General features: G+C 76.1%; 44 protein-coding genes, 2 pseudogenes and 1 riboswitch (2 of these 47 running past the window's edge). Of the genes and pseudogenes, 33 read left to right on the top strand and 13 right to left on the bottom strand.

The window, feature by feature from the left end; genetic code table 11:
- The 3 genes in view from ACVMYR_RS24945 to ACVMYR_RS24955 are tightly spaced (each overlapping or abutting the next) and all read left to right on the top strand, a layout consistent with a single transcriptional unit that may run on beyond the window.
- Positions 1-43, top strand: the 3' end of a protein-coding gene (locus tag ACVMYR_RS24945) for a DUF6807 domain-containing protein (RefSeq protein ID WP_457122905.1). It extends 866 nt beyond the left edge of the window; only the last 43 of its 909 coding nucleotides appear in the window; its start codon lies beyond the left edge, outside the window; the stop codon is at positions 41-43.
- Positions 40-1239 (top strand): sugar kinase, encoded by a 1200-nt coding sequence (locus tag ACVMYR_RS24950; RefSeq protein WP_457122906.1) that lies wholly within the window; start codon positions 40-42, stop codon positions 1237-1239. Before ACVMYR_RS24945 ends, ACVMYR_RS24950 begins: the two co-directional genes overlap by 4 nt.
- Positions 1236-1850: a bifunctional 4-hydroxy-2-oxoglutarate aldolase/2-dehydro-3-deoxy-phosphogluconate aldolase gene (locus ACVMYR_RS24955; RefSeq protein ID WP_176734152.1), complete on the top strand. Its 615-nt coding sequence runs from the start codon at positions 1236-1238 to the stop codon at positions 1848-1850. The genes ACVMYR_RS24950 and ACVMYR_RS24955 overlap by 4 nt, the downstream gene beginning before the upstream one ends.
- 263 nt (positions 1851-2113) lie before the next feature.
- Here the strand turns inward: ACVMYR_RS24955 and ACVMYR_RS24960 are convergent, their stop codons facing one another.
- Positions 2114-3130, bottom strand: coding sequence for a LacI family DNA-binding transcriptional regulator (locus tag ACVMYR_RS24960; RefSeq protein ID WP_457122907.1), 1017 nt, complete (start codon positions 3128-3130; stop codon positions 2114-2116).
- 192 nt (positions 3131-3322) lie between these two features.
- Here ACVMYR_RS24960 and ACVMYR_RS24965 point away from each other — a divergent pair, with 192 nt between their 5' ends.
- The 5 genes from ACVMYR_RS24965 to ACVMYR_RS24985 all read left to right on the top strand — a co-directional run bounded on the left by ACVMYR_RS24965 (position 3323) and on the right by ACVMYR_RS24985 (position 9133).
- Entirely contained in the window at positions 3323-4474 is a 1152-nt protein-coding gene (locus tag ACVMYR_RS24965) for a Gfo/Idh/MocA family protein (protein WP_396790670.1), read from the top strand.
- Entirely contained in the window at positions 4471-5622 is a 1152-nt protein-coding gene (locus ACVMYR_RS24970; RefSeq protein WP_457122908.1) for a dihydrodipicolinate synthase family protein, read from the top strand. The genes ACVMYR_RS24965 and ACVMYR_RS24970 overlap by 4 nt, the downstream gene beginning before the upstream one ends.
- A gap of 113 nt (positions 5623-5735) precedes the next feature.
- On the top strand, positions 5736-6533 hold the full coding sequence (locus ACVMYR_RS24975) for a sugar phosphate isomerase/epimerase family protein (RefSeq protein WP_457122955.1): 798 nt from the start codon (positions 5736-5738) through the stop codon (positions 6531-6533).
- Positions 6534-6600: 67 nt separating this feature from the next.
- The gene (locus ACVMYR_RS24980) at positions 6601-7749 is read left to right on the top strand and encodes an FUSC family protein (protein WP_228986875.1); all 1149 of its coding nucleotides are present in this window, start codon (positions 6601-6603) and stop codon (positions 7747-7749) included.
- Between the two features lie 130 nt (positions 7750-7879).
- Positions 7880-9133, top strand: a complete 1254-nt coding sequence (locus ACVMYR_RS24985) for an MFS transporter (protein ID WP_077937798.1) — start codon at positions 7880-7882, stop codon at positions 9131-9133.
- Between the two features lie 413 nt (positions 9134-9546).
- On the opposite strand, the gene ACVMYR_RS24990 is transcribed toward ACVMYR_RS24985, so the two are convergent.
- Positions 9547-10341, bottom strand: coding sequence for a hypothetical protein (locus ACVMYR_RS24990; protein ID WP_457122909.1), 795 nt, complete (start codon positions 10339-10341; stop codon positions 9547-9549).
- A gap of 113 nt (positions 10342-10454) precedes the next feature.
- Here ACVMYR_RS24990 and ACVMYR_RS24995 point away from each other — a divergent pair, with 113 nt between their 5' ends.
- On the top strand, positions 10455-10790 hold the full coding sequence (locus ACVMYR_RS24995; protein ID WP_043963412.1) for a hypothetical protein: 336 nt from the start codon (positions 10455-10457) through the stop codon (positions 10788-10790).
- 59 nt (positions 10791-10849) lie between these two features.
- Here the strand turns inward: ACVMYR_RS24995 and cpt are convergent, their stop codons facing one another.
- Positions 10850-11383 carry a chloramphenicol phosphotransferase CPT gene (gene cpt / locus ACVMYR_RS25000; RefSeq protein WP_431897296.1) on the bottom strand — a complete coding sequence of 178 codons (534 nt, stop codon included), beginning with the start codon at positions 11381-11383 and terminating at the stop codon, positions 10850-10852.
- A 260-nt stretch (positions 11384-11643) separates the two neighbouring features.
- A riboswitch (cobalamin riboswitch) is annotated at positions 11644-11773 on the top strand.
- A 281-nt stretch (positions 11774-12054) separates the two neighbouring features.
- Here cpt and cobN point away from each other — a divergent pair.
- The 13 genes and pseudogenes from cobN to ACVMYR_RS25065 form a co-directional block, all read left to right on the top strand.
- Positions 12055-15792 carry a cobaltochelatase subunit CobN gene (gene cobN / locus ACVMYR_RS25005; protein WP_457122910.1) on the top strand — a complete coding sequence of 1246 codons (3738 nt, stop codon included), beginning with the start codon at positions 12055-12057 and terminating at the stop codon, positions 15790-15792.
- The gene (locus ACVMYR_RS25010) at positions 15789-18143 is read left to right on the top strand and encodes a VWA domain-containing protein (RefSeq protein ID WP_457122911.1); all 2355 of its coding nucleotides are present in this window, start codon (positions 15789-15791) and stop codon (positions 18141-18143) included. The genes cobN and ACVMYR_RS25010 overlap by 4 nt, the downstream gene beginning before the upstream one ends.
- Entirely contained in the window at positions 18143-18754 is a 612-nt protein-coding gene (cobO, locus tag ACVMYR_RS25015) for a cob(I)yrinic acid a,c-diamide adenosyltransferase (protein ID WP_457122912.1), read from the top strand. Before ACVMYR_RS25010 ends, cobO begins: the two co-directional genes overlap by 1 nt.
- A complete protein-coding gene (locus ACVMYR_RS25020) occupies positions 18748-20103 on the top strand; it encodes a cobyrinate a,c-diamide synthase (protein ID WP_457122913.1) in 1356 nt (451 codons plus the stop codon). Before cobO ends, ACVMYR_RS25020 begins: the two co-directional genes overlap by 7 nt.
- Positions 20104-20132: 29 nt before the next feature.
- Complete coding sequence (locus ACVMYR_RS25025) at positions 20133-20933, top strand: precorrin-2 C(20)-methyltransferase (protein WP_457122956.1); 801 nt, start codon at positions 20133-20135, stop codon at positions 20931-20933.
- The gene (cobM, locus tag ACVMYR_RS25030; RefSeq protein WP_077937805.1) at positions 20930-21814 is read left to right on the top strand and encodes a precorrin-4 C(11)-methyltransferase; all 885 of its coding nucleotides are present in this window, start codon (positions 20930-20932) and stop codon (positions 21812-21814) included. Before ACVMYR_RS25025 ends, cobM begins: the two co-directional genes overlap by 4 nt.
- The gene (locus ACVMYR_RS25035) at positions 21811-22962 is read left to right on the top strand and encodes a cobalt-precorrin-5B (C(1))-methyltransferase (RefSeq protein ID WP_043963419.1); all 1152 of its coding nucleotides are present in this window, start codon (positions 21811-21813) and stop codon (positions 22960-22962) included. The genes cobM and ACVMYR_RS25035 overlap by 4 nt, the downstream gene beginning before the upstream one ends.
- A gap of 16 nt (positions 22963-22978) precedes the next feature.
- A complete protein-coding gene (gene cbiE / locus ACVMYR_RS25040; protein WP_457122914.1) occupies positions 22979-24325 on the top strand; it encodes a precorrin-6y C5,15-methyltransferase (decarboxylating) subunit CbiE in 1347 nt (448 codons plus the stop codon).
- Positions 24322-26022 (top strand): precorrin-3B C(17)-methyltransferase, encoded by a 1701-nt coding sequence (gene cobJ / locus ACVMYR_RS25045; protein WP_457122915.1) that lies wholly within the window; start codon positions 24322-24324, stop codon positions 26020-26022. The genes cbiE and cobJ overlap by 4 nt, the downstream gene beginning before the upstream one ends.
- On the top strand, positions 26010-26219 hold the full coding sequence (locus ACVMYR_RS25050; protein WP_077937808.1) for a 4Fe-4S binding protein: 210 nt from the start codon (positions 26010-26012) through the stop codon (positions 26217-26219). Before cobJ ends, ACVMYR_RS25050 begins: the two co-directional genes overlap by 13 nt.
- Complete coding sequence (locus tag ACVMYR_RS25055; protein ID WP_457122916.1) at positions 26216-27379, top strand: HoxN/HupN/NixA family nickel/cobalt transporter; 1164 nt, start codon at positions 26216-26218, stop codon at positions 27377-27379. The genes ACVMYR_RS25050 and ACVMYR_RS25055 overlap by 4 nt, the downstream gene beginning before the upstream one ends.
- Positions 27376-27969, top strand: a complete 594-nt coding sequence (locus tag ACVMYR_RS25060; RefSeq protein WP_431975377.1) for a precorrin-8X methylmutase — start codon at positions 27376-27378, stop codon at positions 27967-27969. The genes ACVMYR_RS25055 and ACVMYR_RS25060 overlap by 4 nt, the downstream gene beginning before the upstream one ends.
- A pseudogene (locus ACVMYR_RS25065) lies at positions 27966-28880 on the top strand (sirohydrochlorin chelatase); the annotation flags it as partial. The gene ACVMYR_RS25060 and the pseudogene ACVMYR_RS25065, both read left to right, overlap by 4 nt.
- Before the next feature lie 54 nt (positions 28881-28934).
- On the opposite strand, the gene ACVMYR_RS25070 reads toward ACVMYR_RS25065, so the two are convergent.
- Positions 28935-29522, bottom strand: a complete 588-nt coding sequence (locus tag ACVMYR_RS25070) for a DUF4334 domain-containing protein (protein WP_457122917.1) — start codon at positions 29520-29522, stop codon at positions 28935-28937.
- Between the two features lie 281 nt (positions 29523-29803).
- Here ACVMYR_RS25070 and ACVMYR_RS25075 point away from each other — a divergent pair, with 281 nt between their 5' ends.
- The 3 genes from ACVMYR_RS25075 to ACVMYR_RS25085 all read left to right on the top strand — a co-directional run bounded on the left by ACVMYR_RS25075 (position 29804) and on the right by ACVMYR_RS25085 (position 34794).
- On the top strand, positions 29804-31564 hold the full coding sequence (locus tag ACVMYR_RS25075; protein ID WP_457122918.1) for a tetratricopeptide repeat protein: 1761 nt from the start codon (positions 29804-29806) through the stop codon (positions 31562-31564).
- 321 nt (positions 31565-31885) lie between these two features.
- Positions 31886-33208 carry an NAD(P)/FAD-dependent oxidoreductase gene (locus ACVMYR_RS25080; protein ID WP_431897275.1) on the top strand — a complete coding sequence of 441 codons (1323 nt, stop codon included), beginning with the start codon at positions 31886-31888 and terminating at the stop codon, positions 33206-33208.
- Between the two features lie 23 nt (positions 33209-33231).
- Positions 33232-34794 (top strand): aminotransferase class I/II-fold pyridoxal phosphate-dependent enzyme, encoded by a 1563-nt coding sequence (locus ACVMYR_RS25085; RefSeq protein ID WP_077937820.1) that lies wholly within the window; start codon positions 33232-33234, stop codon positions 34792-34794.
- A gap of 51 nt (positions 34795-34845) precedes the next feature.
- Here the strand turns inward: ACVMYR_RS25085 and ACVMYR_RS25090 are convergent, their stop codons facing one another.
- The 4 genes from ACVMYR_RS25090 to ACVMYR_RS25105 form a co-directional block, all read right to left on the bottom strand.
- A complete protein-coding gene (locus ACVMYR_RS25090; RefSeq protein WP_431897911.1) occupies positions 34846-36306 on the bottom strand; it encodes a PepSY-associated TM helix domain-containing protein in 1461 nt (486 codons plus the stop codon).
- A gap of 156 nt (positions 36307-36462) precedes the next feature.
- Positions 36463-37071 carry a copper resistance CopC family protein gene (locus ACVMYR_RS25095; RefSeq protein WP_457122919.1) on the bottom strand — a complete coding sequence of 203 codons (609 nt, stop codon included), beginning with the start codon at positions 37069-37071 and terminating at the stop codon, positions 36463-36465.
- A gap of 99 nt (positions 37072-37170) precedes the next feature.
- On the bottom strand, positions 37171-38397 hold the full coding sequence (locus ACVMYR_RS25100) for a Dyp-type peroxidase (RefSeq protein ID WP_457122920.1): 1227 nt from the start codon (positions 38395-38397) through the stop codon (positions 37171-37173).
- Complete coding sequence (locus ACVMYR_RS25105) at positions 38394-39005, bottom strand: copper chaperone PCu(A)C (protein WP_353902207.1); 612 nt, start codon at positions 39003-39005, stop codon at positions 38394-38396. Before ACVMYR_RS25105 ends, ACVMYR_RS25100 begins: the two co-directional genes overlap by 4 nt.
- A 218-nt stretch (positions 39006-39223) precedes the next feature.
- Here ACVMYR_RS25105 and ACVMYR_RS25110 point away from each other — a divergent pair, with 218 nt between their 5' ends.
- Complete coding sequence (locus tag ACVMYR_RS25110) at positions 39224-41107, top strand: copper resistance CopC family protein (RefSeq protein ID WP_457122921.1); 1884 nt, start codon at positions 39224-39226, stop codon at positions 41105-41107.
- Positions 41108-41167: 60 nt separating this feature from the next.
- Here the strand turns inward: ACVMYR_RS25110 and sthA are convergent, their stop codons facing one another.
- The 3 genes from sthA to ACVMYR_RS25125 all read right to left on the bottom strand — a co-directional run bounded on the left by sthA (position 41168) and on the right by ACVMYR_RS25125 (position 45604).
- Complete coding sequence (gene sthA / locus ACVMYR_RS25115) at positions 41168-42571, bottom strand: Si-specific NAD(P)(+) transhydrogenase (protein WP_077937816.1); 1404 nt, start codon at positions 42569-42571, stop codon at positions 41168-41170.
- A gap of 137 nt (positions 42572-42708) precedes the next feature.
- A complete protein-coding gene (locus ACVMYR_RS25120; RefSeq protein WP_396790714.1) occupies positions 42709-44691 on the bottom strand; it encodes a family 43 glycosylhydrolase in 1983 nt (660 codons plus the stop codon).
- A 523-nt stretch (positions 44692-45214) separates the two neighbouring features.
- Complete coding sequence (locus ACVMYR_RS25125; RefSeq protein ID WP_431897899.1) at positions 45215-45604, bottom strand: DUF1304 domain-containing protein; 390 nt, start codon at positions 45602-45604, stop codon at positions 45215-45217.
- Positions 45605-45962: 358 nt separating this feature from the next.
- On the opposite strand from ACVMYR_RS25125, the gene ACVMYR_RS25130 reads away from it, so the two are divergent.
- Positions 45963-46448: a DUF7144 family membrane protein gene (locus ACVMYR_RS25130; RefSeq protein WP_457122922.1), complete on the top strand. Its 486-nt coding sequence runs from the start codon at positions 45963-45965 to the stop codon at positions 46446-46448.
- On the opposite strand, the gene ACVMYR_RS25135 is transcribed toward ACVMYR_RS25130, so the two are convergent.
- Complete coding sequence (locus tag ACVMYR_RS25135; RefSeq protein ID WP_457122923.1) at positions 46441-48081, bottom strand: hypothetical protein; 1641 nt, start codon at positions 48079-48081, stop codon at positions 46441-46443. The genes ACVMYR_RS25130 and ACVMYR_RS25135 overlap by 8 nt on opposite strands.
- Positions 48082-48301: 220 nt before the next feature.
- Here ACVMYR_RS25135 and ACVMYR_RS25140 point away from each other — a divergent pair, with 220 nt between their 5' ends.
- The 3 genes from ACVMYR_RS25140 (at position 48302) to ACVMYR_RS25150 (ending at position 52237) form a co-directional block, all read left to right on the top strand.
- Positions 48302-49453, top strand: coding sequence for a transporter substrate-binding domain-containing protein (locus ACVMYR_RS25140; RefSeq protein WP_457122924.1), 1152 nt, complete (start codon positions 48302-48304; stop codon positions 49451-49453).
- Complete coding sequence (locus tag ACVMYR_RS25145; protein ID WP_077937826.1) at positions 49417-50478, top strand: hypothetical protein; 1062 nt, start codon at positions 49417-49419, stop codon at positions 50476-50478. The genes ACVMYR_RS25140 and ACVMYR_RS25145 overlap by 37 nt, the downstream gene beginning before the upstream one ends.
- Positions 50479-50626: 148 nt before the next feature.
- Positions 50627-52237: a cellulose-binding domain-containing protein gene (locus ACVMYR_RS25150; RefSeq protein WP_396790722.1), complete on the top strand. Its 1611-nt coding sequence runs from the start codon at positions 50627-50629 to the stop codon at positions 52235-52237.
- A gap of 125 nt (positions 52238-52362) precedes the next feature.
- On the opposite strand, the pseudogene ACVMYR_RS25155 reads toward ACVMYR_RS25150, so the two are convergent.
- Positions 52363-53532 (bottom strand): annotated as a pseudogene (locus ACVMYR_RS25155) (ROK family transcriptional regulator); the annotation flags it as partial.
- Between the two features lie 243 nt (positions 53533-53775).
- Between ACVMYR_RS25155 and ACVMYR_RS25160 the strand changes: the two are divergent.
- From ACVMYR_RS25160 to ACVMYR_RS25170, 3 genes are all read left to right on the top strand, one after another.
- Positions 53776-54930, top strand: coding sequence for a hypothetical protein (locus ACVMYR_RS25160; RefSeq protein WP_457122925.1), 1155 nt, complete (start codon positions 53776-53778; stop codon positions 54928-54930).
- A gap of 163 nt (positions 54931-55093) precedes the next feature.
- Positions 55094-55558, top strand: coding sequence for a hypothetical protein (locus ACVMYR_RS25165; RefSeq protein ID WP_077937828.1), 465 nt, complete (start codon positions 55094-55096; stop codon positions 55556-55558).
- Positions 55540-57671 carry the 5' portion of a DUF6636 domain-containing protein gene (locus ACVMYR_RS25170; RefSeq protein WP_457122926.1) on the top strand. It continues 1396 nt past the right edge of the window, so 2132 of the gene's 3528 nt are visible here — the first part of the coding sequence; it begins with the start codon at positions 55540-55542; the stop codon falls past the right edge of the window. The genes ACVMYR_RS25165 and ACVMYR_RS25170 overlap by 19 nt, the downstream gene beginning before the upstream one ends.

Here is a 57671-nt window from a genome sequence, read left to right on the forward strand (position 1 = left end):
GGCCGCCGCCCTGGCCGCCACCGAAGCGGCGGTACGGGCGTGACGGGCGGGCCCGGCCCCGAGGTGGTCACCGTCGGCGAGACCATGGTGGTCATGTCGCCGACCGACGCCGCGCCGCTGGAGCGTGCCGACCGGCTCCGGCTCGGCGTCGGCGGCGCGGAGTCCAACCTGGCCATCGGCCTGGCCGGGCTCGGCCACCGGGTGGCCTGGGTCAGCCGGGTCGGCGACGACCCGTTCGGGCGGATGGTGCTGCGCGAGGTCGCCGGCGGGGGCGTCGACGTCGCCTCGGTCGCGCTCGACGCGCACGCGCCGACCGGCGTCTACTTCAAGGACCCCCGGCCGGAGGCCACCGGCGTGCACTACTACCGGGCCGGCTCGGCCGCGTCCCGGCTCGGCCCCGGGGCGCTGGACGACCCGCGCCTGGCCGGCGCGCGGCTGCTGCACCTGTCCGGCATCACCCCGGTGCTGTCGGAGTCCTGCCGTGCCCTCGTGGCGCACGCGGTCGACGACCGGCCGCTGCGCGGCGCGCTGGTCAGCTTCGACGTCAACCACCGGCCCCGGCTCTGGCCCGCCGACCGGGCCGCCGACGTGCTGCGCGACCTCGCCGACCGGGCCGACATCGTCCTCGTCGGGTTGGACGAGGCCGAGCGGCTGTGGGGGACCGCCGACCCGCAGGCGGTACGCCGGCTGCTGCCCCGCCCCGCGACGGTGGTCGTCAAGGACGGGGCCGTCGGCGCGACGGCGCTGCCGCGCACCGGGCCGGCGGTGTTCGTGCCGGCGCTGCGCGCGCCGGTGGTGGAACCGGTCGGGGCGGGGGACGCCTTCGCCGCCGGCTACCTCTCCGCCGTGCTGCGCGGGCTGGACCACGCCGCTGCGCTGCGTTGCGGCCACGTCGTCGCGGTCCGGGCCCTCGCGGTGCCCGGCGACTGCGCGCCCCCGCCCCGGCGGCGGGACCTCGACGGGGTCGTGGCCCTGACCGCCGACGGGTGGGCGGCGCTCGACCCGGTGGGGGCCGGCCTGCTCGACGGCCTGGCCGGCGCATCTGCCGACGGATCTGCCGGCGGCGACGGCCCGGCCGGCGACTTGGCCGGCGGGGGCGGGCCGGCGGACGGCTTGGCCGGCGGCGACGATCTGGCCGGCGACTTGGCCGACGGCGGCGGGACGGCCGTCGCCGACGACGGGGGCGCACACGTGGGGACCGGCGCGGCCGGCCCCGGAAACGGAAGGGGCAGCCGGTGACGGCGCACGACTTCGCACCGATCTTCGCTGGCGCACGGGTCATGGTGATCCTCCGCGACCTGCCGCCGCAGGAGACGGTCCGGCTCGCCAACCGGGCCTGGGACCTCGGCATCGACGTGGTGGAGGTGCCGGTACGCACCCCCGAGGCGGTGACCGCGCTGCGCGCGGCCGTGGAGGCGGGGCGGGAGCGGGACCGGATCGTCGGGGCGGGCACCGTGTTCACCCCGGCGCAGGTCCGGCAGTCCGCGTCGGCCGGCGCGGCGTTCACCGTCGCGCCCGGGCTCGACCTCGCGGTGGCCGACGTGGCCCTGACCTACGGGATCCCGCACCTGCCCGGCGTGGCCACCCCGACCGAGGCGCAGCGCGCCCGCGACCACGGCTTGACCTGGCTCAAGGCGTTCCCGGCGGTGAGCCTCGGGCCGCAGTGGTTCAAGGCCGTCGCCGGGCCGCTGCCCGAGCTGCGCTTCGTCGCCACCGGCGGCATCGACGCCGGCAACGCTGCCGACTTCCTGGCGGCCGGCGTCAAGGTGGTGGCGGTCGGGTCGGCCCTGTCCGATCCCGCCCAGATCGACCGCCTCGCGGAGCTGGCCCGGGGCGACCGGGCAGCCTGACCGACCGGCGTGGCGTGCGGCGGCCCTCGGCGGCGGCCCTTGGCCGAGGCGGCCACCCTGACCGGGCGGGGCGGGCCGTGATGGCGGGCGGAGGCGGGTTGATGACGGGCGGGGCCGGGTTGATCGACTCCATGCCGGCGACATTGCGGTATCCCGGCGAGTTGATCGCGCGTTGTCGCCGACATGGCGGCCGGGCCTGCGCCCCGCCCCGGGCGCGGCGGGCCGGCCTGAGCCCTGCCCGGGGCACGGCGGGCCGGGGCGGGTCAGGCCGGGGCCGGGCCGGTGCTGTCCCGGCGGACCAGCTCCGCCGGCAGGGTCTCGACGCGAGGGCTCCCGCTGGTCGGGTCGAGGGCGAGGGCCATCGCCCGCACCCCCATCTCGACCAGGGGCAGCCGCACCGTGGTCAGCGTGGGGGTGACGTCGGCGGCGATCGGCATGTCGTCGAAGCCGAGGACGGAGACGTCCTCGGGCACCCGAACGCCGCGCGCCCGCAGCAGGGCGAGCGCGCCGACGGCCATCGAGTCGTTCAGCGCCACGATCGCGGTGGGCGCGGGGCTGGTGTCCAGCAGCTCGGCCGTGGCCCGGGCCCCGCCGTCGCGGTCGAAGTCGGCGTACCGGATGCGTTCGTCGGGCAGTTCGACGCCCTGCTCGGCGAGCGCCCGCCGCAGCCCGGTCAGCCGGTCGGTGATGGTGGTGAGCACCCGGGGGCCGGCGACCACGCCGACGCGCCGGTGCCCGAGGCGCAGCAGCTCCCGGCCGATCAGCTCGCCACCGGTCGCGTTGGCCGGCATCACCGCGTCGCCGAAGTGGTCGTGCCGGCCGATCACCGCGACCCGACCGCCCGTCGCCTCGTACGCGGCGAGCTTCTCGTTGAGCATCGTGGTGAACGCGGCGTCGTGGTAGCCGGACCCGGCGAGCACGATCGCGGCCACCTGCTGGCCGCGCAGCAGCTCCACGTACTCCAGCTCGCGGACGGGGTCGCGGTAGCTGTTGCAGATGATCAGCAGGCGGCCCCGTTCGGTGGCGACCCGTTGCAGGCCCCGGGTCACCTCGGCGAAGTACGGGTCGGAGACGTCGTGGACGACGACGCCGACCACGCTGCGCTGCGGCCGGGCCAGCAGTTGGGCGTGCGCGTTCGGCACGTACCGCAGGTCGGCGACGGCGCGTAGCACGCGTTCGCGCAGCTCGTCGGCGACCGGCTTGCTGCTGCCGTTGATCACCCGTGACGCCGTGGCGGGGGAGACCCCCGCCCGCCGCGCGACATCGGCCAGCGTCGCCATCCGCCGCCCCTCATGGTCCGCCCGCGCGGCCGGACCCCGCGCGGTCGCGGACAGGTTACCGCAGTCGCAACGGAAAGCCCTTGCCCTGCGGGGCGGCGGCCCCCTACGCTCCCAGGAAAGCGCTTGCCTGGCGCGACGGCCGTCCCTGCCCGCCGGGCGGGTGCCGGCCGCCCGAAGAGAGGGAAGAGAATCATGAGCCGTAGGCCGATAGGGATCATCGTCAATGGCGTCACCGGCCGGATGGGCTACCGCCAGCACCTCGTCCGTTCGCTGCTCGCCATCCGCGAGGAGGGCGGGGTGCCGCTGGCCGACGGCACCCGCATCTGGCCCGAGCTGATCCTGGTGGGGCGCAACGAGAGCCGGCTGCGCGACATCGCCGAGCGGCACGGGCTCACCGACTGGACGACCGACCTCACCGCCGCGCTCGCCCGCGCCGACGTCGACATCTACTTCGACGCCCAGCTCACCCAGCAGCGGGAGAAGGCCGTCCGCCAGGCCATCGACGCCGGCAAGCACATCTACACCGAGAAGCCCCTGGCCGAGGACAGCGCCGCCGCCGTCGAGCTGGCCCGCGCCGCCGACGCCGCCGGCATCCGCACCGGCGTGGTGCAGGACAAGCTGTTCCTGCCCGGCCTGCGCAAGCTTAAGCGCCTCATCGACGGCGGCTTCTTCGGCCGCATCCTCTCCGTGCGCGGCGAGTTCGGCTACTGGGTCTTCGAGGGCGACTGGCAGCCCGCCCAGCGCCCGTCCTGGAACTACCGCGCCGAGGACGGCGGCGGCATCGTGATGGACATGTTCCCGCACTGGCACTACGTGCTGGAGGAGCTGTTCGCCCCGGTCCGCGCCGTCACCTGCGTCAACGCCACGCACATCCCGCGCCGCGTCGACGAGGCCGGCCGCGCCTACCCGGCCACCGCCGACGACGCCGCGTACGGCATCTTCGAGCTCGAAGGCGGGATCATCGCCCAGCTCAACTCGTCGTGGGCCGTCCGGGTGCACCGCGACGAGCTGGTCGAGTTCCAGGTCGACGGGACCGAGGGCAGCGCCGTCGCCGGCCTGCGCAACTGCCGCGTGCAGCACCGCTCGGTCACCCCGAAGCCAGTGTGGAACCCGGACCTGCCCTCCGGGGAGAGCTTCCGGTCCCAGTGGAGCGAGGTGCCGGACAACGACGAGTTCGACAACGGCTTCAAGGTGCAGTGGGAGGCGTTCCTGCGGCACGTGGTGGCCGGCGAGCCGTTCCCGTGGGACTTCATGGCCGGCGCGCGCGGCGTGCAACTCGCCGAGCTGGGCCTGCGCTCCGCCCGCGAGCACCGCCGCCTCGAGATCCCGGAGCTGGGCCGATGAGCGGCGACATCGTCCTGCCCGACGGCACCCGGCACCGGCTCACCGGCAGCGGCGGCTTTCCCCGCCCCGCCGCCCCGGCGACCTCCCGCATCGCGTACGCCGCCGCGCACGTGGTGGCCGACCCGCGCGCCGAGAACGTCCCTGGCGCCCCGGCCGCCGTCGACTGGGACCGCACCCTCGCCTTCCGGCGCCACCTGTGGTCGTACGGGCTCGGGGTCGCCGAGGCCATGGACACCGCGCAGCGCGGCATGGGCCTGGACTACCCGGCGACCCGCGAGCTGATCCGGCGCAGCGCCGCCGAGGCCCGCGCCGCCGGCGGCCGGATCGTCGCCGGGGTCGCCACCGACCAGCTCCCCGTCGGCCCGGCCAGCATCGCGCAGATCCGCGACGCCTACGCCGAGCAGCTCGCCGAGGTGCTCTCCGCCGGGGCCCGGCCGGTGCTGATGTGCAGCCGGCACCTCGCCGCCGCCGCCCGCGGCCCCGAGGACTACCAGCAGGTGTACGCCCACCTGCTGGCCGCCTCCGACCAGCCGGTCGTGCTGCACTGGCTCGGCGACATGTTCGACCCGGCGCTGACCGGCTACTGGGGCTCGGCCGACCTGGACCTCGCCGCCGACGCCGTGCTGGACCTGATCAAGGACCACGCCGAGAAGGTCGACGGGATCAAGGTGTCCCTGCTCGACGCCGACCGGGAGGTCGCCCTGCGCCGCCGGCTGCCCGCCGGGGTGCGCCTCTACACCGGCGACGACTTCCACTATCCGGAGCTGATCCGGGGCGACGAGGCGGGCCACTCCGACGCGCTGCTCGGGGTGTTCGCCGCCATCGCGCCGGCCGCCGCCGCCGCGCTGGCCGCCCTCGACGCCGGCGACCTCACGACGTACGACGAGGTCTTCGCCCCGACCGTGCCGCTGGCCCGGCACCTCTTCGCGGCCCCGACCTGGCACTACAAGACCGGCATCGTGTTCCTGGCCTGGCTGACCGGCCACCAGGACCACTTCACCATGGTCGGCGGCCAGCAGGCGGGCCGGTCGCCGGCCCACCTGGCCCGGCTGCTCGTCCTGGCCGACGCGGCCGGGCTGCTGCCCGACGCCGAGCTGGCCGCCGCGCGGGCCCGGGCCTACTTCACGGTCGCCGGGGTGCCCCAGTGACCGCCGTGGACGGGCCGGCGCTGGCCACGCCGGGCGGGCCGGCGACGCGCACGGCCGGCGGGCCGGCAGCGACCGCCGTCGGCGGCTCGGCGGGCGACCGGTTCGGCGGCCGGCTGGCCCGGTTCTCGTTCAACCAGGCCACCGCCACCGGCTGGGGCCTGGAGGAACTGGTCGCCGGCTGCGTGGCCGCCGGGGTGCCGGGCGTCGGGCTCTGGCGGGAGCCGGTGCAGGAGTACGGCGTCGAGCGGGCGGCGCGGCTGGTCCGCGAGGCGGGGCTGGCCGTCACCTCGCTGTGCCGGGGCGGGTTCTTCACCGCCGACGGCTGGCGCGACGAGAACCTGCGGGCGATCGAGGAGGCCGCCGCCCTCGGCACCCGCGAGCTGGTGCTGGTCTCCGGGGGCCTGCCGGCCGGCAGCCGCGACGTCGACGCCGCCCGCGAACGGGTCGCCGACGCGATCGGCGAGCTGGTGCCGCACGCCGAGGCGGCCGGGGTGCGGCTGGCCATCGAGCCGCTGCACCCGATGTTCTGCGCCGACCGGTGCGTGATCTCCACCCTCGGCCAGGCCCTCGACATCGCCGAGCGGTACGACCCGGGCGCGGTCGGGGTGGTGGTCGACACGTACCACCTGTGGTGGGACGACACCGTGTTCCGGCAGATCGCCCGCGCGGGGGACCGGATCGCCGCGTTCCAGGTGGCGGACTGGGTGACCCCGCTGCCGGAGGGCGTGCTGCTGGGCCGGGCGCTGCCCGGCGAGGGCTGCGTCGACATGCGCCGGTTCCGCGACGCGGTCGACGCGGCCGGCTACCGAGGGGCGATCGAGGTGGAGGTCTTCCACGCCGACCTCTGGGCCCGCCCCGGCCCGGAGATCCTCGCCGCCGCGATCACGGCCCACCTCACCCACGTGGCCTGACCAGCCGCACGCCCCGAGCCGGGCCCGGCTCGGGGCGTGCGGCGGGGCCGGAGCACCATGGGCGGTGGTGCGACGGGCAGGGGAGGCGGCCATGGTGCGGTGGAGCTGGTTCCGGGAGGCCGCCGGGCGGGTCCGGCAGGGCTGGCTGCCGGTGGTGGAGGGGACGGTAGCGGCCACGGTGGCCTGGGTGCTGGCCACCCGGCTGGTCGGGCACCCGCAGCCCTTCTTCGCCCCGGCCGCCGCGCTGATCGTCCTCGGGCAGGCCCGGGGGCAGCGGATGCGCCGGGCGGTGGAGGTGGTGCTCGGCGTCGCCGCCGGGGTGCTCGTCGCCGACGTCGTGGTGCAGGCCCTCGGGCCGCGCACCAGCTGGACGGTCTTCACGGTCATCCTGCTCACCATCGTGCTGGCTGTGGCGGTCGGTGCGAGCAGCGTCTCCGTGGTGCAGGCCGCTGTCTCCGCGCTCTATCTCGTGGTGGTCGCCCCGCCGACGGAGTCGCTGATCCCGTTCCGGTTCGTCGACGCGCTGATCGGCGGGGCGGTGGCCCTCGTGGCCAGCCAGCTCGTCGACGCCCGCCGCCCGCTCGCCCCGCTGGTCGCCGAGTTCCGGCAGACCTTCGAGGACCTCGCCGGGCTGTTGCGCGAGGTCGCCGACGCCCTCGACGGCCGCGACGAGCAGGCCGCCCTGGCCGCCCTGGACCGGGCGCGGGGCATGGACGCCGCCGTGGAGCGGCTGCGCGACGCCGTGCTCGCCGCCGGGGAGGCGCTGACCCTGCACGTACGCCGCCGCCGGCACCTGGGCCGGCTGCGTACCGTCGACGCGTCCATCGGGCAGATCGACTACGCCGTGCGTAACGTGCGGGTGCTGGCCCGGGCCGGGGTGACCCTCACCCGGCTGGCGACCCCCGTGCCGGCCGACCTCGGCGGGGCGGTCCGCTGCCTCGCCGACGCCGTGCAGGCGGCCGGGGAGGCGTTCGCCGCCGACCTCGACGGTCGCGATGCCGCCGCCGACGAGCACGCCGGCCGCGCCGAGACCGCCGCGCTGGACGCGGTCCGGGGCGCCGGGCGGCTCTTCGCCTCCGGCCAGCCGCTGCCGCTGGCGATGATCGTGGGTCAGGTGCGGGCCACCGCGATCGACCTGCTGCGCGGGGTCGGCGTGGACGACGACGCCGCCGTTCTCGGCCGGGTCGACGAGGCCCTCGGCCTGCCGGCCGTGTGACCCCGGCACCCGCCGCCTTCCGGTAGGGGGCCGGTCCGGATGACGGTAAGGGGCGGGGGTCATGATCGGTGCTGTCGCGCCAGGGTGTCCAATGGGCGGTCGACGCCCGTAGAACCGAGAGGAACTCGCCGTGAGCAGCACCGACGCACCGCCCGCCGAGCCGGAGGCCGGTCGGGCCGGCGCGCAACGGGCGGTACTGTCCGCCCGCAACGGCGTGGCGGCCGTGTTCGCCCTGAACGGGCTCGCGATCGCCACCTGGTTCGCCCGGGTGCCGGCGGCCCGGGAGGCGCTGGACCTCAGCGCCGGAGGGCTCGGCCTGCTGCTGCTGTCGATGTCGGTGGGCTCGCTGCTGGCCATGCCGACCGCCGGGCTGGTGGCCCAGCGCCTCGGCACCGCCCGCGCGGTGCTCCTCGGCACCGCGCTGGTCTCGGGCGGGTTGGCCGTCGCCGGCACGTCCGCCGGAGCCGCCGGGTTCCTGCCCGGGGCCGCCGTCGGCCTGTTCGCCTTCGGCTACGGCGCCGGCACCTGCGACGTGGCGATGAACATCGAGGGTACGACGGTCGAGCGGCGGCTGGGGCGTACCATCCTGCCCCGGTTCCACGCGGCCTGGAGCCTCGGGTCGGTGGCCGGGGCGGGGATCGGCGCCGGTGCCGCGCGGGTCGGGGTGCCCATCGCCGCGCACCTGAGCGTCCTCGCGGTGGTGGTGATGGTCGGCACGCTGCTCGGGGTCCGGACGTTCCTCCCCAGCGCCAGCACCGCACCGGCCGGCGGGGAGAGAGCCGCCGCCTCGGCCCGGCGCGCGTCGCTGCTCGCCGCCTGGCGGGAGCCGCGCACGCTGCTCATCGGCCTGCTGGTGCTGGTGATGGCGTTCACCGAGGGCAGCGCCAACGACTGGCTGGCCGTGGCCTTCGTCGATGGGTACGGGCTCAGCGAGGCGGCCGGCGCCGCCGTGTTCGGGGTGTTCGTGGTCGGCATGACCATCGGGCGTACCGCCGGAACGGTGGCGATCGACCGCTGGGGTCGGGTGCCGGTGCTGTTCGGCACCATCCTGCTCGCCGTCGTGGGTGCCGGTCTCGCGGTGCTGGCCGGCGGCGGGCCGGTGGCCATCGTCGGCGTCGCACTGTGGGGGCTGGGCGCGTCGCTCGGCTTCCCAGTGGGGCTCAGCGCCGCCGCCGACCAGGAGGACGGGGCGCCGGCCCGGGTCAGCGTCGTCGGGGTGATCGGCTACACGGCCTTCCTCGGCGGCCCGCCGCTACTCGGCCTGCTCGGCGATCACGTGGGCACCCTGCGGGCGCTGCTGTTGGTGCCGCTGCTCCTGGTGCCCGCCCTCGCCCTGGTCCCGGTGCTCCGGCCGCCGGCCGACACGCGCCACCGCCCGGCCTAGCCCCGACCCACGGGGCGACGTCCCGTGCCGACCGTCGACCCCCACTCCCGACCGCCGGCCACGGGCCCCGCCCACCGCCCACCGCCGGTCACGGGATCGGCCGTCGGAGCCGCTCGCTCCTCAGCCGCCCTCATTACGCAAGGTGACTCGCCGGCCGTCGTCGCTGCCGGAAGTCACCCACCCGTCGGGGCGCTTTGCTCTGCACCCACATACGCAGTGCTCGCGCAGCGTGACCGCGTCGGTGCGTCGCCGTTCATTCGTGATCTCCTATTCGGCCAGCTCGACCCAGATGCTGCGTCGGTGGGTGCAGAGCAAAGGGCCGAATGTGAGTGGGAGGGGCGATACTGGTGGTGACGGAGGGGTAGGCGGGTGCACGGGCGAGCGCGCCGGTGTGCGGCGGTTGCGCAGAGTGGTCAGTCGGTGGCGGGCTTCGGGTCGCGGTGGCGGTCCGGGTCGCGGTGGCGGTCCGGGCGCAGCCAGACGCGCAGCGGACCGACCCGCCGGAAACCCGCCTCCTCGGCCGGCGGCAGGCCGCCGCCGGATTCGTAGCCGACCAGCGGCCGGCCCGGGCAGGCGGCCACGACGCCGCGCCACACCCCGGCGAGATCCCCGTCGGCGGCGAAGACGTTGGAGACCCCGACCGCCGGGCCGCAGTCGGTGAGCACGGCGCCTGCGGTGACCGCGCCGTCGCCCGCGCGCCGGGCGAGGATCGTCACCCGCGGGTCGGCCAGCAGCGCCGGCCGGCGTAGGGCCTTGCTGCCGGCTGCGGCGGACCAGGCGGCCAGCCCCCGCGCCGACGTGACCGGAGCCAGCGCCGTCGGGCCCGCCCCAGGCGGCGCGACGAGCGGCGCGACGAGCGGCGTGCCGGGCGGCGTGAGGGGCGACGCGACGAGCGGCGTCGCGGGCGGCCCGGCGGGCGGGCGGTGGATCCACTCGGCCGCGAAGAGCACCCGGAAGCCGTGCGGGGCGAGATCCAGGTCGGCGAAGCTGTCCTTCACCGACGCGCCGGGCCCGGCGTCGATCCGGGCCAGCAGTCGGGCGGCGTCCACGCCCGGGCGCAGCGTCACCGCGTCCGGATACCACGGTGGGGAACGGCGGGGCACCGTCCAGGCGTCCGTGTCGCGCGCCCCCACGAGGCCGTGGGCCCGGCCGACCAGGTCGCACCAGTCGGCGTTGTCCCGCGCCGCCACCGCCCGCCACGCCACCACGGGGCGAGTGTACGGGGAGGCCCGGGCGGGGTCAGCTTCCTCTCATCCCGCGTCCAGCAGGCTGCCAGGCGGGGATGGTCCACTGGAGCGTACGCCGAGGAGAGGAGCCGGGCATGGGCTGGTTCAGCCGCCGCCGACCCGCCGCCGACGGAACTCCGACGAAGCTCGACCGCGAGGCGACGCCGGACGACCTCGCCGCCCTGGAGGCGTTCGTCCGCAGCCGCCGGGGGGTGGAGTTCTATCTGGAACCGGAGACCACCGCGACCGACACCACGGTGATGGCGATCGCCCACGACGGCGAGTGGATCCGTCGGCGGACCGGGTCGCCGCGGGCCGCCGCGAAGATCGCCCAACGGCACGCCGTGCCGTTGTACGAGGCCGCGCGCACCGGATACCCGGAGCGCATGCGGGCCTGGAACCGGGCGCACCCGGAGCGCCGGGCGCACTGACCCGCCGGGCCGGCGCACTGACCCGCGTCGGCGCGCACCGGCCCGCCGCGCGGCGTCGCTCAGCGCACGTGCGCGGCGATGGCGCGCGCGCAGTCGAGCGACTCGGTGCGGCCGGTGTCGACCTCGACGTCGTAGCGGACGCCCTCGTGCACGGTCTCGGCCTGCGTCGCCGCCATCCCGATCACCCGGTCGCCCCGGGCGATCTCCCGGCCCGCCGCGACGGCCGGGGCGCACCGCACCCCGGCCCACAGCACCTCGAGACCGGTCAGGTAGCCGCGGAGGCGCTCCTGGGACGCGCCGCCACCGAGGAAGACCTCGTCCAGGACGATCCGCGCCCCGGCGCCCGCCATCGCGGCGATGCCGACCAGCCAGGCGTGCTGCACGGCGAGGAAGTCCTCCCCGACGTCGACCTCGCCCCGCCGGCCGAAGCTCAGCCCGGCGGGGGAACCCAGCATGGCCGGCGGCAGCCGGTCGATCAGGTCGTCCACGCCGAAACTGATCCACGGGTGCGGCAGGACGCGCTGGAGGCACCGGACGATCGCGGACTTGCCCGAGCTGGAGCCGCCGTTGAGCACGATGACCTGCGTCGCCACCTGATCGGTTTCCCTTCGGGCAATTCCCGTCTCGCGCGAGCGGGTGATGATCGGAATCAGCCTAACCAATCCGCGGGTCGGTCGGCGGGAAAGGACGCGCGAAGCGACCCGGAGCCATCGGCGTACGACAATTGCTTGTGCCGCATCCGATTCCTTGAGCCATTGTCGTCACTCGATGTCGAGCGGGGTGGGAGTGGCCGGGAGCCCGGCGTTGACCGGCGGCGGTCGGGTGTGGCAGCATTCGCGGCCTGACGGCAGTGAAGGAAGCCGGTGCGATTCCGGCGCGGTCCCGCCACTGTCACCGGGGAGCGATCCCCCCTCGTGAGTCACGGCCGTGTGTCTGCGGTTGGAAGGCCGGGGGAGAGCGTCGATCCGGGAGCCAGGATACTTCGGCCGTCGGAGCGACCCCAGGGCGTGGACACCCGAGGAGGACCCGATGACGCACGGCGTCTCGCACATCGACGACCATCGTCGCCGCCTGCTGGCGCGCGGCAGCCTGCCCGCGCCCCGTCGCCGCACCTGAGCCCGCGCACCGCGCCATGCTGCGCGCCCGGCGCCCCGGCCGTCGCCGGTGAACCGGCCGCAGGCCCGCCGTACCCGCTGAACCCGCGCCCCTGCCTGCCCGCCGGCGGCCCACCCGCCGCCCGGTGCGTCACTCTCCGGAGCCTTCCGTGCGCATCCTGCTGCTGTCTACCGCCGACACCGACCTGCTCGCCGCCCGGGCCAGTGGCGCCGGCTACCGGCTGGCCAACCCCGCCCGGGTCGCCGCCGACGCCGTGCCGGCGCTGCTCGACGGCGTCGACCTCGCCGTCGTACGGCTGCTCGGCGGCCGGCAGGCGTGGCCGGACGGCCTCGCGGCCGTGCTCGGCTCCGGGGTGCCGACGGTCGTCCTCGGCGGCGAGGCGGTCCCCGACGCCGAGCTGATGGCCGCGTCCACCGTGGCCTCCGGGGTGGCCACCGACGCCCTGGCGTACCTGGTCGAGGGCGGGCCGGGCAACCTCGCCGAGCTGGCCCGGTTCCTCTCCGACACGGTGCTGCTCACCGGCGAGGGCTTCGCCCCGCCCGCGCCCACCCCCGGGCACGGCGTCCACGGCGACCGCCCCCACAAGCCCGAGCGGCCGACCGTCGGGATCGTCTTCTACCGGGCGCACGCCCTGGCGGGGAACACCGCCTTCGTCGACGCCCTCGCCGACGCGGTCGACGCCGCCGGGGCGAACCCCCTGCCGATCTTCTGCGGCTCGCTGCGCGGGCTCGCCCCCGGCGACGGGCCGCTGGAGCTGTTCGCCCGCTGCGACGCCCTCGTCGTCACCGTGCTCGCCGCCGGCGGGACCGTGGCCGCCGACGCCTCCGGCGGGGGCGACGACGACGCCTGGGACGTCGGCGCGCTCGCCGCCCTCGACGTGCCGATCGTGCAGGCGCTCTGCCTCACCAGCACCCGCGAGCAGTGGGCCGGCAGCGACGCCGGTCTGTCCCCACTGGACGCCGCCATGCAGGTGGCCATCCCCGAGTTCGACGGCCGGATCGTCACCGTGCCGTTCTCGTTCAAGCGGATCGACGCCGACGGGCTGTCGGTCTACGAGCCCGACCCCGAGCGGGCCGCCCGGGTCGCCGGGATCGCCACGCGTCAGGCCCGGCTGCGGCACGTGCCCAACGCCGACAAGCGGCTGGCGATCGTGCTCAGCTCCTACCCGACGAAGCACTCCCGGGTCGGCAACGCCGTCGGCCTGGACACCCCCGCCTCGGCGGTGCGGCTGCTCGCCGCGCTGGCCGCCGCCGGCTACCACCTCGGGGACCGGCCGGTGCCCGACGACGGGGACACGCTCATCCACGCCCTGATCGCCGCCGGCGGCCACGACGTGGAGTGGCTCACCCCCGAGCAGCTCGCCGACGCCGACGCCCGGGTGCCGCAGGCAAGCTACCGGCGTTGGTTCGACGCGGTCCCGGCCGGGCTGCGCGACCGGATCCGCGAGCACTGGGGCGAGCCGCCCGGCGAGCTGTACGTCGACGACGGCCACGTCGTGCTCGCCGGCCTGCGGCTGGGCAACGTGCTGCTGGCGATCCAGCCGCCGCGCGGCTTCGGCGAGAACCCGATCGCCATCTACCACGATCCCGACCTGCCGCCCAGCCACCACTACCTCGCCGCGTACCGCTGGCTGGCCGCGCCGGAGGCCGACGGCGGGTTCGGCGCGGACGCCGTGGTGCACCTCGGCAAGCACGGCACGCTGGAGTGGCTGCCCGGCAAGGGCCTCGGCCTGGCCGCCGACTGCGCCCCCGACGCCGTCCTCGGCGACCTGCCGCTGGTGTACCCGTTCATCGTCAACGACCCCGGCGAGGGCACCCAGGCCAAGCGCCGCGCCCACGCCGTCGTCGTCGACCACCTCGTTCCGCCGATGGCCCGCGCCGAGACGTACGGCGACCTGGCGAAACTCGAACAGCTCCTCGACGAGTACGCCACCGTGCAGGCCCTCGACCCGGCGAAGGTGCCGACGGTGCGGGCGCAGATCTGGGACCTGGTGCGCGCCGCCGAGCTGCACCACGACCTGCACACCGCCGACATGCCCGCCGCCGACGACTTCGACGACTTCGTGCTGCACCTCGACGGGTACCTGTGCGAGGTCAAGGACGTGCAGATCCGCGACGGCCTGCACGTCCTCGGCGGCGCGCCCACCGGCGACGCCCGGGTCAACCTGGTCCTCGCCGTGCTGCGCGCCCCCCAGGTGTGGGGCGGGGTGCGCGCCCTGCCCGGCCTGCGCCAGGCGCTCGCCGCCGCGTACGGCCTCGACGAGGCCGCTCTGCTCGCCGAGCCGGGACGGCGCATCGCCGTGCCGAAGGAGCTGACCGCCGTGGCCGACGGCCCCGCCGGCACCGCCGCCGACGCCGTCGACCTGATCGAGGGCCTGGCCCGCCGTCTCGTCGTCGCCATGGAGACCCTCGGCTGGGCCGCCGCCGAGGCCAGCACCACCACCGACGCCGCCGCCAGCACCGACGCCAGCACCGCCGCCGACGCCATCGCCGACCGTGTCGATGCCGTCGTCGCGGAGGTCGCCGGCCGGGCGATCCCCGACGCCGCCGACGTGCTGCGCTTCGCCGCCCGCGAGGTGGTGCCCCGGCTGGCGCGGACCACCGACGAGGTCGACCGGGTGCTCGGCGCGCTCGACGGCCGGTTCGTGCCGCCCGGCCCGTCCGGCTCGCCCACCCGGGGCCTGGTCAACGTGCTGCCCACCGGGCGCAACTTCTACTCCGTCGACCCGAAGGCCATCCCCAGCCGCAACGCCTGGGACGTCGGCGTGGCCCTCGCGGACTCGCTGCTGGCCCGGCACCTCGCCGACACCGGCGCCTATCCCCGCTCGGTGGGGCTCACCGTCTGGGGCACCAGCGCCATGCGCACCCAGGGCGACGACGTCGCCGAGGTGCTCGCCCTGCTCGGCTGCCGCCCCACCTGGGACGACCGGTCCCGCCGGGTCACCGGCGTCGAGGTGGTGCCGCTCGCCGAGCTGGGCCGGCCCCGCGTCGACGTCACCGTCCGCATCTCCGGGTTCTTCCGCGACGCGTTCCCGCACGTCGTCGCGCTGATCGACGACGCGGTGCGCCGGGTCGCCGCCCTCGCCGAGCCGGCCGAGCAGAACTACGTCGCCGCGCACGTCGCCGCCGACCTCGCCGAGCACGGCGACGAGCGCCGGGCCACCGCCCGCGTCTTCGGCTCCAAACCGGGGGCGTACGGGGCGGGGCTGTTGCCGCTGATCGACGCCCGCAACTGGCGCAGCGACGCCGACCTCGCCGAGGTGTACGCCGTCTGGGGCGGCTACGCGTACGGCCCCGGCCTGGACGGGCGGGAGGCCCGCGCCGACATGGAACGCTCCTTCGCCCGCATCGCCGTGGCGGTGAAGAACCAGGACACCCGCGAGCACGACATCGTCGACTCCGACGACTACTTCCAGTACCACGGCGGGATGGTGGCGATGGTGCGCCACCTCACCGGCGTCGCCCCCGCCGCGTACGTGGGGGACTCGGCGATGCCGCACGACGTGCGCACCCGCACCCTCGGCGAGGAGACCCGGCGGGTGTTCCGGGCCCGGGTGGTGAACCCGAAGTGGATCGCCGCGATGCGCCGGCACGGCTACAAGGGCGCGTTCGAGCTGGCCGCCACCGTGGACTACCTGTTCGGCTACGACGCCACCGCCGGCGTCGTGGACGACTGGATGTACGAGCGTCTCGCCGCCGAGTACGTCTTCGACGACACCACCCGGGCGTTCCTGGAGCAGTCCAACCCGTGGGCGCTGCGCGGCATCACCGAGCGGCTCCTGGAGGCCGCCGACCGGGGGATGTGGGCCGCCCCGGAGCCGGCCACCCTCGACCGGCTCCGCGAGACGTACCTGGCCAGCGAGGGCGACCTGGAGGACCGGCAATGAGTGTGTTCCCCTTCTCCGCCGTGCTCGGCATGGCCGACATGCGTCTCGCGCTGCTGCTCAACGCCGTCAGCCCGGCCATCGGCGGGGTCCTCGTGCGGGGCGAGAAGGGCACCGCGAAGTCCACCGCCGTGCGGGCCCTGGCCGCCCTGCTGCCGCCCGTCGATCAGGTCGCCGGTTGCCGGTTCGCCTGCGACCCGGCGGCACCGGACCCGTCCTGCCCCGACGGCCCGCACCCGGCAACCGTGGAGGGCCCGCACCCGGCCGCCCCCGATGGCCCATCCCCGGTGGAGGCGGCGGACCCGGGCCGCGCGGCCGCGCCCGTCGAGCGTCGCCCGGCCCGCCTGGTCGAGCTGCCCGTCGGCGCCGCCGAGGACCGGGTGGTCGGCTCGCTGGACCTGGAGCGGGCCCTCGCCGAGGGGGTACGCGCCTTCGAGCCCGGCCTGCTCGCCGCCGCCCACCGGGGCGTGCTCTATGTCGACGAGGTCAACCTGCTGCACGACCACCTCGTCGACCTGCTCCTCGACGCCGCCGCGATGGGCCGCAACCACGTCGAGCGGGAGGGCGTGTCGGTCAGCCACGCGTCCCGGTTCCTGCTGGTGGGCACGATGAACCCGGAGGAGGGCGAGCTGCGCCCGCAGCTGCTGGACCGGTTCGGGCTGACCGTGGAGGTGGCCGCCAGCCGCGACCCGGCCGTGCGGGTGGAGGTGGTGCGCCGCCGGCTCGCCGCCGACGCCGACCCGGCCGGGTTCGCCGCCCGCTGGGCCGACGCCGACGCCCAGGTGGCCCGGCGGGTCGCCGCCGCCCGGGACCGGCTCGGCCGGGTGCGGCTGCCCGACGCCGCGCTGCGCCAGATCGCCGAGGTGTGCGCCGCGTTCGACGTGGACGGGATGCGCGCCGACATCGTCACCGCCCGCGCCGCGATGGCGCACGCCGCCTGGCAGGACCGGACGGTGGTGACCGCCGAGGACGTCCGGGTCGCCGCCCGGCTCGCCCTGCCGCACCGCCGCCGCCGCGACCCGTTCGACGCCCCGGGGCTGGACGAGGACCGCCTCGACGAGGCGTTGCGGCGGGCCGCCGACGCGCACCCCGACGACGACCCGCCCGCCACCGACGGCGACGGCGACGGCCCGGGCGACGGCGGCGGCCCCGGCGGCCCGGATGGCGGCGGCCCCGGCGGCGGCGGTCCCGACGGGAGTGGCCCGGACGGCGGTGGCCCGGCGGGCGGCGGCGACCCCGGAAACGGTACGGCGGGTGGCGGCTCGGCGAGCGGCCGGCACGACGGCGACGGCTCCGGCGACGGCACTGCCGGGTCGACCGCCGACACCAGGGATCCGGGAGAGCCCGGGGACCAGCCCGCAGCCCGGCGCGGGGACCAGCCCGGCGGCCGGCCCGACGACCGGCCCGCCGATCAGCCGGTCGACCGGCCCGGGGAGCAGGGCGGCGGCGGGCGGCAGCGGGTGGCCGTACCCCAGCGGGGGTTGACGGCCCGGCTGCTCACCGCGCCCGGCGTCGGCGACGGGGTGCCCGGCCGGCGGTCGCGGGCCCGCACCGGCCGGGGCCGCACCACCGGGGCGCGGACCCCGCGCGCCGGCCGGCCCGGCCCGCTGCACCTGCCGGCGACGATCCGCGCCGCCGCCTGGCGTCAGGCGGCCCGGGGCCGGGCGAGCGGGCCGCTGCGGTTGCGCCCGGCCGACCTGCGCGAGGCGGTCCGCGAGGGGCGCGAGGGCAACCTCGTGCTGTTCGTCGTCGACGCCAGCGGCTCGATGGGCGCGCGCGAGCGGATGTCCGCCGTGAAGGGCGCCGTGCTGGCCCTGCTCACCGACGCCTACCAGCGGCGGGACAAGGTGGCCGTGGTCGCGTTCCGGGGCGTCGGCGCGCGGACCCTGCTGCCGGCGACGTCGTCGGTGCTGGCCGCGTCCGCCCGCCTCGCCGACCTGCCCACCGGCGGGCGCACCCCGCTCGCGGAGGGCCTCGCCGCCGCCGCCGAGCTGCTGCGGGTGGAGCGGCTGCGCGACCCGAAGCGGCGTCCCCTGGTGCTGGTGCTCACCGACGGCCGGGCCACCGCCGGGCCCCACCCGCTGGACCGGGCCGACCGCGCGGCGGCGGTGCTCGCCGCCACCGGCGCCCCGTGCGTCGTCGTCGACTGCGAGTCCGGCCCGGTCCGCCTGCACCTGGCCCGCCGCCTGGCCACCCACCTCAACGCCCGACACCACCCCCTCACGGCCCTCACGCACGGCGATCTTGCACTTCGGGCCCGGACGAAAGGGGCGAACCAGGTGCAGGCGGGGGCCGCAACTGCAAGATCGCGGAGAGTCGGCAGGACGAGCCAGCAGGACAGGAGTGTGCGCTGATGCCGCAGGGTAGGCCGGAACGGGTGCCCGCCGACGGGCTGACCACGCGGCAGCGGCGGCACCGGCCGCTGCTGATCGTCCACACCGGGCAGATGAAGGGCAAGTCGACCGCCGCGTTCGGGCTGGCGCTGCGCGCCTGGACCGCCGGGCTGCCGATCGGGGTGTTCCAGTTCGTCAAAAGCGCCAAGTGGCGGGTGGGCGAGGAGAACGCCTTCCGCGCCCTCGGCGAGGTGCACGGGCGCACCGGCCAGGGCGCCCCCGTGACCTGGCACAAAATGGGCGAGGGCTGGTCGTGGATCCGGCGCGGCGGCGAGGCCGACCACGCCGCCGACGCGCTGGAGGGCTGGCGGCAGATCCAACGCGACCTCGCCGCGCAGCGCTACGGCCTGTACGTGCTCGACGAGTTCACGTACCCGATGAAGTGGGGCTGGGTCGACGTCGACGAGGTCGTGGCGACCCTGGCCGACCGGCCCGGCTTCCAGCATGTCGTGATCACCGGCCGCGACGCCGACCCGCGCCTGGTCGCCGCCGCCGACCTGGTCGCCGAGCTGACCAAGGTCAAGCACCCGATGGACGCCGGCCAGAAGGGCCAGAAGGGCATCGAATGGTGAGCACCGGGTGGGCGCTGCCCCGGGTGGTGGTCGCCGCCCCGGCCAGCGGCCACGGCAAGACGACCGTGGCGACCGGCCTGCTCGGCGCGCTGCGCCGCCGCGGCCTGACCGTCAGCCCGCACAAGGTGGGCCCCGACTACATCGACCCCGGCTACCACGGTCTCGCCGCCGGCCGGCCGGGCCGCAACCTCGACCCGTGGCTGGTCGGGCCGGAGCGCGTCGCGCCGCTGCTGCGCCACGGCGCGAGCGTCCCCACGCCCGCCGACGTCGCCGTGATCGAGGGGGTGATGGGCCTGCACGACGGCGCGGTCGGCCGCCGGGGGTACGCCTCCACGGCCCACGTCGCCACCCTCGTCGACGCCCCCGTGCTGCTGGTGCTCGACACCACCGCCCAGGGCCGCTCCGCCGCCGCCCTGGTGCTGGGCATGCGCGCGTTCGACGAGCGGGTCCGCGTCGGCGGGGTCATCCTCAACCGGGTCGGCTCGCCCCGGCACGAGACGCTGCTGCGCGACGCCCTCGCCGAGGTGGGGGTGCCGGTGCTCGGGGCGGTCAGCCGGTCCGTGGAGGTCGCCGCCCCGTCGCGCCACCTGGGTCTCGTGCCGGTCGCCGAGCGGGCGCCGGAGTCCCTGGCGGTCGTGGCCGCCCTCGCCGACCTGGTCGCCGCCACCGTCGACCTCGACGCGGTGCTCGACCTGGCCCGCAGCGCCCCGCCGCTGACCGCCCCCGCCTGGGACCCGGTCGCCGCCGTCGACGGCCCGGCGAGCACCGGCGGACCGACGGTCGCGGTCGCCGCCGGGGCGGCCTTCACCTTCTCGTACGCCGAGACCGCCGAACTCCTCGCGGCGGCCGGGGCGACCGTGGCCCCGTTCGACCCGCTGCGCGACCCCGGCCTGCCGGCCGGCACCCGCGCGGTGGTGATCGGCGGCGGCTTCCCGGAGGCGCACGCCGACGCGCTCGCCGGCAACGCCGCGCTGCGCGCCGAGCTGGCCGCGTTCGACGGGCCCGTCGTCGCCGAGTGCGCCGGCCTGCTCTACCTGGGCCGCTCCCTCGACGGGGCGCCGATGTGCGGGCGGCTCGACCTGACCGCCCGGATGACCGGCCGGCTCACCCTCGGCTACCGGGAGGCGGTGGCCGCCGCCGACTCCCCGGTGACCCGGGCCGGCGAGCGGGTACGCGGCCACGAGTTCCACCGCACCGTCACCGACCCCGGCCACGGCGACACCCCGGCGTGGCGCTTCGACGGCGCGGCGCACGGCTTCGTCGACGGCCGGGTGCACGCCTCCTACCTGCACGTCCACTGGGCCGGCCAGCCGCACGCCGCCCGTCGCCTCGTGCAGGCGTGCCGGTGACCGCCCCGGCGGCGCGGCCCGACGGGCCCGTGCTGACCGGCGTCGGGGTCGGGCCGGGCGACCCGGAGCTGCTGACCGTGAAGGCGGTGCGGGTGCTGCGCGAGGCCGACGTGGTGTTCGTCCCGGTGATGGCCGCGCGCCCCGACGACGCGCCCGGCCCCGGTCCCGACGCCCCGGCCGGTCCCGACGGGACCGGGACCGGCCCGGGGACGGCGGACGGCGGTGGGCGGGCCGAGGCGACCGTCCGGTCGTACGTGGACGGTGGCCGGGTGCGACGGCTGCCGTTCGCCCTCGACGACCGGGGCGGCGTCACCGCCCGCCGCCGGGCCGCCTGGGACGCCGCCGCCCGCGCCGTCACCGCCGCGTTCGACGCCGGTGCCGCCCGGGTCGCGTTCGCCACCATCGGCGACCCGAACGTCTACTCCACCTTCGGATACCTGGCCCACGGCGTGCGCGCGCTGCGGCCGGCGGTGCGGGTCGACACGGTGCCCGGGATCACCGCCATGCAGGACCTCGCCGCCCGCAGCGGCACCGTGCTCTGCGAGGGGCGCGAGCCGCTGACCCTGCTGCCCGCCACCGCCGGGCCGGAGCTGTTCGCCGCCGCCCTGGCCGGGCCGGGGACGGTCGTCGCGTACAAGGGCTGGCGGCGGCACCCCGAGCTGGTGGCCGAGCTGCGCCGGCAGGGCCGCCTCGGCGACGCGGTGCTGGGCCGGGGGCTCGGCCTGCCCGGGGAACGGATCGGCCCGGCGGACCCCGACGACGGCGACCTGCCGTACCTGTCGACGCTGCTCGTCCCGGCCCGCCGGGACACCCGGGGAGGCAAGCTGTGACCACCGCAGGAGACACCGACGGCGCGCCGGCGACCACGGGGAAGGTGTGGTTCGTCGGCGCCGGGCCGGGCGCGGCCGACCTGCTCACCCTGCGCGCCGCCCGGGTGATCGGCGCGGCCGACGTGGTGGTCTGGGCGGCGAGCCTGGTGCACGCCGACGTGCTCACCCACGCCCGCGCCGACGCCGAGATCATCGACTCCTCTCAGCTGCCGATGGAGGGCGTGCTGCCGCTCTACGAGCGGGCCGCCGCCCGGGGGCTGACGGTGGCGCGGATCCACTCGGGCGACCCGGCGCTGTGGGGGGCGGTGCAGGAGCAGCTCGACCTGTGCCGGGCCCTCGGGCTGGCCGTCGAGGTGGTGCCCGGCGTGTCCGCGTTCACCGCCGTCGCCGCGCTCGTCGGCCGGGAACTGACCATTCCCGAGGTCGCCCAGTCGGTGATCCTCACCCGCCTCGAAGGCGGCAGGACGCCGATGCCGCCCGGCGAGCGGGTCCGCGACTTCGCCCGGCACGGCACCACCATGGCGCTGTTCCTCTCCGCCGCCCGCTCCGGGCAGGTGCAGGCCGAGCTGCTGGCCGGCGGCTACCCGGCGGACACCCCGGCCGTGGTGGCGTACCAGGCGACGTGGCCGGACGAGCTGGTGGTGCGCTGCACCGTCGGCACCCTGGAGGCCACCGTCAAGCGGCACCGGCTGTGGAAACACACCCTGTTCCTGGTCGGGCCGGCGCTGGCCGCCGCCGGCACCCGCTCGCACCTCTATCACCCCGGGCACTTCCACACCTTCCGCCGGGCCGAGCCGGCCGCCCGCGCGCAGCTGCGCCGCCGCCGCGAGGAGACCCCCGGCGACGACGGCGGGGCCGCCGGGACAGGGCGGGCCGGATGACGTACCCCGAGCCGGAGCTGCGCGAGCCGGACCTGCCGCGTACCGCGAAGGTCCGGCCCACCGCGCTGCGCACCGGCTGGACGACCGGCGCGTGCGCCACCGCGGCGGCGAAGGCGGCGGTGACCGCGCTGGTCACCGGCGTGCCGCAGCGGCAGGTGGAGATCGGCCTGCCCGCCGGCAGCCGGGTGGCCTTCCCCGTGGCCCGCTGCGATCTCGCCGACCCGCCCGGCGCGGGCGCGGAGGCCGTGGTCGTCAAGGACGCCGGGGACGACCCGGACGTCACGCACGGCGCGCACCTCACCGCCACCGTCGGCTGGCGCGACGCCCCCGGCCTCGACCTGGCCGGCGGGCCGGGCGTCGGCACCGTCACCAAGCCGGGCCTCGGGCTCGCCGTCGGCGGCCCGGCGATCAACGAGACCCCGCGCCGCATGATCGGCCAGGCCGTCGCCGAGGTGGTCGACCTCACCGAGGTCGGGGTACGGGTGGTCATCAGCGTCCCCGGCGGGGAGGTGATGGCCCGCAAGACCACCAACCGGCGGCTCGGCATCCTCGGCGGCATCTCCATCCTCGGCACCACCGGGATCGTGCGGCCCTTCTCGACGGCGTCCTGGCGGGCCAGCGTGGTGCAGGCCGTGCACGTCATGGCCGCCCAGGGGGAGCGGACGGTGGTGCTGTGCACCGGCGGGCGCACCGAACGGGCCGCCCGCGCCCTGCTGCCCGACCTGCCCGAGGTGTGCTTCGTCGAGGTCGGCGACTTCACCGGCGCGGCCGTCACCGCCGCCGTCGGCGACGGCCTGACCCGGGTGGCGTTCGTCGGGATGGCCGGCAAGCTGGCCAAGCTCGCCGCCGGGGTGCTGATGACCCACTACACCCGCTCCAAGGTGGACCTGTCGCTGCTCGGCGCGGTCACCGCCGACGCCGGCGGGGGGCCGGCCCTGGTGGCCGAGGTGGTGGCGGCGAACACCGGCCGGCACGCGTACGAGCTGTGGGAGGCCGCCGGGCTGCTGCGCCCCGCCGGGGACCTGCTCTGCGCCCGGGTCCGCCAGGTGCTGCTGCGCTTCGCCGGGCACGCCGTCGACGTCGACGTGGCGATGGTCGACTTCGCCGGGGAGCGCCTCGTCGCCTCCTCGGGCCGGTGGGCGCCGTGATCCCGCGGAGGGGCCGGTGGGCGGCGTGACCGGCAGCGGGGCCCCCGGGGCCCGTCTCGCCGAGGCTCTCGTGACCGTCGTCGGCATCGACGCGGGCGGCGCGTCGCTGCACCCCGCCGCCGCCGGGGCCCTCGCCGGGGCGCGGCTGGCCGTCGGCGCGGCCCGGCACCTCGCCGCCGTCGCGCTGCCCGCCGGCTGCGCCACGGTCACCCTCGGCCCGCTCGCCCCCGCGCTGGCCCGGGTGGCCGCCGCCGTCGCCGCCGGCACGCCCACGGTGGTGCTGGCCAGCGGCGACCCGGGGCTGTTCGGCATCGTCCGCCGGCTGCGCGCCCAGGGGCTGCCCCTGCGGGTGCTGCCCGCCGTGTCCAGCGTGGCCGCCGCGTTCGCCCGCGCCGGCCTGCCCTGGGACGGCGCGGCCGTGGTCAGCGCGCACGGCCGCGACCCGCGGCCCGCGCTCAACGCAGCCCGGGCGCTGCCGGCGGTCGCCGTGCTCACCGCTCCCGGCGCGGGGGCCGCCGAGATCGGCGCGGGCCTGGTCGGCTGGCCGCGCCGGCTCGTCGTCGCCGAGCACCTCGGCACCCCGGCCGAGCGGATCGTCGAGACCACCCCGCAGGCCGCCGCCGTCACCACCTGGGCCGACCCGCACGTGCTGCTCAGCCTCGCCGACCCGGCACCGGCCGACCCGCCCGGCCCCGCCGCCGATCTCGGCACCGGCCCGGCGGCGGTCGGCGCGGCGGCGATCGGGGCGGTCGCCGGGGCGCGCGCCGACAACCAGCCGGCCGCCGCGCCCGCCGGGGGCTGGGCGCTGCCCGAGGACGCCTACGCCCACCGCGACTCGATGATCACCAAGGCGGAGGTGCGGGCCCTCGCCGTGGCCCGGCTGCGGCCCCGCCTCGGCCGGCTCGTCTGGGACGTCGGCGCGGGCAGCGGCTCCGTCGGCATCGAGTGCGCCCTGCTCGGCGCGGCCGTGATCGCCGTCGAACGCGACCCGGACGCCGTCGACCTCGTCCGGCGCAACGCCGCCGCGCACCGGGTCGACGTGCGGGTCGTCGCCGGGGCCGCCCCGGCGGCGCTGGCCGGGCTGCCCGACCCGGACGCCGCCTTCGTCGGCGGCGGCGGCCTGGCCGCGCTCGCCGCCGTGGCCGCCCGCCGGCCCGCCCGCGTGGTCGCCGCCCTCGCCGCCCTGGACCGGGTCGCCCCCGCCCTCGACCTGCTGCGCGGGCACGGCTACCGCGCCGAGGGCGTGCAGCTGTCCGCCGCCCGGCTGGCCGACCTGCCCGGCGGGTCGGTGCGGCTCGCCGCCACCAACCCGGTGTTCGTCCTCACCGCCGACCGCCCACCTTCCCCCGGGGAGCGCAGATGACCCGCATCGGACTCGTCGCGGCCACCGCCGCCGGCCGCCGGCACGCCCGCACCCTCGCCGCCGCCTGGCCGCACGCCCGGCTCGTCGAGGCCGACACCGCCGCCGACGCGCTGCGCGCCGCGTTCACCGGCCACGACGCCGTGGTCGCGTTCCTCGCCACCGGGGCGGTGGTGCGGATCCTCGCCCCGCTGCTCGGCGACAAGCGCACCGACCCGGCCGTCGTGGTCGTCGACGAGGCCGCCCGGCACGCCGTGGCGCTGCTCGGCGGGCACGCCGGGGGCGCGAACGCCCTCGCCGCCGACGTCGGCGCGCTGCTCGACGCCCGGCCGGTGGTCACCACCGCCACCGACGCGGTCGACCTGCCCGGCCTGGACACCCTCGGCTGGCCCGTCGAGGGGGCGGTCGCCGCCGTGACCCGGGCCCTGCTCGACGGCGAGCCGGTGCGGCTGGTCGCCGACGTGGCCTGGCCGCTGCCGGCCCTGCCGCCGCACGTGCGCGCCGACGCTCCCGCCGACGCGCACCGGCTGCTCGTCACCGACCGGGTGGTGCCGCTCGACGGGCGCACCGCCGTGCTCCGGCCGCCGTCGCTGGTCGTCGGCGTGGGCGGCAGCCGGGGCGTGCCCGCCGGGCAGGTGCGCGACCTGCTCGACCGGGTGCTCGCCGCCGCCGGCCTGAGCCCGGCCAGCGTCCGCTGCCTGGCCAGCGCCGACATCAAGGCCGACGAGGCGGGCATCCGGGCGACCGCCGACGCGCTCGGCGTACCCCTGGTGACGCATCCCGCGGCGGACCTGGCGGCCGTTGACGTGCCGCACCCCAGCGAGGTGGTCCGCGCGGCCGTCGGCACGCCCAGCGTCGCGGAGGCCGCCGCGCTGCTCGGCGAGCCCGGCCGGCGCCCCGACGCGGCGCTCGTCGCGCCGAAGACCGCGTCGGCGATGGCCACCGTCGCGGTGGCCCGGCACGCCCCGCGCGGCCGGCTCGCGATCGTCGGCCTCGGCCCCGGCGCGGCCGACCTGCGCACCCCCCGCGCCCTCGCCGAGCTGCGCCGCGCCGCCGTGGTCGTCGGCCTCGACCAGTACGTCGACCAGGTGCGCGACGTGCTGCGACCCGGCACCCGGATCCTCGCCAGCGGCCTCGGCGCGGAGGAGGAACGCGCCCGCGCCGCCGTCGCCGAGGCGACCGCCGGGCACGCCGTGGCGCTGGTCGGCTCCGGCGACGCCGGGGTGTACGCGATGGCCAGCCCCGCCCTGGAGCACGCCGACGACCGCATCGACGTCGTCGGCGTCCCCGGGGTGACCGCCGCGCTCGCCGCGTCGGCGCTGCTCGGCGCGCCGCTCGGCCACGACCACGCCTACCTGAGCCTGTCCGACCTGCACACCCCGTGGGAGGTCATCGAGCGGCGCGTCGCCGCCGCCGCCGAGGGCGACTTCGTGGCGCTGCTGTACAACCCGCGCAGCCGCGCCCGGGACTGGCAGCTCGCCGCCGCGCTGAAGACGTTCGCCGCGCACCGGCCGCCGGAGACCCCGGTCGGGGTGGTGCGCAACGCCAGCCGGCCCGGCGAACGGGTGCACCTGGCCACCCTCGCCACCCTCGACGCGGCCGTGGTCGACATGTACAGCGTGGTGGTGGTCGGCAGCAGCCGCACCCGGCTCGTCGCCGGCCGGATGGTCACCCCGCGCGGCTACCGGTGGCGCGCGTGACCGCCCCCGTGACCATCGACGGCTGCCAGGGATGCGGGGCGTGCCTGCTGACCTGCCCCACCCACGCGATCCGACCCACCCCCGGCGGGCTGCTGGTCCGCGCGCAGGCGTGCACCGGCTGCCTGGAGTGCCTGGAGATCTGCCCGGTCGACGCCATCCGCGTCACCGGCACCGACCCCTGTGGAGGAACCCGATGAGTTCGACCGTGGTCAGCGCCGCACCCCCGGCGGGCCGGTGGAGCCGCGCCGAGCGGGTACGCCTCGGCGGCATCGTGCTCGCCGTCGCCGTGCTGCACGTCGCCGGCTGGAGCCTCTACCTCTACTGGAACGGCCAGCCCGCGGCGGCCGGCGGGCTGGCCGGCGCCGGCACCCTCGCGTACGCCCTCGGGGTGCGGCACGCCTTCGACGCCGACCACATCGCCGCCATCGACGACACCACCCGGCTGATGCTGCTGCGCGGCCGGCGTCCCGTCGGGGTCGGCTTCTTCTTCGCCCTCGGCCACAGCGCCGTGGTGCTGCTGCTCGCCCTGATCGTCGGGCTCGCCTCGACCAGCCTCGCCGGCCCCGGCCTGGCCCAGGCCCGCGAGGTGGGCGCCACCGTCGCGATCGTCACCGCCACCCTGTTCCTGAGCCTCGTCGCCGGCCTCAACGCCGTGGTGCTCGGCGGCCTGGCCCGGCTGTGGCGGCGGCTGCGCCACGGCGACCTCGACGAGCGGGAGCTGGACCTGCACCTGCTCAACCGGGGTCTGGTGCAGCGGGTGCTGGGCTCCCGGGCACGTGCGCTGGTGCGCTCGTCGTGGCACATGGCGCCCGTCGGGTTCCTGTTCGGCCTCGGCCTGGAGACGGCCAGCGAGGTGACCCTGCTCGCCCTGTCGGCGAGTACCGCCGCCGCCGGTGGGCTGCCCGTGCTGGCCCTGCTCACCCTGCCGCTGCTCTTCGCCGCCGGGATGTCCGCCATGGACACCGCCGACAGCCTGCTGATGAGCCGGGCGTACTCGTGGGCGTACCGGCAGCCGGCCCGCCGGCTCTACTACAACCTCGCCACCACCGGCATGACCGTGCTCGTCGGTGCGCTCGTGGCCAGCGTCTACCTCGCCGGGCTGCTCGTCGACCACCTCGGGGTGTCCGCCCTGGCCGGGTACGCCACCCTCGCCGAGCACTTCGAGCAGCTCGGCTACGCCGTCGTGGCGCTGTTCGCCCTGGCGTGGGTCGCCGCCGCCGCGCTGTGGAAGCTACGCCGTTACGACGAGCGCTACGGGGCCCCGGCCGCCGACCGTCCCGCCGAGCGGGGCGAGCGCGCCGAGCCGGGGGAGGCGGGCCGGGTCGACCGCGCCGCGCCCGGGACGGCGGACCGGTGAGCCGCGTCGTGCACCCGATCGAGCGGCAGTCGTACGCGATCCTGCGCTCCCGGGTGGACCTGACCGGCCTGCCGCCGTTGACCCGGGCCGTCACCGAGCGGGTGGTGCACGCCAGCGCCGACCTCGACTACGTCACCGACCTGGTGTGCGACGAGGCCGCCCTGGCCGGCGGGCTGGCCGCCCTGCGCGGTGGCGCCGCGGTCGTGACCGACGTGGCGATGGTCGCCGCCGGGATCACCCGCCCCGGCCCCGGGCCGGTCTGCCCGATCGCCGAGCCGGCGACGGCCGCCCTGGCCCGCGCGGCGGGCATCACCCGCTCGGCGGCGGCCGTGCGGGTGGCGTACGACCGGGTGGGCCCCGGCGCGGTGTGGGTGGTCGGCTGCGCGCCCACCGCGCTGTTCGAACTGCTCGACCTCGGCGCGCGGCCGGCGCTGGTGGTCGGCCTGCCGGTCGGGTTCGTCGGCGCCGCCGAGAGCAAGGCGGCGCTGCGCGCCAGCGGCCTGCCCGCCGTGTCCAACGTCGGCGAGAAGGGCGGCTCGGCGGTCGCCGCCGCCGCCCTCAACGCCCTGCTGTACCTGGAGGAGACGTGACGAACCGACCCGAAGAAGCGCGGGGGCAGGACCGCACCCCGCTGCTGATCGTCGGCCACGGCACCCGCAGCGCCGCCGGGGTCGCCCAGTTCGCGGCCCTGGTCGACCGGATCCGTCGCCGCCGCGCCGTCGACGACGTCGAGGGCGGCTTCATCGAGCTGTCCCGCCCGCCGTTGACCGACGCGGTCGGCGCCCTCGCGGGGCGGGGGCACCGCCGGCTCGTGGCGCTGCCGCTGGTCCTCGCCGCCGCCGGGCACGGCAAGGGCGACATCCCGGCCGCGCTGGCCCGGGAGAAGCAGCGCTTCCCCGGCCTGCGCTACGCCTACGGCCGCCCGCTGGGCCCGCACCCGCTGCTGCACGACACCCTCGCCGACCGGATCGACGCCGCGCTGGCCGGCGCCGACCGGGCCGGGACGTGGGTGGCGCTGATCGGCCGGGGCTCCACCGACCCCGACGCCAACGCCGAGGTCACCAAGGTGGCCCGGCTGCTGTGGGAGGGGCGCGGCTACGCGGGCGTCGAGCCGGGCTTCGTGTCGCTGGCCGAGCCGTCGGTGCCGGCCGTGCTGGAGCGGCTGCGCCGCCTCGGCGCGCGCCGGATCGTCGTCGCCCCGTACTTCCTGTTCGCCGGGGTGCTGCCGGACCGGATCGTGGCCCGGTCGGCGGAGTTCGCCGCCGCCCACCCGGACCTCGACGTGCGGGTGGCCGACCTGATCGGCGACTGCGACGCCCTCGCCGACCTGGTCCTGCAACGGCACGCCGAGGCGCTGCGCGGGGACATCCGGATGAACTGCGACACCTGCGCGTACCGGGTGGCGCTGCCCGGTTTCGCCGACAAGGTGGGCCGGCCGCAGACCCCGCACGACCACCCCGACGACCCGGTCGGCGGCCACCACCATCACCATCACCACCACCACGTGTAAGGAAGGGCCCCTTGTTAACGCATTCGGTAGAGAGGGGTCCCCTTCTCACCCGCCGGCTTGCGTGGTCAGCCGGGTCAGCACGAACACGAACGGCCGGTCGGTGCCGCGCAGGTCCATGACGCCGAGCAGGGTGCGCTCGTCGACCCGCCGGAACACGTCGTGGATGGGGAGGCGGTCGTAGCACATCGTCGCCGACACGACCCCCCGGTATTCGGTCATCCGCAGCCGCGCCGCCGGGCGGGTCGTGGTCAGCAGCGGCAGGGCCAGCGCGAAGGCCCTCGCGGCCAGGGGCGTGCGTGCCGCGCCGGGCGGGCGGAGCAGCAGCCCCGTCGGCACCAGCGCCGGGTTGACGCTGACCAGCCTCCCGCCGGCGGCGAAGACCAGCGGGTGCACGTCCTCGGGGCCGTCGAACCGCTTGCCGTGCCATCCGTAGCGCTCCAGCAGGCCGTCGAGCGGGTGGCCCGTGGCGAAGCCGCTGCCCCGCCAGGAGCCGAGCATCTCCTCGACGGTGACCGGCGGGAGGCCGTCGAAGCAGGCCAGGGCCGTGGCCAGGTCGCCCGGGGCCGGCAGGGCGGCCGGGTGTTCCGGGGCCGGCAGGGCGGCTGCGGGAGCGGGGTCCGCCGCGCTCGACATGGTCGCATCTCCTTCGTCGCGTGGCCGGGTGGCCGAATTGCGTGGTCGGGTGGCCGACGTGGTGTCGTCGACGGTACGCCCGGATCGTGCCGGCTGCGGGCGTACCGGGCTGCCGGCCGGGCCCCGGCGGTCACGAACGCCCTTCATATTCGCCCCGATCGGGCCTACGCTCGGGGCAGTTCCGCAGTGATCACAATGGAGGTTTACATGAGGAAGATGACCGTGCGTCGCACGAGCACCCTGCGCCTGCTGTCCGGTGCCCGCCGGCTCTGGATCGAGTGGTGCTGGTAAAACCCGGCGCGGCGGGCGCCCCCGGGCGCCCGCCCCTGCGGGGTCCGGCCGCCGACCTGGGCCTCTACGACTGCCACCGCGACCACGGCCCGTACGCCGGAGTCGCCGAGTTCCTCGGCCGGATCGCCGTCGGCCACCCCCGCCTGGCGTCCCGGCACGCCGTCGAGTTGCACGCCATCGCGCCCGGCCTCGACAACGCCGCCCGACCCGCCGCCGACGAGGAGCCGATCCGGTTCCACCCCGCCCGCCGCACGGCCTGCCTCGCCTACGGCGCGACCGAGTTCGTGGTCGCCTGGGCGGGCACCCTCCGCCGCCCGGTCACGGTGCGCTTCGACCACGTCGACGCCGCCGACGAGACCACCGGAGAGCTGCTGGACGCCCTGTCGCGCCGGGTCGGGCCGTACCCGCTGCGCCTGGACCTGCGCGACGGCGGCGACGCCCGGCGCGACGTCGCGGACCCGACGCCTGCGGCGCTGCGCGCGGCCGTGGGGGAGTCCCTGGCCCGCGGCTTCTACCACCACGCCGCCCGCACCGCCCGGCGCGGGCGCGCCGCCGTCACCGCGACGGGCGACCTGCGGCACTGGTGGGCGTTCACCACCGGCCTGGCCACCGCCCTGGCGGCGCTCGACCGCGCCACCGAGGCGCTCGACCTCTACGACGAGGCCCGCGCCGCCACCGACGACCCGAAGATCACCATGTCGGCCGCGTACGCCACCGCCATGCTGTACGCCCGGCACCTGCCGCCGGCCGACCAGGACCCGGAGCGGGCGCGGCACTGGCTGCACGAGGCGCTGCGCCTCGCCGCAGGCCTGGCCGACCCACGCCAGCGGGTGCTGTCCACCGTCTTCTACGAGCAGGGCGTGGCCCTGCTGGACAGCAGGGCGGGCGAGCCCGCCCGCGCGCTGCGGCTGATCGACGACGGGCTGGCCCGCCTGGCGTCGGTGCTCGCCCCCGGCGAACGCCCGCAGGACCTGGCCCGGCTGCGGCACAACCGCGCGCAGGTGCACCTGGCGCTGGGGGACGCCGACCGGGCCCTGACCGAGCTCGACACCGTGATCGCCCACGACCCCGACAACTGCGAGTACTACGTCGACCGGGCCACCCTGCACCGGGCGGCGGGCCGCACCCGCGCCGCGATCCGGGACTACGACGCGGCGATCCGCCTCGGGCCGCACCTGCCCGAGGCGTACTACAACCGGGCGGTGCTCCAGCAGCAGCGGGGCCGCCCCGGGCGGGCGCGCGCCGACCTCGACCGGGTGCTCGCCATCGAGCCGGGACACCTCGACGCCCGCATCGCCCTGGTCAACCTGCACCTGGAGCGCGGCGCGCACGACGCGGCCGAGGCGGGCGCGCGGGCGGGGCTGGCCCTGGCCCCGCAGGAACCCGCGCTGCTGTGCACCCTCGGGCTCGTGCGCTCCGAGCGCGGCGGATCCGCCGAGGCCGACGAGCTGTTCACCCGGGCCCTGGCCGGCGACCCGGGGCTGGTCGAGGCGTGGACCAACCGGGCCGCCGTCCGGTTCGAACGCGGCGACGTCGCCGCCGCCGTGGCGGACCTGGACCGGGCGGTGGCGCTGGCCGCGTCGGCGCCGGTGCCCCACTACAACCGGGGCACGGCACTGATGCGACTCGGCCGCTGGGACGAGGCCGCCCGCGACTTCGCCCACGCGCTCGCTCAGCCGGGCCTGGACCGGGCGTTGCGCCGCGACCTGCGGGCGGAACTGGCCCGCTGCCGCCGCGCCGGGGCCGGCTGAGCGGAGGACGAGGGGGCGTCGTCGAGCCCGCCCCGCCGACGCCCGGTCGACCCCGGTGACTGTCGGCTTTCGGACAGCGGCCGTCGGGGGCAGCCGGCACCGCGTCCCGGTGCCCCGGTGACCAGCGCGGTCACGGCGATCCGGCCCCGGACACACCCCTATTCCACGGGCCGAGCCCGGGCCGGTCCACTGTGTACCTTGACGGTTCACTCCCGCTCGCCGGTGGCAACGCGGGGGGCGGTCCGTGCCCCGTGCCGGTCCGCCGCCGCACGAAGGCCCGGCCGGCGGGGCAGCCGGACCTCATTCGAAGGACTACGAATCATGTACGACGCGATAGTCGTCGGTGGGCGCTGCGCGGGCGCCTCCACCGCCCTGCTACTCGCCCGGCAGGGCCACCGGGTGCTGGTGGTGGACCGGTCGTCCTTCCCCAGCGACGTCATCTCGACGCACTTCCTGTGGCCGCACGGCATGTCCTACCTCAACCGGTGGGGCCTGCTGGACCAGGTCACCGCCGTGACCCCCACGCACACGGTCATCGACATCGTCAACGACGGCATCCCGCTGAGCGGCTCGGTGCCCACGTCGCTGCTGCGCGAGCACTTCCGCGACCTGCACGGCGACGACTCGGGCGTCGTGCAGAGCTACGCCTCGGTGCGCCGCCGCGTGCTGGACCAGATCCTCGTCGAGGCGGCGGCCAAGGCCGGCGCCGAGGTCCGCACGCACTGCACCGTACGGGAGCTGATCACCGAGGACGGCCGGGTCGTCGGCGTGCGGGGGCGCGCCGCCGACGGGCAGGAGTTCGAGGAGCGAGCCCGCATCGTCGTCGGCGCCGACGGCCGCAACTCGTTCGTCGCGCGCACCCTCGACCTGCCCCGCTTCGACGAGCGGCCCCGCTGCACGTTCGCCTACTGGAGCTACTGGTCCGGCTTCGACCCCGGCCGGGGGCAGATCCACCGGCGCGGCCGGCTCGGCTGCGCGGTGGTGCCGACCAACTTCGGGCAGAACATGGTCCTCGTCTGGGGGCCCAGCGAGTGGGCCCGGGAGTTCCGCGCCGACGTGCCCGGCAACGTCCAGCGGGCGCTGGACTTCGTCAGCCCCGAGCTGGGCGAGCTGGTCCGCACCAAGGGCACCCGGGAGGAGCGGATCTACGGCACCCTGGACCAGTCGGGGTTCCTCCGGCCGCTGCACGGGCCCGGCTGGGTGCTCGTCGGCGACGCCGAGTCGGCCAAGGACCAGTGCACGGCGATCGGCATGACCCACGCGTTCCGCGACGCGGAGCTGGCCAGCGCCGCCCTGCACCGGTGGCTGACCGGCGAGTCGTCGCTCGACGAGGCGATGGCCGCGTACGAGGGCCGCCGGCGCAGCCAGAACTCCGCCGCCTACTACGACTACGTGTGCACCCTGAGCGAGATGCGGCCGTACCGGCACGACGAGCTGCAACTGTTCGTCGCGTTGCGCGGCAACCAGGAGGAGACCGACCGGTTCATCGCCACGCACGCCGACATCGCGCCGGTCTCCGAGTTCTTCCAGGCGTCCAACCTCTTCCTGCTCAACGACGCCGCCAAGGAGTCCTCCGCCGGCTACTCCGTCTTCGACGACTTCGCCGCGACGTCGCGCACGTACCAGCAGAACCTCTTCGCCTGATGCCGCACCAGGGAGCCGAGACCGTGACCACCACCGACCTGCACCAGCGCGACGACGGCGAGCTGATCGAGGCCATCCTCGACGCCGCCGGGCGCGGCGACGTCGAGACCATGGCCCGCGAGGCGGCCGAGGTCTCCGAGATGACCCGCAACTGGGCCACCCACATCCCCTGGGACGACCTCGCTACCCTCGACGCCTCCGGGGCCGACGGCGAGCTGGCCCGGGTCGTGGCGGACCTGACGGAGATGTGGGAGCCGGCGCACCTGCGCAACCCCGTCGACCCCGACGAGGAGTACGCGCTGGACAAGAACGCGTACGACTTCTACCGCCCCGCCGGCCGCGACCTGCTCGCCCGCACCGAGGACTTCTACGACTGGGTGCAGGCCCGCCGCCGCACGGAGACCTGGCAGTACTCCCGGGTGCTGGAGGCGGCCCCGGACAGCGTCGCCGAGATCACCAACGACCTGGGCAAGCGGACCCGGGGCATCAACTTCAACTCGCAGGACTACCTGTCGTTCAACACCCACCCGGCCATCCGGGAGGCGGCGGTCCGGGCGATGCGCGACTACGGCCCGCACAGCGCCGGCTCGCCGATGGTGCTGGGCAACACCCGCATCTCCGACGAGCTGGAGGTGGCGCTCGGCGAGCTGGTGGGGCTGGAGCACGTCACGCTCTTCCCGACCGGCTGGTCGGCGGGCTTCGGCGCGATCGTCGGCCTGGTCCGCCAGTCCGACCACGTGGTCATCGACCGGCTCGCGCACTCCTGCCTCCAGCAGGGCGCGCGGGCGGCGACCCGCAACGTGGTCCGCTACGAACACCTCAACGTCGAGGCCGTGCGCCAGCACCTGGCCGACATCCGGTCGCACGACAGCCGCAACGGCATCCTCGTCGTCACCGACGGCCTCTTCTCCGTCGACGCCGACTGGCCGGACCTGGTGACCCTGCAGCGGGTCTGCCGGGAACACGACGCGACCCTGCTGGTCGACGTCGCGCACGACCTCGGCTCGATGGGGCCGGGCGGCACGGGCGTGCTGGGCATGCAGAACCTGCTCGGCGAGATCGACATCGTCATGGGGGCGTTCTCGAAGACGTTCTGCTCCAACGGCGGCTTCGTGGCGTCGCGCTCCCCGGCCCTGAAGCAGTACGTGAAGATGTTCAGCAACTCGCACTTCTTCTCCAACGCGCTGTCGCCGGTGCAGACCGCCGTGGTCCGGGAGGCCGCCCGGATCATCCGGTCCCCCGAGGGCGACGAGCTGCGCGCCCGGCTGTTCACCGCCATCCACGCGCTGCGCGACGAGCTGACCGGCCGGGGGCTGACCTGCATGGGCGAGCCCTCGCCGATCGTGCCGCTGCTGATCGGCAACGAGAAGCTCGCCCGGACGGCCAACCGGCTGCTGTTCGACCGGGGGGTGCTCGCGTTCATGGTGGAGTTCCCGGTCACCCCGACCGGGTCGTCGCGGTTCCGGCTCCAGGTGCAGGCCGGCCACCGGCCCGAGGAGGCCCGGGAGGCGGCCCGCATCATCGAGGGGGCCATCGCCGACTCGCGGGCGTACCTGTCCAGCGCGTTCGGCAGCGCCGCCCGGTAGCCGCGGCGGGGCGGCGGGCCGGCACCGGCCCGCCGCCCCCACCCCAGCCGGTCAGCCGCCGGCGGGGGCGGGCGAGACCGGCGCGGCCCGGCGGCGGCGTCGGGCCAGCGCCCCGAGGACGACGTCGACGACGACGAACGCGAGCAGCGGCCCGCCGAACCAGGGCAGCGCCCACCCGACGGCCACGGTCAGCGCGAGGCCGGGCAGCAACGCCCACCACGGCAGGCCCCGCAGTCCGCCCCGCGCGGGCGGGGCACCGACGGCGGCGCGCCGGTCGGCCCGGGTGGGGCGGCGCTGCCACCACATCCGGTAACCCCAGACGACGACGCAGAGCAGGCCCAGGGCGAGCGCGGCGAGCAGGACCTGGTTGACCGGGCCGAACAGCAGGCCCATGTGCGCCTGGACGCCGAGGGCGCTGAGCTGGGCCAGCAGCGGCCAGTCGGCGAAGTCGCTGCGGTCGGTCACCGTGCCGGAGACCGGGTCGACGGCGATCCGGTCCCGGGCCACGGGCCAGGTGTTGTCGGTCTGGGCGACCGTCCACGCGTCGCCGGGCTCCTCGGCGGGGGAGATCCGCATCGGGCCGGCCAGCCCGGCGCCGGTGGCGGCGGCCAGCACCCGGTCGAACGTCGCGGGGTCCGCCGCCGCGGCGGCGGGGCCGCCGCCGTGCTGGTGCTCCCCGCCGCTGGGCGGGGGCGCGCCGGTGAGGCTGGTGGAGATCTCCGGGGTGCCGGCGCGCAGCGCGTCGAGTGCGCTGCCGAAGTGCCCACCGGCGTACCGCGACCAGGTCAGGCCGGTCGCGGAGAGGAAGAGCAGGCCGACGGCGAGCCAGACCCCGGTGGTCGCGTGCCAGGCCCGGGTGCGCCGCACCCCCCTGCGGGCGGACAGGTCGGGCACGAGCAGGTGCCGGACGCGGGTACGGGCGGCGCCGCGCCGACGCCACCACAGGACGACGCCGCCGCCGACGAGGAGCCACAGCCAGCTCGCGGCGATCTCGGAGTAGTGGCGGCCGAGGTCGCCGAGGTGCAGGTTGCGGTGCAGGTCGTCCAGCCAGGTGGTGACGGGCGTGGAGTCGAACCAGGTGGTCAGCTGCCCCTCGACGGTTGCGGTGTGCGGGTCGACGTAGACGGTGTGCTCCCGGTCGCCGAGGTCGGGCTGGGCGAACACGACCCGGGTGGTGGCGCCGTCCGTGCCCGGCAGCACGGCGGCGACGGTGCCCTCGGGGTGGGCGGCGCGGGCGGCGGCGACCTGCTCGGCGAGGGACTTCGGCGGCCCACCCGGTGCGGCGGTCAGCACGTCGCCGTAGACGACCCGGTCCAGTTGCGGGGTGACGGTGTACGCCAGGCCGGTCAGGGCGGCGACGAACAGGAACGGTGCCACGAGGACACCGGCGTAGAAGTGCAGGCGGAGCAGGAACGCCGCCCACGCCGGGGTGCGGCGCGCCGCCGGGGCGGGCGCGGCGGCCGGGGTGAGCGGCTCCGGCGTCGAGCCGCCGTGCAGTTCGGTGATGGACATATGCTTCCGATCGGAATAGCCGGGATCGTTCCCGGTGGGACTGCCCCCGTACGACAGGGGTGGGTCCCGTCGTGCCGGTGTCGCGGGGCCCACCGGTGAGGTGGTCGGGCGCGGAGCCGGGGAAGTTCCCGGCCCCGTTGGCGTGACCGCCGTGGGCTACCGGGCGCGCCGCCGGCGCAGCACGCGCCCGGCGGCGAGCGCGCCGCCGACCAGGGCGCAGGCGAGCAGGGCGACGCCGGCCGCCACGGTGAGCGGCCCGGGCCCGCCGTCCCGGCTGGCGCGTTCGGCCGCCCCGCTGGTCGGCGCCCCGCTGGCCGGCGCCCCGCTGGCCGGCGCGGCGGTGGGCGGGGGGCTCACCGGGGCCGCCGCGGTGGCGGCCGGGTCGGCGACGGTGAACCGGTAGGAGCCCTGCACGGGGTGCCCGTCGGTGGACACGACCCGGTAGGCCACCGTGTAGGTGCCGTCGGGCAGCGGCTCGGCGACGGTGACGGTCGCCCGCGTGCCGGCGACGACCGGCACGCCGGTGGGCACCACCCGCCGGGCGGCGTCGCTGAGCACGACGGTGGTGAGATCCGGGTTCAGCTTCTGCAGGAACCGCACCGTGATCTCGGACGGCGGCGTGGCCAGCCGGGCGTCCGCGGCGGGGGTGGCCGAGGCCAGGCTGTTGTGGGCGGCGGCCGGCGCGGCGGGCGCGACCAGGACCGCCAGGGCGGCCAGCGCGGCGGCGGCTCCCGCGACGCGGGGGTGGCGGACGGGTCTGCGCATGCTGCTCCCTTTCCTGGTGGTGCCGCTCGGGCAGCCGGTGCGCCGGGTGGCGGTCGGCCGCCGGTGCGGTGGTGCCGCTCGGGCGTTCGGTGGTGCCGGTCAGGCGAGCAGCTGCTGGCCGATCCAGCCGCCGTCCGGGCACCCGGGCGGCACGGCGAACACGGCGGAGCCGATCGGGGTGGTCCACTCGTTGAGCAGGTCCCGCTCGGCGAGGCGACGCTGGATGGGCAGGAACTGCGTCGTGACGTCCGCCTGGTACGAGGCGAAGATCAGTCCGCTGTCGGCGGTGCCGTCGGCGGCCGGTACCCCGTCGTAGTTGTACGGGCGGCGCAGGATGCGCAGCCGGTCGTCGGTGACCCGGGCGCGGGTCAGGTGGGAGAAGTCGGGGATGACGGTGAGCCCGGCGTCGTCGACGGCGGCGAAGTCGGGCTCGTCGTGTTCGGCCGTGCCGGTCAGCGGGGCGCCGGTGTCGAGCCGACGGCCGACGGCCAGCTCCCGGTCGGCGCGGCCGAGCAGGTCCCAGGTCTCCAGGTTCATGCTGATCCGCCGCACGACCAGGGTGCTGCTGTCCCGCAGCCACGCCGGGCCGTCGGGCACCCACACGGCGGTCTCCAGCGGCCTGCCGGGGCGTGGGTTGGCGGTGCCGTCGAGCTGGCCGAACAGGTTGCGCTGGGTGCGCCCCGGTTCCGCGCCGGCCGCCCGGCGGAAGCCCTGCTGCACCCACGCCACGGTCGCGAACGGCCGGCTGTCCTTGACCAGGACCCGCTGGGCGTGGGCCACCGTGACCGGATCGTCGGCGCAGATCTGCAGCAGCAGGTCCCCGCCGGACCAGCGGGGCTGGAGGCGGTCGACGCGGAAGGCCGGCAGCGCCGCCACCGACGCCGGCCGGCGCTCGTCGAGGCCGGCGGCCCGGTAGAGGCCGGGGCCGAAGCCGAACGTGACGGTCAGCCGCGCGGGCAGCAGGCCGAGCTCGGGTTCGGTGTCGGCGAGGGCCGGCCGGCCCTGGGTGAGGCGGGCGGCGTCGTCGGTGAGCAGCCGCAGCAGCCGGCCCAGGGCGGCCCGGTCGGTGGCCGGGGCGAGGTTCAGCGCGACGAACGACGCGTGCGCCTGTGGCTCGGTGTCCACCCCCGCCTGGCGCGCGCCGTGGAACGGCACCACCGCGCCGCCGACGTCGGCCACCGGGACCGCCCCGCCGGGGCGTACGTCGGCGTCGTCGGAGCGGGCGGCGGCGATCGCGGCGGCGGCGAGCGTGCCCCCGGCGGCCAAAGCCCCGCCGGTGAGCAGGGCGCGCCTGCGCACCGGACGGCCGGTGGCGGTGCCGGTCATGCGGCGGGGCTCGTGGTCACCTGCGGCGTGCCGCTCATGCCCGGCATCGGGGTCGCGCCGTGGCCGGGGGCGTAGCTCTCCTGCGCGCCGGTGAACGGCTTGGCCACGGCGGTGAAGGTCTGCGTCCGGCCGTCGGCGAAGGTGAGCGTGAAGGAGAGTTCGTCGCCGGCCCGCACCGGCTGCCGGAGGTTCATCAGCATCAGGTGCTCGCCGCCGGGCTCCAGGACGTGGCTGCTCTTCGCCTTGACCACGATGCCGCCCTGCTTGGCCTGCATGACCATCTTGCCGTCCTTCATGGTCATCTCGTGCAGCTCCATCGGGGACACGTCGGTGGCCGCGCCGGTGATGGTCACGTCCGTGTCCCCGTCGTTGACCAGGGTGCCGAAGGCCGCGGTCATGCCCTTGTCGGCGGCCTTCACCCACGGGTCGCGCACGGTCAGCACCCCGGCGGCGGCGCTCGCCGACACCGACGGTGACGGTGACGGGTTCGGCGCGGCGGTGGACGTGTCGTCCGGCGAGCCGCAGCCGGCGGCGACCGCCGCCGTGAGGGCGGCGGTGAGCAGGGCTGCCGTGCGCCGGGTGCGGCGGGGTGCGGTGAGGCTGGGCATGGGTTCCCCTTCGATGATCGATTGCAGGTGGATGGTCGGCGTCACGGGGGGTTAAGTTCCGCGGCTGTCCGTGACCCACGCCACTCGGGGGATCCGGTCGGGGCGGACGCCGCGACGGGCCGGCCGGTGGACCTGCGCGCGGGCGGGGAAACTTTTGCCATCTGCGGAAAAAGTTCGCAGAGGCTTGACGGAAGTCCGGGTGCGGCGAGGATGATCCAATGCGTCGTCCCCCTCCGGTCCCCGGCCGCTGCGTCTCGGGCCTGCTCGCTGTCGTCCTCGCCGCGGCGGTCGCCGTCCTCGGGGCCGCCCCGCCCGCCGCGGCGCACGGCACCCTGGCCATGTCCACGCCGGCGACCGGCGCCACGGTCGCCGAGCCGTTGGCGACCGTGCAGCTCTACTTCACCGAGCGGGTCGCCGACAACGCGTACTTCGCGGTCACCGCGCCGGACGGCGGCCGGGTCGACGACGGCTGGACGCACGGGTCGCCCGCGCCCCTGGACAAGCCGGTGCGGGAATACCTGCTCGTCGACGGGAAGTTCGAGCCGCGCGAATACGCCACCGGCTTCCCGGCGGTGGTGAAACTGGCGCACCTGCCGGCGGCCGGGCAGTACACGGTCAGCTACCTGTCGGTTGCCTCCGACGGCGAGCCGGTGCGGGGCACGATGAGCTTCCGGTACACCGGCCGGGTCACGGCCGCCCCGCAGGGCTGGCGCCCGCCGACCACGGGACCCGACCCGTCGCTCGTCGCCGCCGCCGAGCAGCACGAGACGTCCGGACACGGCTCGCCCCGGTCCGCGGGCGCGTCGGCCGCGCCGGCCGCGTCCCCGGCCGCCCCCGGCGCGGCGGCCTCTCCCGCAGCGGCCCCCGCCGACGCCGGGGACGCCGGCGGGCCCGGCTGGCTCGGCTGGCTCGGCGTCGTCGTGGCGGTCGCGGCGGTGGCCGGCGTCGTCGGGTGGCGGCACCGCGCCGCGCGGGCAGGTGGCCCGGCAGCCCGTTGGCCGTGGACCCGCCGCCCCGCCGCCGGTCGGGCGGTGCGCCGCGCTTCGGCTGCCCGGGCGGCGGGACGGGCGAAGTCGCCCGGCCCGAAGCCGCGCCCGGCGACCAGGGGCGGCGGCCCCCGACGCGGCCCGGCCGGGCCGGGCGAGGCACCCGAGCCCGCGCCGTCGGGCGGGCCCCGGCTCGGCGACCGGGGCCTCGCCGTGGTCGTCGGCGGGCTGGTGGTCGCCCTGCTGGCCGGGTTCGGGCTCGGCCGCGTCGGTGCCGGCGACGGGCGGGCCGCCACGGCGGCCGTCGGCGGGTCGCCCGTCGCCGGAAGCCCGGTCGCGGCGGGGGACGGCCACCAGCACGCGGCGGGGGCCGGGGCGCACACGCATCCCGGCGACGGCGACCCGGCGCAGGCGCAGGTGACCGGCACGACGGTCAGCGCCGGCGGCTACACGCTCAAGCCGGTGACGCGGTCCCAGCCGGCCGGCGTGAACGCGGACTACCGGTTCCGGATCGTGGGTGCCGACGGGCGGCCGGAGACGCGCTTCGCGGTCGTGCACGACAAGCCGCTGCACCTGGTCGTGGTGGGCCGGGACCTGGGCGGCTACCAGCACCTGCACCCGACGATGGCCGCCGACGGCACCTGGAGCGTGCCCCTGACGCTCAAGCGGGCCGGGGGCTACCGCGTCTACGCCGACTTCGCCACGACCGCCGCCGACGGCACCGCGCGGCCGCTGGTCCTCGGCGTCGACCACCAGGTTCCCGGCGCGCACACCCCGGCCACCCTCCCGGCCGCCCAGCCGAGGGCGACGGCCGGGCCGTTCGAGGTGGAGATGGTCGGCACCCCGACGATCGGGGCGACGGTGCCGCTGTCGTTCCGGGTGGGCCGGGCCGGCGCGCCCGCGCGCCTGGAACGCTACCTGGGCGCGTACGGGCACCTGGTGGTCGTCCGCGAGGGCGACCTGGGCTACGTGCACGTCCACCCGGATCAGGAACTGGTCGACGGGGCGCCCAGGTTCTGGCTGACCGCGCCGGGCCCGAGCCGCTACCGGGCGTACTTCGACTTCCAGGTCGACGGGAAGGTCCAGACCGCCGAGTTCACCCTCGACCTGGGGTGAGACCCGGGGGCCGGCCCGCACCGCTGCCGATGCGGGCCGCCCCCGACGAGCCGGGCCGCGCTAGCCCTCGATCCGGACGATGTTGCGGATCTTGTTGGACGCGTCCAGCGCCGCCACCTTGTACGCCTCGGCGAGGGTCGGGTAGTTGAACACCGCGTCGATGAGGTAGTCGACGGTGCCGCCGCAACCCATGACGGTCTGCCCGATGTGCACGATCTCGGTGGCGCCGGTGCCGAACACGTGCACGCCGAGCAGCCGGCCGTCGGCCGGTGACACCAGCAGCTTCAGCATGCCGTACGAGTCGCCGACGATCTGGCCGCGGGCCAGCTCCCGGTAGCGGGCGATGCCGACCTCGAACGGCGTGGAGCTCTCCGTCAGCTGCTCCTCGGTCTTCCCGACGAAGCTGATCTCCGGAATGGTGTAGATGCCGATCGGCTGCAGCTCGTTGAGCGCGCGGACCGGTTCCCCGCAGGCGTGCTGCGCCGCGATGCGGCCCTGCTCCATCGAGGTGGACGCCAGCGCCGGGAACCCGATCACGTCGCCGACGGCGTAGATGTTCTCCACCGCCGTGCGGTAGTTCGCGTCGACCGTGATCCGGCCGCGCCGGTCGGCCTGCAACCCGGCCGCCTCCAGCGCCAGCTTGTCGGTCTGGCCCTGGCGGCCGGCCGAGTACATGACGGTGTCCGCGACGATCTTCTTCCCGCTCTTCAGGACGCACAGGGCGGCGCTCTCGTGCTTTTCGACCGCCGCCACCTCCTCGCCGAAGCGGAACGTGACCGACAGGTCGCGCAGGTGGTACTTGAGCGACTCGACGACCTCCTCGTCGCAGAAGTCGAGCATCCGGTCGCGGCGCTCCACCACGGTCACCTTGGTGCCGAGCGCGGCGAACATCGAGGCGTACTCCATGCCGATCACGCCCGCGCCGACCACCACCATGCTGCGGGGGATGGCTTCCAGGTTGATGACCCCGTCGGAGTCCACGATCGTCCGCTCGTCGAACTCGACGCTGTCCGGGCGGGCCGGCCGGGTGCCGGCGGCGATGATGGCCTTGTCGAAGGTGACCCGCGACTCCTGCCCGGACTCGCCGTCGACCCAGATCGTGTGCGGGTCGGCGAACCGCCCGGTGCCGGTGATCAGCGCGACCCGGTTGCGGGCCAGCTGGTTGCGGATGACGTCGGTCTGCCGACTGATCACGTGCTGGGTACGGGCGGCCAGGTCGCCGACCGTGATCTCCTCCTTGAGCCGGTAGCTGCTGCCGTACAGGTCCCGCTGGCTCATGCCGCTGAGATAGAGCACGGCCTCGCGTAACGTCTTGGAAGGGACGGTGCCGGTGTTGATGCACACCCCACCGATCATGTCGCGGCGGTCGACGACGCCGACCCGCCTACCGAGCTTGGCGGCGGCGATCGCGGCCTTCTGACCGCTGGGCCCGGAGCCCAGCACCAACAGGTCGTAGTCATACACGCCGTAAGCCTCGCAAGATCCCGCAACCCGCGCCACCGCACGTTCGGCGGCGGCCCCCGGCCCGTCGGCGCCGACAGGCGGACGCCCCGGCACGCCGACCGGTGGGCCGACGTGCCGGGGCGCGGGTGCGAGCCGGGTCAGGGGGTGGTGATGTTGAAGCTCCTGACGGTGGCGCTGCCGCCGAGGGCCTGGGTGGCGTAGTTGAAGACGCCGAACCGGTAGCCCATGAAGAACGGCCAGTTGTTGTCGAGGGTGAGCGCGTTGCCGAGGGAGACGAAGTTGGTGCCGTCGGTGCTGTAGGAGAAGCGGGCCTGCCGACCCGCGCCGGGTCTGATGTCGGCGTTGACGCGCAACCAGATGCGTCCGCCGCTGATCGCCGCGCCGGCAATCTCGGTGCCGGTGTTGGTGGTGTTCCAGTTGCTGTCCATGGTGATGTTGTTGGTCATGACCACCCGGTTGGCCCCGTTGTCGCGTTTGACGCCGATCCAGGCGGACGAGTTGCGCAGCATGGACAGGCCGCTGCGGTCACCGTCACGCATCGTGGAGTAGTCGAGCTCGATGGTGGCGGTGCTGGTCGGCCCCTGGATGCGGTGGGTCAGGGTGTTGCGGGCCTTGTAGAGGTCGGTGGTGACCGTGGCGGTCTGCAGCCGCAGCCCGTTGTTCACCGACCACTTGGTGTCGTCGGGGTTGTGGTTCCACTCGTACTGCGGGCCGAGCGTGGTGCCGGCGAACGTGTCGTTGCCGATCATGGGCTTGACCGGGCGGGTGGGCAGGGGGTTGGGGTAGGAGGCGCCCCAGGCGCCGTTGACGGTCTGGATCTGGGGCCAGCCGTCGGAGGTCCAGTTGATCGGGGCGAGGGCGGGCACCCGGCCGCCGGGGTACGCGTCGATGAAGCTCATGTAGTACCACTGGCCGTTCTGGGTCTGCACGAGCCCACCCTGGTGGGGGACGCCGCCGCCGGAGATCGGGCCGGGCATGTTGAGCAGGACCTGGCGCATCTCGTACGGGCCGAACGGGGAGCTGGACTTGAGCACGTACTGGCCGTTGGCGGGGCGGGTCAGCCAGATGTAGTAGCTGCCGTTGCGCTTGTAGAAGCGGGCGCCCTCGAGGGTGCCGACGCTGGACGGCGTGGAGAAGACCTGCTGCGAGCGGACCTGGGTCTTCCCGTCGGCGGAGAGCTGGGCGACGCTGATCTGGCTGTTGCCGTACGCGACGTACATGGTGTCGTTGTCGTCGACGAGCAGGCCGGCGTCGTAGTAGCAGTTGTTGATGGTGGAGATGCGGTTCCAGCCGCTCTCGACGCTCGTGGAGCTGTAGACGTGCGTCTTGGAGAAGTCGACGCAGCCGAGCCAGTAGAACGTGTTGTTGCTCTTGCGGTAGTTCATGGCCGAGGCCCAGATGCCGTCGACGTAGGCGTTCGACCCGTTGAGGTCGTACTTGGTGCCGAAGTCGAGGCGGGGCACCGAGTGGCCGGCGAACTCCCAGTTGACGAGGTCGTACGAGCGCAGGATCGGCGCGCCGGGGGAGTAGTGCATGGTGGAGGCGGAGTAGTAGTAGGCGTCACCGACGCGGAAGATGTCGATGTCGGCGAAGTCCTGCCACAACACCGGGTTCGTGAACGACCCCGAGGGCGGCGGCGTGGTCGGCGGGGGAGTGGTGGGCGGCGGCGTGGTCGTCGGCGGCGGCGTGGTCGGGTTGCCCGTGGGGGCCGAGCCGGTGCAGGTGACGCCGTTGAGGGCGAAACTGGTCGGCGCCGGGTTGCTCGACGTCCAGGTGCCGTTGAAGCCGAAGCTGACGTTGCCCCCGGTGGGGATGGAGCCGTTGAACGAGGCGTTGGTCACCGTGACCTGGGCACCCGACTGGCTGACCGTGCCGTTCCACAGCTGGCTGATCGTCTGCCCCGCGGCGAAGGACCAGGTCAGGCGCCAGCCGTTGACCGGGTCGCCGAGGTTGTCCACCGTGACGTTGGCGCCGAAGCCGCCCTGCCACTGGCTGGACACCGCGTAGGTGACCTTGCAGCCGGCGGCGGCCTGGGCGGAGACGGCCATGGTGGCCCCGGCGGCGCTGACGGCGATGGCCGTCGTCGCGGCGAGCCAGAGCCGAAGACGCGAGCGTTTCACTGCCTTTCCTCTCCTCTGTGCGATCCTGGATCTGCTGGTCGTGGCACGTCGGGCGGGGTGCGCCGGCCTGGCGTGCGGGGCGCGACGCCGGGGAGGCGGAGAACCCCGACCGCCGCGGCGCCGCACCCGCCGGCACGCGCCGGCGGACGGAGTTCGGTCGGATGGCAGCCCGGCACGGTCGCGGCTGGTGAGACTGGACGATCGTGGCTGCGGAACGTCACGGGTCTGTCGACATCAGCCCGAGGCCCGGCCGACAGAGGCTCCCGTCCCCGACCGGCACCTGGCATGGTGCAGCGCTCGGCGGACGGCCCCGGACAGCTGTCGTCGGTGCCGCTCGTGCTTGCGGCTCCGGTCCCGGATCGGAGGCCGTACTGCCGGTCGGAGCGCGCCCTTCGCTCCTGCAGCGGACACTAGCGTGTTACCGTTCACATCGGCAAGTCATCGACCTGAAACGATGTTCGGGGATCTCGCCGTCGGCGGGACCGGGCTCGTCGGCGCCCCGGGTCGGGTGCGGCGTGGGAACTCAGGAAGCGAGGCCGATCGCCAGGGCGGCGATGCCGAGCAGCGGCGGCACGAGCTGCTTGAGGGCCGCGCCGGCCTTCGACGGGGCCGAGACCAGCAGGACCACACCGGCGGCGACCATGCATCCGGCGCCGACGAAGACCAGCGTCGCCCCGACGGTCCGCGAGCCGGACGCGAAGAGGACGATGCCGAGCGCGACGGCGATCGCCAGGAACAGGTTGTAGAACCCCTGGTTGAAGGCGAGTGCCTTCGTCGTCTCCGCGTCCGCCCTGCTGGCGATGCCGAAGATCGCGCGCGCCCGGGCGCCCGTCCAGGCGATCGACTCCAGGTAGAAGATGTAGACGTGGACGAGGCCGGCGAGGCCGGCCAGCACGAGTCCGGCGATGATCATGATGCCGCTTCCTCCGATCGCGCCCCGCCGGCCGGGTGGGCCACCGGTGGGACCATTCTCCCCCCGTCCTTCGGCGGCACGGGCCCGGCCCCACCGGCCGAGGGGTCAGGACGACCGAGGCGATCACGCTGATTCCGGCCACCACGGAGCCCCAGCCGCGCGCGGCTGACGCTCCGTGGTGCCACCCGACGACGATGCGCTCGCCAGCGCCCCGCCAAATAGGGCCTTTCCGCCCGCCTCGGACTGCGCACCTGGCATCCTCGGCAACGGGGCGGCCCGCCCTGCCGCCGGCAGGGCGACGGGGACCCGCCACGGCCGCGCCACCGGGCGCGCCCGGGACGCACCACGGTGGGGCAGCATGCGAGGGCAGCAGTCGAATCCGAACGGACCCGCTCCGCGCCGGGTCGGTCCCCCGGCCGGCGGGGCCGGGTCGGCCGACGCCCGGCGCAGCCGCCGGCTCGTCGCCGGGCTGCTTCTCGGCGTGGCCGGCGCCATCGACGCGTCGGTCGGCGCGGGCGCCGTCCGGGTGGACCCGTACGTGGTGATCGACGAGGGATTCCGGCGTCTCGACGTCACGGGGTGGGCGTGGCTCCAACTGGCGACGGGGCTGGCGGTGATCGCGGCGGCGCTGGCGTTGACCGTCGACCGGCGGGCCACCGCCTGCGCGGCGATCGGTGCCGGCGCGTTCGGCGTCCTGCTCACCGTGGCCCTGTTCGCGTACCAGCCGGTGGAGCGGGTGATGTCGGGGCTGCTGGCCGCCGTGGCGGTCTGGCTGCTCGCCGGGCACCTGCGAGCGACGCCCCGCCGGCGGCCCGGCCCGCCGGCCGGGCGGGAGGTCAGCTGACCGGCGCGCAGAGCTGCGACTGCAGGAACGGCTTCGTGCCCGGCGGGACCTGGCCCCGCCACGCCGGGTTGAGCGTGACCGTCAGGGGCGGCGCCTGCCAGGCCGCCCCGAGGCGCTGGAGCACGCCGTACTCGGTGCGCGGCTTGTCGAGGTTCTGGCCGGAGAGGAAGCCGATCATCTCGTCGGCGATCACCCGGCGGCCGAGGAACGCCGCGTGGAGGGCGGGGACCTCGACGACCGGGATCCTGGTGAACGGTCCCGGCGGTGCCTCCACCGAGCTGACGGTGGGCAGGAAGGCGAGCACCCGCACCCCGGGGATCGGGCACATCGTCTGGTAGCGGTAGAAGGGCGCGTTGTCGATGAGGGAGCGGACGAACGGCTCGTCGGGATCGCTGGTGCCGTCGCCGAGGCGGTTGGCGAACCCGAACATGGCGCGCAGCACCCACCCCGCGCCGATCCCCCACCCGCTGCTGGCCTCCGCCGGCGGATAGTAGGCCCGCCCGGAGCGGACCAGCGGGCTGAACATCAGCAGCGCGCGCACCGGTGAGCCCGGCCGGTCGCGCAGGTAGGTCCGTGCCACCATGGCCCCCTCGCTCTCCCCGAGCAGCGCGATCGGCCGCCCGGTGCGCCGGTGCAGCGCGTCGACCTGTGCGGCCAGGCGCTCCGCGCTGGTCGCCAGCGACTGGTGGGTGTCCAACGCCTGGTAGGGCAGCGGCCGGCCACCCGCGTCCACCCCGGCGTAGGAGTAGCGCCGCACCCGGGGGTCCGCGGCCGGCCGGCCGTCGTAGGCGCTGTCGTGCCCGGCGAGCAGGAGCACCGCGTACGGGACGGACGCCGCCAGGGGTTGCGAGAAGACGGGCGGGCCGAACGTGTCCCGCGTGCCGCTGCGCGGCACCGCGAGGATCTGGCTGACCAGGGGCACGGCCAGCGCCAGCGCCACCACCACCGGCACCGCCGGCACCCGGGGCAGCCGTACGTGGGCGGGCCGCAGCGCCGCGCGCACCGTCTGGCGCCACAGCAGCCCGTTGCACAGCCCCGCCGCCAGCGCGACCAGCGGCGTCCACGCCGGGGCGGCGCTCCACACCAGCCCTCCGGCAACCGAGAGCACCACCAGGTCCAGCAGCGACCAGCCGAACAGCTCTGCCGACGGCAGCCCTCGCCACCCGCGGGGGACGACGGCCATCCGTTGCAGGAAGGGGGCGAGCAGGATCATCGGACCGAGCGAGACGAACAGGTACCAGGACAGGGCCACCGCCGACGCGGCGACCGACAGCGCGGCGAAGGGCGTGACGATGACGGCGGTGAGCGCGGCCACCCCCAGGTTGCGCCACACCAGCGCGCCCGTGGCCGGCCGGGGCGCCTGCGCCGGCCAGGAGAGCAGGACCAGCAGCGCGGACAGGGCACCCCGGAGCGCGACCGCCGCGACCAGACCGAGGGCGAAGGTCAGCCAGGAGTTGTGGTAGACGAAGAGCCACCGCAGGTCGTGGTAGGTGTCGTACGGCCAGACCGCGGTGATCTGCGGCGCGAGCGCCCGCGGCGAGACGAAGTCGATTCGTGTCAGGATCGCGGCCTCGACCAGTGGGACGCCCCCGGCGACGGCGAGCAGCGCCGGCAGACGACGGGATCGTGGCACGGGTCCTGCTCCTTCACCGGGGGGTCGGCGCCGGCTGTCTCGGCATCGACTCTCTCGCGAGCGACGCCGCCCCCGGGGCGATACCGCCGAATCGGGACCGGTCGGACGGCGGTCGCGGTGTCCGGTATCCGGCCGACCGGCGGGTGGATGGCGGCTCGCCGTGCTCGCCGGCGGTGGCTCACAATGGAGGGCCGGTCACGTGGCCGTGCGGCGGGGGAGGATGCAGTTGACTCAGGCAAGCGAGCCGAGCCCGGCCCGGCCGGCCACGGCGGAGACCACACCGCCGCGCGTCACGCGGGCCCGGCAGGTCCGGCTGGTGGGGCTGACGGTCACGCTGGCCGTCCTCGCGGCGGCCCTGATCCCGATCGTGCTCGCGTTCGGCCCGCCGACCCGCGACGAGCTGCTGGAGCAGGCCGGGCTGAAGGGCAGGCAGCAGCTCCTCATCGGGGTGAAGGACGACCAGCCCGGCGTCTCCCAGCGGTTCCCGAACAACGTGTGGAAGGGCTTCGACGTCGACATCGCCTACATGATCGCCGGCTACCTGGGGTTCGACCGGTCCCAGGTGCGGTTCCTGCCGATCGAGAGCGAGGACCGGGCCCGCCGTCAGGCCCGCGACGGGGACGGGTTCGTCACCGTCGACCTGGTGATCGCGTCCTACAGCATCACCAAGCAACGGGAGGAGGAGGGCGCGGTCTTCTCCGCCCCCTACCTCTACACCGAGCAGTCGGTGATCACGCTGGACAGCGTCGGCGAGGCGGAGCAGGTGAGCAGCCTGGAGGACCTGAGCGGGAGGACGGTCTGCACGCTGACCACCTCGACCTCCGCCCAGCGCCTGCGGGAGGCCGGCGCCAAGCCGATCGGCCGCAACCGGATCAGCGACTGCGTCCAGATGCTCTACGACGGCAAGGTGTACGCGGTCACCACCGACGCCGCGATCCTCGCCGGCTTCGTCACCGGCGACCGGCCCGACGACGACGGTCAGCGCTTCCCGGTCGAGCTGCGGGGCGTCAAGCCGCTGCGGCACTGGGACATCGGCTCCTCGGCGCAGGAGAGGTGGGGCGTCAACACCGGCTCCAACGAGGCGTTGCGGGACCTGGTCGACCTCGCCCTCTACGCCTCGGCCGAGGACGAGGAGAACTCGACCTGGGAGAACGCGTACGACGCGAACCTGCGCTGGCAGCAGCGGTACAACCTCCCGCAGTCCGTCGCGGAACAGCGGCAGCCGGAGCCGAGGAAGGTGGAGGTACGGCAGTGGCCGTGGGAGAGGATCGCGCTACCGGCCCCGGCGCACCCCGGATCGCCGCCGGCCCCGGCAAGACGGGCCGACCGCGCCGCATGGCGGGGGCGCGGCAGGCGCAGCAGTGGCTGCTGACGCTCCTGCCGGCGTTCCCCGTCCTGCTGCTGGTGCTGCGGCTGTGGCAGCTCAGCCGGCAGGACATGTCGACCATGCTGCTGCTGGTGCAGTACGTCAGCCCGCTCGGCCTGCTCAGCGCGCTGCTGATCGCGTTGGTCTGGGCGTTCCCACTGGTCGTGCTCACGTTCGGTGTGCTCGGTCGGCTGCTGCGGCTCAGCGCCCCTGACCGCTTCGACCCGGAACGGTCGCTGTTGGCCTCCGGGACGGCGCGCACGCCGGGCTGGGTGCTCACCGGCGCCGTCGCGCTGGGGGCGCTGACGTGGCAGCTGCGCTTCCTGCCGACGCTGTTGATGCTGGGGCTCTGGCTGCTCGCGCTGCGCACCCGCTACCTGCACCCGGACCAGCCGACCCGGATCCTGCTGGTGAGCGTGGCGCTGCCGCTGGCGGCGGCCGTGCTGGCGTACACCGCGTTGGGCCCGGCGATCTGGGCGGCCCTGCGGCAGGACGAACTGGCCACGGCCGCGCTGCTGGCGGTGCCGCCCGCCGCCGCGGTGCTGCTCACCGGCCCGATCCCCGGCTGGAGCGCCCCGGTGCTGACGCACGGCCTGGCGTACGCGGTCGCCGCCGTGCTCCCGCTGGTGATGGGGGCGGTCTTCCTCCGGGTCCCGGTGCTGCCGACCGCCGCGGTCGAGCTGGCCCCGCCGGGGGCGGGCGCCGCCGGCGCGGACACCGACCCGGGCACGGACCCGGGCGGGGATCCGGCGCCGGCCGACCGGGCGGGGTCGGAGGTGGTGCTCGGCGCGCTCATCACGGTCACCGACACGTCGACGATCGTGCTGGACCGGGCCGAGGGGGTGCGGTTCCTGCCGAACGGCCGGGTCCGGTCGCAGGTGCTGTGCCCGGAGGCGGCGCGGGTGCCGTACAGCGTGGTGACGGTGCACGGCTGGCCGGTGGAGGAGACGGTCCTGGACTGGATGATGCCCCGGCGGCCCGTCGCCGACCCGGACGTCCGCTGCGACGGCCGGCTCCCCGCCGCGCGGTGACTGCCGGCTCGACCGATTGACGGGACAGGCAGGCGTCACTAGCCTGGGCAAGCGCTTTCCTGTGACGCGTCCCGCCTGCACACCGGCCGGGCACCGGTGGCGGCATCCCCGTGCGCGGGGTCCTGCACACCAGTGAAGGAGCACCACCATGTACAGCAGAGAGCGCCGTAGGGCGCTGTGGGTCGCCACGGTCGCGGCGGCGACGCTCACCGCCACCGCCGGCGTCGTGGTCACCGCCGGAACGGCCCAGGCCGCGGTCGGCTGCCGGGTCGCGTACGCGGTCGCCTCGCAGTGGGGCGGCGGCTTCAGCGCGAACGTCAACCTGACCAACGCCGGCGACCCGCTGACCTCCTGGACGGTCACCTGGTCGTTCGCCGCCGGGCAGACCGTCACCCAGGGCTGGAGCGCCAACTTCAGCCAGAGCGGCAGCACCGTGCAGGCGTCGAACGTGAGCTACAACGGCAACCTGGCGACCAACGCCACCACGTCGTTCGGGTTCAACGGCACCTGGAACGACAGCAGCAACCCCGTGCCGACGAGCTTCGCGGTCAACGGCGTGACCTGCACCGGCGGCGTCACCCCGACCACGCCGCCGGCCACCACCGCCCCGCCGACGACCCCGCCGCCCACCACCCCGCCCCCGACCACCCCGCCCCCGACGACCCCACCCGCCAGCGGCGCGGTGTACGCCTCGCCGCAGGGCACCGACGGCGCGGCCGGCACCCAGTCCAACCCGACCACGATCACCTCGGCGATCACCCGGGTCGCGGCCGGCGGGACGATCTACCTGCGCGGCGGCACCTACAGCCTCGCCAGGACGGTCACCATCGCGCCGGGCAACAACGGCACCTCCAGCGCCCGCAAGAAGCTGATCGCCTACCCGGGTGAGACGCCGGTGCTGAACTTCTCGGCCATGAGCGAGGACCCGGCGAACCGGGGCCTGGCGCTGAACGGGTCCTACTGGCACGTCCAGGGCCTCGTCGTCGAGCGCGCCGGGGACAACGGCATCTTCGTCGGCGGCAGCAACAACATCATCGAGCGGACGATCACCCGCTTCAACCGCGACAGCGGCCTGCAGATCTCGCGGATCGCCTCCGACACGCCCCGCGACCAGTGGCCGGCCAACAACCTCGTCCTGAGCGCCGAGTCGCACGACAACCGCGACTCCGACGGCGAGGACGCCGACGGGTTCGCGGCCAAGCTGACCGTCGGCAACGGCAACGTCTTCCGCTACGCCGTGTCCCACAACAACATCGACGACGGCTGGGACCTCTACACCAAGAGCGACACGGGGGCGATCGGCCCGGTGACCATCGAGGACTCCCTCGCCTACAACAACGGCACCCTCAGCGACGGCAGCCAGGCGGGCAACGGCGACCGCAACGGCTTCAAGCTCGGCGGCGAGGACATCGCCGTCAACCACACCGTGCGCCGCACCATCGCGTTCCGCAACGGCAAGCACGGCTTCACGTACAACCGCAACCCGGGCTCGATGTCGATCTCGAACAACATCAGCATCGACAACACCGAGCGCAACTTCTCGTTCGACGCGGGCACCTCGGTGTTCCGGAGCAACACCTCGTGCCGCAGCGGCAGCGGGTCCAACGACAAGACCGTCGGCAACGTCGACAGCTCGAACCAGTTCTGGACCGGCTCGAACGGCTCGCGGTGCGCCAACTACTCCGGCGCCCTGAAGTGGTCGTTCGCCTCCGACGGTCGGCTCGTCGTGACCCTCGGCGGCCGTACCGTCACCTTCTGACCGGTCCCGTCGCCCGGTGGGCCGGGTCGGCGCGTCGCCGCACCGACCCGGCCCGCCGCGGCTCGGCCACCCGTGCCCCGGCGCGGTCCGGTCACGGGCGGCGCGGCCGCGCGGGCGAGCGCGCCCAGCGGATCGGTTAGCAGCCGCGCGAAGCCGAGTTCGGCGGCGCCGACGAGGGTGGCGTCGTCGCCGAGGGCCGACGTGCGCAGCCGTACGCGTTCCCGGGCCACCGGCAGCACGTTGCGGGCGATGCGGGCGCGGACCGGCTCCGCCGCGCCCGGATACACGTCGCGCAGCATCCCGCCGAAGATGACCACCCCGGGGTTGAACAGGTTGATCAGGTTCGCCACCCCGATGCCGAGCCAGTCGCCGACGCGGCGCAGCGCCTGCCGGGCCACGGGGTCGCCGCCGTCGGCGTCGGCCACCACGTCGCGTAGGGCGGCGCGGCCGAACAGCCCGGCGGGCCGCCCGGCGGCGTCGAGCAGGGCCCGCTCGCCGACCTCCGCCTCCAGGCACCCACGGGAGCCGCACCCGCACGGCCGGCCGTCGTACGGGTTCACCACCATGTGCCCCAGCTCGCAGCCGTAGCCGCCCTCGCCGTCGAGCAGCTTCCCGCCGACGATGATCCCGCCGCCCACGCCGACGTCGCCGTGCAGGTAGACCAGGTTCCGGAAGCCGACGCCCGCCCCGCGCTGCTGCTCGGCCAGCGCCCCGAGGTGCGCCTCGTTGCCCACCGACACGGGCGGACCGAACCCGAGCCGGCGGCCGAGCTCGGCACCGAACGCCTGGTCCACCCAGCCCAGGTCCGGCCCGAACCGGACCATGCCGTCGCCCGGCCGGATCATCCCGCAGTACGACGCGCCGACGCCGACGCACGTCGAGCCCGGCGGCGCCGCCTCCCGCAGTTGCCGACCGAACCGGGCGAGCACCTCGACCACCCGGTCGAGGTCCGGGCCGGCCCGGGGCCGCGCCGCCCGCCGCCGGTCCAGGACGACCCCGCCCAGCCCGATCCGGGCGGCGAACAGCCAGTCCACGGCGACGTCGAACGCCAGCACGTACGCCCGGCTGGGCTCGGGCCGCACCAGCAGCGACGGCCGGCCTGCGCGCCCGGTCTCCGTCGGCGTCTCCTCGCGGACCAGGCCCGCGGCGACGAGTTCGGCCGTCAACGCCCCGATCGTGCTGCGGTTGAGGCCCATCCGTTCGCCCAGCGTCGCCCGGGACACGGGGCCGTCCAGGTGGACGTGGCGCAGCAGGGTGCCGAGGTTGTGTCGGCGGATGTCCTCCTGGCCCACCATGACCTCCGGGTTCGCGGCGTCGCGGCACCCATTATCCCGGCTTCGACCGTTTCGGTGGCACCCTTCCGGCCCGGGGGCCGGAAGGGGCCGTCGGGCACCGGCCGAAGGCCGCCCACGTCGCTGCGCTGTCGCATCTCCCGCCGGCCGGGTATCTCGACGCCATTCTCTGGCTGTTGTGGAGGCGTCTGCCGTGAGGCGGCACCGTGATTCCCCACTGGACGGTGGGGCCGGAATGATGCGGGGGTGACCAACCCCGGATCGATCCGGCACCCTCGGTGGCGGTGGTCGGCGGCAGCAGCCACGGCGATCACGGTCGTCGCCCTCGCCCTCGCCCCCGGCGTCGCGGCGGCGGGACCCGTCACCGCGCCCGCGCCGCCGGCGGGCCGGCCGGTGTGCGACATCCGCGACGACCGGCTGACCGAGATCTCCGGCCTCGTCGCCACCGACGACGGGTTCGTCGTGGTCAACGACGGCGCCGACGAGGAGTCCCGCCGCCGGATCTTCTTCCTCGACGACCGCTGCCGCGTGGTGCGGACGGTGCGTTACCCCTCGCGGCCCCGCGACACCGAGGACCTGGCCGTGGGCGCGGACGGCACGATCTGGGTCGCCGACACCGGCGACAACGACCGGGCCCGCCGGACGGTCGCCCTGTGGCGGCTGTCGCCCGGCGGGGGCCGCCCGGTGCTGCACCGGCTGACGTACCCGGACGGGGCCCACGACGCGGAGGCCCTCCTGGTCGACGCGGCCGGGCGGCCCGTGATCGTGACGAAACAGGGCGGCAGCGCGGGCCTGTACCGCCCGGCCGCGCCGCTGCGGGCGGGCGGGACGGTGCCGCTGGCCCGGGTCGGGCAGGTGCGGTTGCCGTCCACCACGACCGGCAACCCGTACTCCTTCCTGGGCCGCAGGGTGGTCACCGGCGGGGCGAGCGCGCCCGACGGGCGGCGGGTGGTGCTGCGCACCTACGCCGACGCCTTCGAGTTCGACGTCGCCGACGGCGATCTCGTCGGGGCGCTCACCACCGGCCGGCCGAGGAGCATCGCGCTGCCCGACGAACCGCAGGGCGAGTCGGTCAGCTACAGCCCCGACGGCCGGTCCCTGCTCACGGTCTCGGAGACGGCGAACCAGCCACCCGGCACGCGGCCGCGGATCCTGCGCTACGCCCTGCCCCCCGGCCCGACCCCGTCCGCGCGCCGGACCGAACCGGGGCCGACCGGGCGTGCCGCCGACCGTGGCGCGGCCGACCGGGCCGGCGACCGCGCCGCCGCCGGACCCGGCTCACGGGACCGGGCCGGGCGCGGCGGCACCGCACCCCTCGTGGTGGGCGGCGTCGCGGTGGCGCTGGCGTTGGTCGCCCTCGCGATGGTCGGCGCGCGGGGCGGCCGTCGCGGCGGACGGTAACCGCTGCCCGCCCGGCCCGCCACCCGACCGGGAGCCGCCAGCCGATCGGCCGCGCCGACGCTCGGCCGATCCGGCGAACGCGCGGGCGGTGTCGGTCAGCCGACACCCCGCCCCGCGCCGCTCTGCCACGCTGCCCCTGACTCCGGATTCAGGGGAGAGCGCGGTGCCGGTCACAGAACAGCGCAAGGTCATCGACATCGCCCGCGACATCGTCGCGGAGGTGGCACCTGACGAGTTGTCGGACTTCGACTTCGTGGCGACCGCCTACCTGCGCGATCCGGCCGCCGCCCGCCGGGCGGGCCGGGCCGGCGCGGAGCCCACCGCCGCCGGCTGGGAGGAGGCGGGCCACGCGGTGGGCGTGCTCGCCGCCGCGGTGGTCGTGGACATCTGCAAGGACCTCGTCGTCACCGGCGCGAAGGCCGCCGGACGCCGCTACCGGGCGGCGGGCTGGTGGCCGTTCCGCGGCCCCGCCGTCGGCGAGGACAGCATGGCCCCGCCGATCCCGCCCGGCCAGGAGGAGCGGATCAGGGCGCTGGCGGCCCGGCGCGCCGCCGACCGGGGCGCGCCCGAGGCCCTCGCCGCCGACCTCGCCGCCGCGCTGGTGCAGCGGTGGAACGCCCGGCCGTAGCGGACCCGGCCACCGACCGGGCACGGCTGAACCCGTTCACCCTCCCGCCCGCGACCACCTCGCTGTTCCTGCTGCTGATGACGCTCACCCTCAGCGCCGCCGCCTACACCTACGACGCCGTGGCCGGCGGCCTGACCGGCTGGGAGAGCAGCTACCGGCGGTGCGTCGTCGCCGCCGACACCGCCGCCGCGACCGGGCCGCCGCAGCGGGTCACCGACGGTTACCTGGCCTGCAACTCGGCGGTCGACGTCCGCCGGGCGGGGGTCGGCCTGGGCGCGGCGGCACTGGTGGCGACCGCGATGTTCGTCGGCTACCGGCGGCACCCGCGTCGGCTGATCCGCCGGCAGGGGCTGCGACCCCTCGACCCGGCCGTCTACCCGGTCGCGGCGCGGGAGATCGCGCGGCTGGTCGACGAGGCGAGGTTGACCCGGCCGCCCCGCTTCGTCGTCAACCCGTACCGCACCGGGCCGGGCGGCCGGGCCTTCGGCTGCCGCCCCCACTACCACGTACGCCTCAACCGGGGACTGCTGCACGACACCAGCGACGACGGCCTGCTGGCGCTGCGGGCGGTGGTCCGGCACGAACTCGCCCACCTGCGCAACCGCGACGTCGACCGCACCGTCCTGGCGCTGCTCAGCGGCTGGGCGTTCGTGCTGGTGGTGGCCGTGCCGCTGCTGGCGTTCGTGGCCGTCCGGACGCCCGCCCTGCTGTGGCCCGTCGGGTGGCGGCTCGCCGTCGCGGTCGCCCTGCTCTGGCTCGTCCGGGCCGCGGTGATCCGCGCCCGGGAACACCACGCCGACGTGCGCGCGTCCGTGGCCGGCCCCGACCGCACCGACCCGCCCTTCCACCCGCAGGCATTCCCGGAGCGGGAGCCACCGGCGGGCGGGCCGCTCGGGCCGGCGCGGCGCGCCTGGTGGCGGCTGCTGCGGCTGCACCCGACCAACGGGGACCGCGCCGACGTGGTATGCCGGCCCGAGGCGCTGCTGCGCGCCGGGGCCGTCGAGGCGCTGGCGGCCGGCGTCACCGTCGGCGTCTCGCTGCCGTACCTGAGCACCATCACCACCAACCTGCTCGGCGGTGACCGGCTGCACGGCCTGTTGCTGGCCTCGGCGCTGCTCGGCGCGCTGACCGTGACCGTCGTCGGCACCGGCCTGTGGCGGCAGACCCTCGTCTCCCTGGTGACCGGCACGCCGCTGCCCACCGGCGTCCGGCCCGGCCTGGCGTTGGCCGCCGGCATCGCCGGTGGCGAACTCGTCGCCGCGCCGCTGAGCGACGACGCGACCTGGCCGTCGATCCTGCGGCAGTTTCCGGCGCAGGGCGTGCTCGCGCTGGTGCTGCTCGCCCTGGGCTGCCTGCTGTTCGCCCGCTGGTCGGTGGCCTCGGCGGCGGCGTGGCTGCCGTCGGCGGCCGGCCGCACCCTGACCCCGGCCGTACGCGCGGGCCAGGCGCTGGCCGCGCTCGCCTTCGGCGCCGGCCTGACGGCCTGGTCGACGGGGACCTCGGTGGCCGGCACGGGTGCGCTCGTCGCGCTGCCCGTCGGCGTGTTCGGCAGCGCGCTGGACCCGTGGGTGCTGCTGCCGCTGCTCGCGGCTGCGGCATACCCGCTGACGGCCGCGGCGCGGCGCGGCGGGGCGCTGCGGGCGGTGCGCCTCGACCGCGCCGACGCCGCGGCCCTGCCCCGGCCGCGCATCCGGCCCGCGGCGGCGCTGCTGCCGCCCGCGCTGGTCTTCGTCGTCGCGCTGGCCGTCAACGAGGCCAGCTCCGGTCGGCTGCTGGTGGCGGCGGCGACCTGGCTGGGCCGCGAGCTGGACCCGGGCAGCTACCAGCGGGCCCTGCTCAACGTCTACGCGCTGCTCGGCGCGGTCGCGCTCGGGCAACTCGTGGTCGCGTTCGTCGCCGCGGCCCTCGGCGGCCGGTCCGGCGTCGGGCTCGGCCCGGCGCACGCCCTCGTCGCGGCGGTGCTCACCGGCTACGCGCTGGTGTCGGTGCTGCTCACGCTCTCCTTCGTCAAGTTGTGCCTGGGGGCCGGCTGCGGCAGCGTCTACCAGGGCGTGCTCACCATCGGTGGCGCGTACACCCTGGTCGGGGTGTTCGGCCTGGCGGCGGCGGTCGT

Source organism: Micromonospora sp. PTRAS2 (assembly GCF_054052245.1).

Excerpts from the sequence above, each read along its gene's own strand:
- ACVMYR_RS24960 (WP_457122907.1), bottom strand. The coding sequence starts at position 3,130 with ATGGCGACGCTGGCCGATGTCGCGCGGCGGGCGGGGGTCTCCCCCGCC.
- ACVMYR_RS24965 (WP_396790670.1), top strand. The coding sequence starts at position 3,323 with ATGAGCCGTAGGCCGATAGGGATCATCGTCAATGGCGTCACCGGCCGG.
- ACVMYR_RS24970 (WP_457122908.1), top strand. The coding sequence starts at position 4,471 with ATGAGCGGCGACATCGTCCTGCCCGACGGCACCCGGCACCGGCTCACC.
- ACVMYR_RS24995 (WP_043963412.1), top strand. The coding sequence starts at position 10,455 with ATGGGCTGGTTCAGCCGCCGCCGACCCGCCGCCGACGGAACTCCGACG.
- ACVMYR_RS25010 (WP_457122911.1), top strand. The coding sequence starts at position 15,789 with ATGAGTGTGTTCCCCTTCTCCGCCGTGCTCGGCATGGCCGACATGCGT.
- cobO (WP_457122912.1), top strand. The coding sequence starts at position 18,143 with ATGCCGCAGGGTAGGCCGGAACGGGTGCCCGCCGACGGGCTGACCACG.
- ACVMYR_RS25020 (WP_457122913.1), top strand. The coding sequence starts at position 18,748 with ATGGTGAGCACCGGGTGGGCGCTGCCCCGGGTGGTGGTCGCCGCCCCG.
- ACVMYR_RS25035 (WP_043963419.1), top strand. The coding sequence starts at position 21,811 with ATGACGTACCCCGAGCCGGAGCTGCGCGAGCCGGACCTGCCGCGTACC.
- cobJ (WP_457122915.1), top strand. The coding sequence starts at position 24,322 with ATGACCCGCATCGGACTCGTCGCGGCCACCGCCGCCGGCCGCCGGCAC.
- ACVMYR_RS25055 (WP_457122916.1), top strand. The coding sequence starts at position 26,216 with ATGAGTTCGACCGTGGTCAGCGCCGCACCCCCGGCGGGCCGGTGGAGC.
- ACVMYR_RS25070 (WP_457122917.1), bottom strand. The coding sequence starts at position 29,522 with ATGTCGAGCGCGGCGGACCCCGCTCCCGCAGCCGCCCTGCCGGCCCCG.
- ACVMYR_RS25080 (WP_431897275.1), top strand. The coding sequence starts at position 31,886 with ATGTACGACGCGATAGTCGTCGGTGGGCGCTGCGCGGGCGCCTCCACC.
- ACVMYR_RS25090 (WP_431897911.1), bottom strand. The coding sequence starts at position 36,306 with ATGTCCATCACCGAACTGCACGGCGGCTCGACGCCGGAGCCGCTCACC.
- ACVMYR_RS25095 (WP_457122919.1), bottom strand. The coding sequence starts at position 37,071 with ATGCGCAGACCCGTCCGCCACCCCCGCGTCGCGGGAGCCGCCGCCGCG.
- ACVMYR_RS25100 (WP_457122920.1), bottom strand. The coding sequence starts at position 38,397 with ATGACCGGCACCGCCACCGGCCGTCCGGTGCGCAGGCGCGCCCTGCTC.
- ACVMYR_RS25105 (WP_353902207.1), bottom strand. The coding sequence starts at position 39,005 with ATGCCCAGCCTCACCGCACCCCGCCGCACCCGGCGCACGGCAGCCCTG.
- ACVMYR_RS25110 (WP_457122921.1), top strand. The coding sequence starts at position 39,224 with ATGCGTCGTCCCCCTCCGGTCCCCGGCCGCTGCGTCTCGGGCCTGCTC.
- ACVMYR_RS25125 (WP_431897899.1), bottom strand. The coding sequence starts at position 45,604 with ATGATCATCGCCGGACTCGTGCTGGCCGGCCTCGCCGGCCTCGTCCAC.
- ACVMYR_RS25130 (WP_457122922.1), top strand. The coding sequence starts at position 45,963 with ATGCGAGGGCAGCAGTCGAATCCGAACGGACCCGCTCCGCGCCGGGTC.
- ACVMYR_RS25140 (WP_457122924.1), top strand. The coding sequence starts at position 48,302 with ATGCAGTTGACTCAGGCAAGCGAGCCGAGCCCGGCCCGGCCGGCCACG.
- ACVMYR_RS25145 (WP_077937826.1), top strand. The coding sequence starts at position 49,417 with ATGGCGGGGGCGCGGCAGGCGCAGCAGTGGCTGCTGACGCTCCTGCCG.
- ACVMYR_RS25150 (WP_396790722.1), top strand. The coding sequence starts at position 50,627 with ATGTACAGCAGAGAGCGCCGTAGGGCGCTGTGGGTCGCCACGGTCGCG.